At 59.1% G+C, this 49,925-nt stretch carries 46 protein-coding genes, 1 tRNA gene and 1 riboswitch; of the genes, 26 read left to right on the plus strand and 21 right to left on the minus strand.

Annotated features, from left to right (window positions below; genetic code table 11):
• Nucleotides 1-250: 250 nt before the first annotated feature.
• The 3 genes from QP995_RS03005 to QP995_RS03015 all read left to right on the plus strand — a co-directional run bounded on the left by QP995_RS03005 (nt 251) and on the right by QP995_RS03015 (nt 2,267).
• A tRNA-Thr gene (locus QP995_RS03005) sits at nt 251-326 on the plus strand.
• Nucleotides 327-890: 564 nt separating this feature from the next.
• The gene (locus QP995_RS03010) at nt 891-1,298 is read left to right on the plus strand and encodes an arsenate reductase/protein-tyrosine-phosphatase family protein (protein WP_070603951.1); all 408 of its coding nucleotides are present in this window, start codon (nt 891-893) and stop codon (nt 1,296-1,298) included.
• Between the two features lie 126 nt (nt 1,299-1,424).
• A complete protein-coding gene (locus QP995_RS03015; RefSeq protein WP_284852889.1) occupies nt 1,425-2,267 on the plus strand; it encodes a PaaI family thioesterase in 843 nt (280 codons plus the stop codon).
• Nucleotides 2,268-2,276: 9 nt separating this feature from the next.
• On the opposite strand, the gene QP995_RS03020 is transcribed toward QP995_RS03015, so the two are convergent.
• The 3 genes from QP995_RS03020 to QP995_RS03030 all read right to left on the minus strand — a co-directional run bounded on the left by QP995_RS03020 (nt 2,277) and on the right by QP995_RS03030 (nt 4,352).
• On the minus strand, nt 2,277-3,050 hold the full coding sequence (locus QP995_RS03020; protein ID WP_284852890.1) for an esterase/lipase family protein: 774 nt from the start codon (nt 3,048-3,050) through the stop codon (nt 2,277-2,279).
• Nucleotides 3,040-3,807 (minus strand): esterase/lipase family protein, encoded by a 768-nt coding sequence (locus QP995_RS03025; RefSeq protein WP_350309313.1) that lies wholly within the window; start codon nt 3,805-3,807, stop codon nt 3,040-3,042. The genes QP995_RS03020 and QP995_RS03025 overlap by 11 nt, the downstream gene beginning before the upstream one ends.
• A gap of 122 nt (nt 3,808-3,929) precedes the next feature.
• A complete protein-coding gene (locus QP995_RS03030; RefSeq protein WP_049172147.1) occupies nt 3,930-4,352 on the minus strand; it encodes an HIT family protein in 423 nt (140 codons plus the stop codon).
• A gap of 80 nt (nt 4,353-4,432) precedes the next feature.
• Here QP995_RS03030 and purD point away from each other — a divergent pair, with 80 nt between their 5' ends.
• From purD to QP995_RS03045, 3 genes are all read left to right on the plus strand, one after another.
• Nucleotides 4,433-5,707: a phosphoribosylamine--glycine ligase gene (purD, locus tag QP995_RS03035; protein WP_284852891.1), complete on the plus strand. Its 1,275-nt coding sequence runs from the start codon at nt 4,433-4,435 to the stop codon at nt 5,705-5,707.
• 239 nt (nt 5,708-5,946) lie between these two features.
• Nucleotides 5,947-7,074: an aminotransferase class I/II-fold pyridoxal phosphate-dependent enzyme gene (locus QP995_RS03040; protein WP_284852903.1), complete on the plus strand. Its 1,128-nt coding sequence runs from the start codon at nt 5,947-5,949 to the stop codon at nt 7,072-7,074.
• Between the two features lie 815 nt (nt 7,075-7,889).
• Nucleotides 7,890-8,045, plus strand: a complete 156-nt coding sequence (locus tag QP995_RS03045) for a hypothetical protein (protein WP_016421428.1) — start codon at nt 7,890-7,892, stop codon at nt 8,043-8,045.
• 66 nt (nt 8,046-8,111) lie between these two features.
• On the opposite strand, the gene trpB is transcribed toward QP995_RS03045, so the two are convergent.
• The gene (gene trpB, locus QP995_RS03050) at nt 8,112-9,437 is read right to left on the minus strand and encodes a tryptophan synthase subunit beta (protein WP_126108189.1); all 1,326 of its coding nucleotides are present in this window, start codon (nt 9,435-9,437) and stop codon (nt 8,112-8,114) included.
• Nucleotides 9,438-9,873: 436 nt separating this feature from the next.
• Here trpB and QP995_RS03055 point away from each other — a divergent pair, with 436 nt between their 5' ends.
• Both QP995_RS03055 and QP995_RS03060 read left to right on the plus strand, forming a co-directional pair.
• The gene (locus QP995_RS03055; protein WP_149421154.1) at nt 9,874-11,304 is read left to right on the plus strand and encodes a TrkH family potassium uptake protein; all 1,431 of its coding nucleotides are present in this window, start codon (nt 9,874-9,876) and stop codon (nt 11,302-11,304) included.
• Complete coding sequence (locus tag QP995_RS03060) at nt 11,297-11,998, plus strand: potassium channel family protein (RefSeq protein ID WP_016421425.1); 702 nt, start codon at nt 11,297-11,299, stop codon at nt 11,996-11,998. Before QP995_RS03055 ends, QP995_RS03060 begins: the two co-directional genes overlap by 8 nt.
• 10 nt (nt 11,999-12,008) lie before the next feature.
• Here QP995_RS03060 and QP995_RS03065 read toward each other — a convergent pair whose 3' ends face one another.
• Nucleotides 12,009-12,350: a cupin domain-containing protein gene (locus tag QP995_RS03065; protein ID WP_049172151.1), complete on the minus strand. Its 342-nt coding sequence runs from the start codon at nt 12,348-12,350 to the stop codon at nt 12,009-12,011.
• A 6-nt stretch (nt 12,351-12,356) separates the two neighbouring features.
• Entirely contained in the window at nt 12,357-13,115 is a 759-nt protein-coding gene (locus QP995_RS03070; RefSeq protein ID WP_049189686.1) for a thiamine phosphate synthase, read from the minus strand.
• 70 nt (nt 13,116-13,185) lie between these two features.
• Nucleotides 13,186-13,308, plus strand: a riboswitch (TPP riboswitch).
• On the opposite strand from QP995_RS03070, the gene thiO reads away from it, so the two are divergent.
• From thiO to QP995_RS03090, 4 genes are all read left to right on the plus strand, one after another.
• Nucleotides 13,295-14,491 (plus strand): glycine oxidase ThiO, encoded by a 1,197-nt coding sequence (gene thiO / locus QP995_RS03075; RefSeq protein WP_443984481.1) that lies wholly within the window; start codon nt 13,295-13,297, stop codon nt 14,489-14,491. Its footprint overlaps the riboswitch before it by 14 nt.
• A gap of 13 nt (nt 14,492-14,504) precedes the next feature.
• A complete protein-coding gene (gene thiS / locus QP995_RS03080; protein WP_069359124.1) occupies nt 14,505-14,738 on the plus strand; it encodes a sulfur carrier protein ThiS in 234 nt (77 codons plus the stop codon).
• A 29-nt stretch (nt 14,739-14,767) separates the two neighbouring features.
• Nucleotides 14,768-15,613 (plus strand): thiazole synthase, encoded by an 846-nt coding sequence (locus QP995_RS03085; protein WP_069359135.1) that lies wholly within the window; start codon nt 14,768-14,770, stop codon nt 15,611-15,613.
• Nucleotides 15,613-16,812 carry a ThiF family adenylyltransferase gene (locus QP995_RS03090; RefSeq protein WP_284852892.1) on the plus strand — a complete coding sequence of 400 codons (1,200 nt, stop codon included), beginning with the start codon at nt 15,613-15,615 and terminating at the stop codon, nt 16,810-16,812. The genes QP995_RS03085 and QP995_RS03090 overlap by 1 nt, the downstream gene beginning before the upstream one ends.
• 36 nt (nt 16,813-16,848) lie before the next feature.
• Here QP995_RS03090 and QP995_RS03095 read toward each other — a convergent pair whose 3' ends face one another.
• Nucleotides 16,849-18,435 carry an alkaline phosphatase D family protein gene (locus QP995_RS03095; protein WP_016421418.1) on the minus strand — a complete coding sequence of 529 codons (1,587 nt, stop codon included), beginning with the start codon at nt 18,433-18,435 and terminating at the stop codon, nt 16,849-16,851.
• Nucleotides 18,436-18,644: 209 nt separating this feature from the next.
• On the opposite strand from QP995_RS03095, the gene QP995_RS03100 reads away from it, so the two are divergent.
• Nucleotides 18,645-20,456: a BCCT family transporter gene (locus tag QP995_RS03100; protein WP_187400734.1), complete on the plus strand. Its 1,812-nt coding sequence runs from the start codon at nt 18,645-18,647 to the stop codon at nt 20,454-20,456.
• A gap of 216 nt (nt 20,457-20,672) precedes the next feature.
• Here QP995_RS03100 and QP995_RS03105 read toward each other — a convergent pair whose 3' ends face one another.
• The 5 genes from QP995_RS03105 to QP995_RS03125 form a co-directional block, all read right to left on the minus strand.
• A complete protein-coding gene (locus tag QP995_RS03105; RefSeq protein ID WP_069359136.1) occupies nt 20,673-21,611 on the minus strand; it encodes an amino acid ABC transporter permease in 939 nt (312 codons plus the stop codon).
• Nucleotides 21,611-22,297, minus strand: a complete 687-nt coding sequence (locus tag QP995_RS03110) for an amino acid ABC transporter permease (RefSeq protein WP_042388211.1) — start codon at nt 22,295-22,297, stop codon at nt 21,611-21,613. The genes QP995_RS03105 and QP995_RS03110 overlap by 1 nt, the downstream gene beginning before the upstream one ends.
• Before the next feature lie 19 nt (nt 22,298-22,316).
• A complete protein-coding gene (locus tag QP995_RS03115) occupies nt 22,317-23,258 on the minus strand; it encodes a glutamate ABC transporter substrate-binding protein (RefSeq protein WP_016421414.1) in 942 nt (313 codons plus the stop codon).
• Nucleotides 23,259-23,273: 15 nt separating this feature from the next.
• The gene (locus tag QP995_RS03120; protein ID WP_069359127.1) at nt 23,274-24,002 is read right to left on the minus strand and encodes an amino acid ABC transporter ATP-binding protein; all 729 of its coding nucleotides are present in this window, start codon (nt 24,000-24,002) and stop codon (nt 23,274-23,276) included.
• A 120-nt stretch (nt 24,003-24,122) separates the two neighbouring features.
• Nucleotides 24,123-25,403 carry an MFS transporter gene (locus tag QP995_RS03125; RefSeq protein ID WP_284852893.1) on the minus strand — a complete coding sequence of 427 codons (1,281 nt, stop codon included), beginning with the start codon at nt 25,401-25,403 and terminating at the stop codon, nt 24,123-24,125.
• A 259-nt stretch (nt 25,404-25,662) separates the two neighbouring features.
• Here QP995_RS03125 and QP995_RS03130 point away from each other — a divergent pair, with 259 nt between their 5' ends.
• The 4 genes from QP995_RS03130 to QP995_RS03145 all read left to right on the plus strand — a co-directional run bounded on the left by QP995_RS03130 (nt 25,663) and on the right by QP995_RS03145 (nt 31,006).
• Nucleotides 25,663-26,112 carry a MarR family winged helix-turn-helix transcriptional regulator gene (locus tag QP995_RS03130; protein ID WP_049172172.1) on the plus strand — a complete coding sequence of 150 codons (450 nt, stop codon included), beginning with the start codon at nt 25,663-25,665 and terminating at the stop codon, nt 26,110-26,112.
• A gap of 34 nt (nt 26,113-26,146) precedes the next feature.
• A complete protein-coding gene (purB, locus tag QP995_RS03135; RefSeq protein ID WP_284852894.1) occupies nt 26,147-27,577 on the plus strand; it encodes an adenylosuccinate lyase in 1,431 nt (476 codons plus the stop codon).
• A 186-nt stretch (nt 27,578-27,763) separates the two neighbouring features.
• Nucleotides 27,764-28,693, plus strand: a complete 930-nt coding sequence (locus QP995_RS03140; RefSeq protein WP_069359130.1) for an alpha/beta fold hydrolase — start codon at nt 27,764-27,766, stop codon at nt 28,691-28,693.
• A gap of 336 nt (nt 28,694-29,029) precedes the next feature.
• Entirely contained in the window at nt 29,030-31,006 is a 1,977-nt protein-coding gene (locus QP995_RS03145; protein ID WP_284852895.1) for a vWA domain-containing protein, read from the plus strand.
• 2 nt (nt 31,007-31,008) lie between these two features.
• On the opposite strand, the gene QP995_RS03150 is transcribed toward QP995_RS03145, so the two are convergent.
• The 7 genes from QP995_RS03150 to QP995_RS03180 all read right to left on the minus strand — a co-directional run bounded on the left by QP995_RS03150 (nt 31,009) and on the right by QP995_RS03180 (nt 38,004).
• Complete coding sequence (locus tag QP995_RS03150; RefSeq protein WP_049173075.1) at nt 31,009-31,704, minus strand: VOC family protein; 696 nt, start codon at nt 31,702-31,704, stop codon at nt 31,009-31,011.
• A gap of 120 nt (nt 31,705-31,824) precedes the next feature.
• Complete coding sequence (locus QP995_RS03155; RefSeq protein WP_016421405.1) at nt 31,825-32,400, minus strand: NADPH-dependent FMN reductase; 576 nt, start codon at nt 32,398-32,400, stop codon at nt 31,825-31,827.
• Between the two features lie 42 nt (nt 32,401-32,442).
• On the minus strand, nt 32,443-33,447 hold the full coding sequence (nrdF, locus tag QP995_RS03160; RefSeq protein WP_080971523.1) for a class 1b ribonucleoside-diphosphate reductase subunit beta: 1,005 nt from the start codon (nt 33,445-33,447) through the stop codon (nt 32,443-32,445).
• Nucleotides 33,444-33,908 carry a class Ib ribonucleoside-diphosphate reductase assembly flavoprotein NrdI gene (gene nrdI / locus QP995_RS03165; RefSeq protein ID WP_080971522.1) on the minus strand — a complete coding sequence of 155 codons (465 nt, stop codon included), beginning with the start codon at nt 33,906-33,908 and terminating at the stop codon, nt 33,444-33,446. The genes nrdF and nrdI overlap by 4 nt, the downstream gene beginning before the upstream one ends.
• Before the next feature lie 351 nt (nt 33,909-34,259).
• Complete coding sequence (locus QP995_RS03170) at nt 34,260-35,222, minus strand: MaoC/PaaZ C-terminal domain-containing protein (RefSeq protein ID WP_016421402.1); 963 nt, start codon at nt 35,220-35,222, stop codon at nt 34,260-34,262.
• Between the two features lie 53 nt (nt 35,223-35,275).
• Nucleotides 35,276-36,634: a 3-oxoacyl-ACP reductase gene (locus tag QP995_RS03175; protein ID WP_049173074.1), complete on the minus strand. Its 1,359-nt coding sequence runs from the start codon at nt 36,632-36,634 to the stop codon at nt 35,276-35,278.
• A 47-nt stretch (nt 36,635-36,681) separates the two neighbouring features.
• Nucleotides 36,682-38,004 carry an acetyl-CoA C-acetyltransferase gene (locus QP995_RS03180; protein ID WP_016421400.1) on the minus strand — a complete coding sequence of 441 codons (1,323 nt, stop codon included), beginning with the start codon at nt 38,002-38,004 and terminating at the stop codon, nt 36,682-36,684.
• Between the two features lie 296 nt (nt 38,005-38,300).
• Here QP995_RS03180 and QP995_RS03185 point away from each other — a divergent pair, with 296 nt between their 5' ends.
• The 5 genes from QP995_RS03185 (at nt 38,301) to QP995_RS03205 (ending at nt 43,537) form a co-directional block, all read left to right on the plus strand.
• The gene (locus QP995_RS03185; RefSeq protein ID WP_016421399.1) at nt 38,301-39,194 is read left to right on the plus strand and encodes a phosphoribosylaminoimidazolesuccinocarboxamide synthase; all 894 of its coding nucleotides are present in this window, start codon (nt 38,301-38,303) and stop codon (nt 39,192-39,194) included.
• A 5-nt stretch (nt 39,195-39,199) separates the two neighbouring features.
• Nucleotides 39,200-41,419: a S9 family peptidase gene (locus tag QP995_RS03190; protein WP_502869791.1), complete on the plus strand. Its 2,220-nt coding sequence runs from the start codon at nt 39,200-39,202 to the stop codon at nt 41,417-41,419.
• Nucleotides 41,420-41,423: 4 nt separating this feature from the next.
• On the plus strand, nt 41,424-42,125 hold the full coding sequence (gene bluB, locus QP995_RS03195) for a 5,6-dimethylbenzimidazole synthase (protein WP_284852896.1): 702 nt from the start codon (nt 41,424-41,426) through the stop codon (nt 42,123-42,125).
• Nucleotides 42,126-42,189: 64 nt separating this feature from the next.
• On the plus strand, nt 42,190-42,999 hold the full coding sequence (locus QP995_RS03200; protein ID WP_284852897.1) for a polysaccharide deacetylase family protein: 810 nt from the start codon (nt 42,190-42,192) through the stop codon (nt 42,997-42,999).
• Nucleotides 43,000-43,045: 46 nt separating this feature from the next.
• A complete protein-coding gene (locus QP995_RS03205) occupies nt 43,046-43,537 on the plus strand; it encodes a glutathione peroxidase (RefSeq protein ID WP_284852898.1) in 492 nt (163 codons plus the stop codon).
• Nucleotides 43,538-43,558: 21 nt separating this feature from the next.
• On the opposite strand, the gene QP995_RS03210 is transcribed toward QP995_RS03205, so the two are convergent.
• Nucleotides 43,559-44,572, minus strand: a complete 1,014-nt coding sequence (locus QP995_RS03210; protein WP_284852899.1) for a hypothetical protein — start codon at nt 44,570-44,572, stop codon at nt 43,559-43,561.
• 119 nt (nt 44,573-44,691) lie between these two features.
• Between QP995_RS03210 and QP995_RS03215 the strand changes: the two genes are divergently transcribed.
• Entirely contained in the window at nt 44,692-45,399 is a 708-nt protein-coding gene (locus QP995_RS03215) for a hypothetical protein (RefSeq protein WP_115598528.1), read from the plus strand.
• On the opposite strand, the gene QP995_RS03220 is transcribed toward QP995_RS03215, so the two are convergent.
• Nucleotides 45,396-46,403, minus strand: coding sequence for an acyl-CoA thioesterase (locus QP995_RS03220; protein ID WP_038626488.1), 1,008 nt, complete (start codon nt 46,401-46,403; stop codon nt 45,396-45,398). The two genes, QP995_RS03215 and QP995_RS03220, sit on opposite strands and share 4 nt — an antisense overlap.
• Nucleotides 46,404-46,432: 29 nt before the next feature.
• Between QP995_RS03220 and QP995_RS03225 the strand changes: the two genes are divergently transcribed.
• From QP995_RS03225 to purM, 3 genes are all read left to right on the plus strand, one after another.
• Nucleotides 46,433-46,873: a sterol carrier family protein gene (locus QP995_RS03225; protein ID WP_284852900.1), complete on the plus strand. Its 441-nt coding sequence runs from the start codon at nt 46,433-46,435 to the stop codon at nt 46,871-46,873.
• A gap of 51 nt (nt 46,874-46,924) precedes the next feature.
• On the plus strand, nt 46,925-48,493 hold the full coding sequence (purF, locus tag QP995_RS03230; RefSeq protein WP_502869789.1) for an amidophosphoribosyltransferase: 1,569 nt from the start codon (nt 46,925-46,927) through the stop codon (nt 48,491-48,493).
• Nucleotides 48,494-48,651: 158 nt separating this feature from the next.
• Entirely contained in the window at nt 48,652-49,716 is a 1,065-nt protein-coding gene (purM, locus tag QP995_RS03235) for a phosphoribosylformylglycinamidine cyclo-ligase (RefSeq protein ID WP_070856379.1), read from the plus strand.
• The last annotated feature ends 209 nt before the right edge of the window (nt 49,717-49,925 follow it).

Raw genomic sequence — 49,925 nt, forward strand, 5'->3', positions numbered from 1 at the left:
CACTACCCCGTCAGTGACCGAGAATCTTTATTCGTTTTTGAGGCGGTGAATTTGCCTATCTGAGCGGGGCTTTTAGCGTGTGGAAAAGTGTTCAAGAAGTGCGGTTGCAGTTTTCCTGTGGTGTCGTTTTTAACTTCTGCTTGCCAACCTGTACAATCGCCTGTCAGCGGCACAGCTGAGTTCGATTCTCAGGTTGACTCTGATTCTTTCGAGCCAGCGACGGCTAACGCCAAAAGGTCGCTTTAAAGTTGCCGGGATGGCGCAATTGGTAGCGCAACTGATTTGTAATCAGTAGGTTACGGGTTCGAGTCCCGTTTCCGGCTCCAAAACCCCAGGTCAGGAAGTTTTCCGGCCTGGGGTTCTTTGGTTTTAGGGGGTGGGCTTTTGGAGGGGGCTTTTTTGGGGGGCGGGGAGCAAAGGATGCGTTTATAGGCTGATTAAAGGGCAAATGCCTGTCGGGGCTGGGTGTCGGGCAGTTCTCTGTCACTTATGGCCACGCTGTCGGAAGTCCCGGTCAACATATGGATGAGCTATTCACTTATGGCCACGCTGCTGCGTATCGATAGGTGAATAGGGCATCGATAAGACAACGCAACACCGACAGCGGGACAACGCAACACCGACCGCAGAACAACGCAGCATCGACGCAACACCGACAGCCGGAAAATCACAGGTCACGGAGAATTCACATCTGTAACTCCAGCCCCATGCTTCACAGGAGTTACACGCGTATGTAAAGTGGGCTTTGTTTTTAAGTCATAAGCGTCGATAGGGCTGGTCTCGGGGAAGGGCCTGCGCTATGGGCGCTTTTGGCATTTTTCTGTAAAACCTTCCAGAAAACCCCACAAGCTGGGGTGATTTCTCTGAGAAAAATATTCTACGATAGAGCCATGTCAGAGGTGCTCTTTGTCAGTAGTTCAAACATGGGACTCTCACGCGTACTAGAAGGGCTGCTGCGGCAAGCTGCCCCGGGCCTGACAGTTTTGTCAGCAGGTATCAGCATCGATGATGATGACCGCGGTCTGGATGAAGACGCGCGGCGTGCACTCTGTGAGGTGGGGGCACGGTGCGATGGAGATCCTCATCAGCTCACGCCATCTCTCGCGGACAGTGCGGATGTGGTCATTGTTGTGGGGAAAATCGACGTTTCGGACTACATCGCACCAGATGTAGAGACGGAGCGCTGGGAATATGATGACCCGGCTGACCGCGGCATTTATGGTTATCCCCGCTACGCGCAATTGCGGGATTTCTTCACTCGGCGCGTCAATACGCTGGCGGAACGGTTTGCTGCCTAAATAGTCGCTGACTTCATAAAAGGTGGGGCGCGGGAACCGTCGTAAAGCATGTGCTGAAGCCGACACACTTTTGTTTTCGGACAATAATACCCGCGTCCGTCCGGTCAGCACCTAATGTAAGTAGTTATGTCTATTGGTCCCTCGCTGCGACGCACCCTGTACAAACTTGCTGAGAAAGAGATGTCCCCGGCTAAGGCAAAGTTCTTGCTGAACATTTGGCCGCCGCTGTTTGGCACCGGCATCCGTATCACCGAGATTGCGGATGACTGGTCGGCAGGTCGGCTGGAGCTGCGCCTGAACGCTCTGACTGCGAATATGCACGGCGCGGCATTCGGCGGTGCGCTGTTTTCGATGACGGATGTGCTGTTTGGCACGCTGGTTATGCAGCGCCTGGACGTCAAGAAGTACGAGGCATGGACCCGAACTGGGTCGTTTGAATTTATCCGCCCAGGTAAGAACGGTGCGTACCTCGAGGTAGAGGTGCCGGATGAGATGGTCGAAAAGCTTAAGGCCGAAACAGAAGGCGGCTATTCGACGGTCGTTCCATACACCTCTGTAATCCGAAACCGCGATGGTTCCCTGGTCGGTATTGGCCAGCAGGAGCTCTACGTGCGCCGTCGTGGCCGCAAGAAGCCGCCGGCCAACCCGAATCAGCAGGATCGTGTTGCCGGTGAGAACCTCATCTCTGCTGCTCGCACTCTTGCTCGGCTGGGGATGCGCGGGGTGGAAAACCGCGATGTGCTCGTCCGGCAGGAACGCACCGCACGACGCTGCATTTCGCCAGAGTCGCGTGCAGTCGCATGGCTCCACGGCGTCCTTGAGTACGGCGATGTCACTGTCGACGACTACCGCGCCGCAGGGCTTCCCGACGTCGTCATCGAGGCCCTCACCTCCGATAACCCCTCGCCAGCTGCGCAGCAGCTGCTTGCGGATGTCGTCACCGCGCGCGAGTCGTTGACCAAGCTCTAGGTCGAAGCTCTACGCCAATAGCCGAGTGATCAGATCGATCACTTTGGGGTCTGTTTGCTGCTTCCAATGCGCAACAGACCTGCCCTCCAGCTCGGATTCGAGCAAAACAGTTCGACTGTCCGGCAGGAAACTCTGCGCGGTATCGGACCACGGAATGACCAGACTGTCATGGTGGCTGATGACGTTAATCCAGTCAGGTGCAGCTGCCTTGCGCCCTCGGAGGTGTGGGGCAGTGTTGGCGGCAGGAAGGTCATATTTTTCTGCCGCTACCGCAATTTGATCGGCTAAAGCCTGTCCCATTAGCCAGCGGGCAAGAGACCCATTTCGCCAGCCCAAAATGCGGGAAATTCCAGTCAGATTTACGCCGCCGACAGAGCCCGACACGCTGATGACACGGCGAAATGAAATGCGCTCGTATTCAAGGTTCGCTAGGCGTGTAAATAACAGGAAAGCCAATAGCCCACCCTGAGAGTGAGCCACAATATCGACCGTGTCCGAGTTCGTTTCAGCGCAAACTCCGTTGATATAGTCCTCGACTTCGGCGACAGAATCCGCAAGGGCAGCAGTGCCGCGGTTTCCGTAGGCCGGTACATAGACGCGGCGGCCGAGGGAACGGAGCCCGTCGGCAAGCGGTGCCCACGCGCCGGGACTATCGAGCGTGCCATGTAATGCGATAACCGGAACGGGGTCGCTGAGGTTCCCCGCTGCCGGACTCGGATTTGGCTGGGACGGGCGAGCGGCTGTCGGCGGGAAAATCCGCGTTAGGAGCGGTCTATTTCGCATGCTCGGTTGGGTCAAAATCCTCGCCTACCAGCTTGAATAGTGCCTCGCGAGTAAGAGTGCGGGGACGCCAATCGTGTGCCATCTGCTCATGCAAAACGATGGCTTGAGGGAACGTGTCCTGCACATAGAGATTGGTGACCATGCCTGTGTCACCGTCATCCAAGAAACAGGACTGTGGCGGGGAAATGAGCTGGTCATACTTAGTGGCAATACAGGTGTAAGTAACGCCGGGGCCGAGAATATCGTGGGAATTGGAGTTCAAAACCATCTTTGAACCCGTGAGCTGTTCCAAACCGGAAACGCCCCAGTAGCTCTGAACAAAGTTGCTCATCAGCGACCTCGTGCCGGGAATCTTAGTGATGCCGGAAGCGATACCGCCCAGGTTGGTGCCGTGATTGGGGGCGGCAAGACAGACAACATGCTTGATGTACTTGGAAATGCGTAGAGAAAGCAGGGTGGCAATTAAGCCGCCTTGCGAGTGCCCCACGATAACGGCGTGCTTGGCGCCAGTCGCGTGCAGGACAGCCTTGATGTAGGGCACGAGCATGTCGATGGACTGATTGATGGGGTCTGTTGCACGGTGCCCAAAGTCTGGCGCGAAGACAGCCCAGCCATCTTCCCGCAACTGACCGCCAAGGGTCTCCCAAATGCCCTTGACCTGGCCTGTTCCGTGCAGGAGGATGACCGGCCACGGCCGAGACTTGGATACTTTGGCTCCCCAGTTATCTTCGAAAACACCGCGCAGCGGACGGAAGATGGCATAGGGAAGCGATGCTGATCCTTCAGCTGCAGCCGGTTGTTGCGCCTCCGGTTCCTGCGCTTCAGGGGCAGGGACTACCGGAAGTTGTTCTTCCCGAAAATCCTCGTTTGAAGCGGCGATTAGCGCACCAACTTTCCGTCTTCGTCAGTCCCGAGGGCCTTCCGTAGCTTGGCGGCGGCCTCATCCATGGACTCTGCGGAAGGATTGCGATCTACCGACTGTAGGTTGTACCCGGACATATCGTGGGCAGGGAAGATATGAATGTGCGTGTGCGGAACCTCGAAGCCGGCGATGAGGTAGCCAGCACGCGGAGCGTCAAAAGCGGAGACAACAGCCTGACCAACCTTCTGGGCAACCTCATTGAGGTGGGCCCATAGCTCAGGCGAGGCGTCCGTCCACTTGTCCACCTCTTCAACAGGGACGACCAGTGTATGACCAGGTGCAATTGGCTCGATGGTCAAAAATGCGACGACCTTGTCATCGCGGTAGACAAAACGACCGGGGAGTTCACCGTTGATGATCTTGGTAAATACTGTGCTCATGTGCCAAGGGTAACCCGAATAGCGGATTGAGGGGTTGGGTGCGATGAGAGTTATCCGGGCTGATTAGTAAGATGATTGCTATGCGCATCCTCGTAATTGGCTCCGGTGCCCGTGAGCACGCCCTGTTGTACGCAATGAGTAAGGACCCGCAGGCTACTGATCTTCACGTAGCCCCTGGTAATGCGGGTATGAGTGAAATTGCAACCATGCATCCACTGGTCGTGGATGACCCCGCTGGCGCTGTTGCGCTGGCCAAGGAAATTGGGGCCGATTTGGTTGTTATTGGCCCGGAGGTTCCGCTGGTCGCGGGTGTGGCAGACGCACTGCGCGACGCTGGTTTCGCGGTCTTCGGCCCGAACGCTGACGCAGCTCGGATTGAGGGGTCCAAGGCTTTCGCTAAGGACGTCATGAAGGCGGCTGGGGTAAAGACCGCCTCGGCAGAGGCCATCCAGCCGGAGGCTTCCGACGAAGACATCGAGGCCGCCATTGACCGCTTTGGCCCGAACTGGGTCGTGAAGGATGACGGTCTGGCTGCTGGCAAGGGAGTCGTGGTCACTAAGGACCGCGCTGAGGCTCTCGAACACGCAAAGGCGGTGCTGGCAGCCGGTAACCCGGTGCTGCTGGAGTCCTTCCTGGACGGCCCGGAAGTTTCCCTGTTCTGCCTGGTCGACGGCGAAACCGTCGTCCCGCTGTTGCCGGCTCAGGACCACAAGCGCGTCGGTAATAACGACGAGGGGCCGAACACCGGTGGCATGGGTGCTTACAGCCCGCTGTCCTGGCTGCCGGAAGTCGCAACTGAGCGCATTGTCGCCGAGGTCTGCGAACCGGTCGCTCGTGAAATGGCTGCTCGCGGCTGCCCGTTCCAGGGTCTGCTGTACGCAGGTCTGGCCTGGGGCGAGGACGGCCCGGCTGTCATTGAGTTCAACTGCCGTTTCGGTGACCCGGAGACCCAGGCCGTGCTGGCGCTGCTGGAGTCCCCGGTGGCGCAGCTGCTCAACGCCGCTGCTACCGGAACATTGGCGGACTTCGGTCCGCTGTCTTGGCGTGATGGTTACGCTCTGACTGTTGTGCTGGCCGCTGAAGGCTACCCGGTATCGACGCGCACGGGTGATGTCATTGAAGGTGCAGAGCCTGGCCGTGAGGCAGATGGCATTCTCCACGCAGGTACTGCCCGCAATGCTGCGGGTGAGCTGGTCTCCGCTGGTGGCCGTGTGCTCAACGTCATCGGCGTTGGTGACACGCTGGAAGAGGCCCGCGACAAGGCGTACGAGACCATCAAGACCATTAAGCTCGAGGGCTCGCACTACCGCACCGACATTGCACTACCTGCAGTTGAGGGCCGTATTTCCATCTAAATAATGCCCGAGGTGTTCAGGCTGCACTCGGATGCCTCACTGGTGCACCCACCCGGGATGAACTGGATTTCCCGGGTGGCCTCGGCGGCTGCAAAGATGAAGGTATGCACGCCGAATCTCCGCAGTCGCCAAAGTCGTCGCAGTCACCGCAGCCGTTAAACTCCTCGCAGTCACCGCAGGCATCCCAGCCCCAGCGCGACCTAGCATCCCGCCGCTGTGAGGTCGCACCCTTCCATGTGATGGATGTTCTCGCGCTCGCACAGGAGCGTCAGCGCACTCACGGTGACGCTCTATTCCTCTGCGTGGGACAGCCCGCGACCGCGGCCCCGGCTGCCGCGATTGCCCGTGCGCGTGCTGATTTAGAAAATCAGGTTCTGGGCTACACAGCGGCCGTCGGCACGCCTGAGCTGCGTGCAACCATCGCCGCCTGGCATCGTGAAAACTACGGCACGGACACGGAGGCCGCTGATGTTGTCATCACTACCGGTTCTTCCGGCGGTTTCGTAGCGCTCTTCCTCGCAGCGCTCGACGTCGGCGATGACATCGTGCTCGCGCGCCCGGGCTATCCCGCATACCGCAATACGCTGCAGGCGCTCGGCGCCAACATTGTTGAGATTGACTGCGGTCCCGAGACTCGTTTCCAACTCACTGCCCAGCACCTGGAGGCACTTCCGCGCGTGCCCAAGGCCGTGATTGTCACCAGTCCGGATAATCCCACTGGCACCATTATCGATGCCGACGAGCTGCGTGCCATTGCGAAGTGGTGTGAGCAGCACGATTGCCTGCTCATTTCCGACGAGATTTATCACGGCATTACTTATGGCCGACAGTGTGCGTCTGCACGCGAGTTCTCCGACGCGGCGGTCGTGGTCGGCAGTGTCAGTAAGTACTTCTCGATGACCGGCTGGCGCGTCGGCTGGCTAATCGTTCCCAAGTGGCTGCGTGCGCCGCTTGATCGCCTCGAAGCCAACCTCACTGTCTGTCCACCGGCAATTTCGCAGGCAGCGGCGGTGGAAGCGTTCAACTCCGAGTCCATTGCCGAGCTCAATTCGCACGTGACGCGTTACGCACGCAACCGCGACGTTTTGCTCGAGGGGCTGCCCCGCGTCGGTCTCGGTAATATCGCTCCGCCCGACGGCGGTTTCTATATCTATGCCAATATCGCAGGGCTTTACGACGACCCGAACTCCGTCGACTCCATGACATGGGCACGGGAACTGTTGGCTGCAACGGGCGTGGCCGTTGCCCCTGGAATCGACTTCGACACAGAGAACGGCCATGAGTGGGTTCGCCTCTGCTTCGCCGGTGAGACTTCCGAGATGGAAGAGGCTGTTCGGCGTATTGGGGTATTTACTGGTCGTCGTTAAAGCGGCTTTAGTGGCGCTCACGGTGTGATTTACCTCACCCTTTCAGGGGTGTTTTTCAGCCGGTCGAGATAGGGAGCTCGACGGGCGAATCGCTGCTTTAAATCCTCTACCGGCGGCCACTGGTAGAGCCGATGTTGGGGCATTCCTGGAAGGAGCCGTTGGGCCTCTGTTTTCTTGATCGCCCGTTCGCTCTAAAGGCGGAAAAACTGCCTCAGATTGAGGGCTCTGTGGCTGCAGTCACATCAAGTGAGGCTGGGGTTGGGGCGATAGTGGAGTGGGGTGGGCTTCGTGGCAGCATCTTTGACAGCCGGCAGCTCTGTCGGTGGTCTATTTCCGCTGGCAGGGGGACCCTTTTTCTTTAATTGCCGATGGGGTTGACCTCTGAGGAGTTGACGGCTATCCCCGCACGGGGTGACGATTGAGCGCGGTGTGTAACTCATGTTCAACGATGGTTGCAAGCGCTTTTAGTGGGGATAGTTTATGTCCGACCGAAAGATGCTTCCGCGCCCTGTTTTTGGCTGTGTAAAAGCGCGATTTTTGAAGCCGCTGTCGGGAGCGGTGAAGCGAGGCTTGGGGTGGCGCCGAGGGGTGCTGTTTGTGGTGCAGTGATTGAGCTAAAAAACGTCCAAAAGTTAACAAAAGGTTAACTAAAAATAAAGTTTAGTGCTTGCCAGGTTGCGTGTTGTGGTCTACGGTTGCAAGTCATAAGTTCCAAACGGTTCGATGAAACATTGTTTCAACTGCGGAATCGCAAAGAATCGGTTGGAGAAGTCCAACAATAAAGATCAAAGAGATCTTAAGAGAGGTGACCTCTGATGAACGCATTCAACGAGATTATGGATACTGTGTCCCCGATTTTCCGGGACGGCAAGGAATCTAAGCAGGATGCGCTGGCATCGCTGCTTGCCGAAGCCATCGTGGAGGCGAACCCGAACCAGGGCATCGCCGCCGACGACCGCCGCGCTGCCTAACAAGAATTAGCTTTGGTCCGATTCCTGCTAGGCAGCTAGTGGGGAAACAATCCCTACTGGTTATTCCTACTGGTTCAGGAACTCCCGGACCTGCTCCATATCCTTATCACCGCGACCCGACAGGTTCACGAGCAACAGCAAAGGCTCATCGCCTTCGTGAACCGGCAGCCCGAGCTCGCTACCAGCGGCAGGGTCGGTTTCACGGAGTCGCGCAATTTTAATGGCCTGCGCCAGCGCATGCGAGGATTCCATCGCCGGAATAATGCCCTCCATGCGGCTGAGCAGCTGGAACGCTTCCAGCGCCTCCTCGTCGGTAATCCCGACATAGCTGGCGCGGCCATTCTCCTTCAGCATGCCGTGCTCCGGGCCAACAGACGGGTAATCCAAGCCCGCCGAGATGGAGTGCGATGGCAACACCTCGCCGTCGTCGGAAAGCATGACAAATGAGCGCATGCCGTGAAGGACGCCAGTCTTACCCGCGTTGATGGGCGCGCCGTGACGATCGGTGTCGAGTCCCTCACCTGCGGGCTCGACACCAATGAGGGCGACATCGGAGTCGTCGATGTAGTTAGCAAATGCGCCGATGGCGTTGGAGCCGCCACCGACGGCTGCGATCACAGCGTCGGGAAGCTTGCCGTAACGCTCGACCATCTGACCGCGTGATTCCTCCGAGATGACCTGCTGGAATTCACGCACGATAGTGGGGAATGGGTGCGGACCGGCGGCGGTGCCCAGTAGGTAGAAAGTGGAGTCGAGAGTCTTGCTCCACTCGACCAGTGCCTCGTCAATAGCATCCTTCAAACCGGCCTCGCCGGTGGTGACGGGAACGACCTTCGCGCCCATGAGCTCCATGCGCTCGACATTGGGGTGCTGGCGGGCGACATCGTGCGCGCCCATGTAAATCTCGCACTCAAGTCCCAGCAGCGCTGCGGCCATCGCGGTGGCCGTGCCGTGCTGGCCTGCACCCGTCTCAGCAATGAGGCGGGTTTTTCCCATGCGCTTTGCCAACAGTGCCTGGCCAACCACGTTGTTGCCCTTGTGCGCGCCGCCGTGGTTCAAGTCCTCGCGCTTCAGCACAATCGTCGTGTTCGGCGTGGATAGACGACGGCATTCGAACAGCGGGGTCGCGCGGCCGAGGAAATCACGACGTAGTTCTTCCAGCTCGCGCTGGAACTCCGGATTGCTCATCGCCTCGATGTAAGCCGCTTCCAGCTCATCGAGTGCTGGTAGCAGGAACTCCGGCACTTCCTGTCCGCCGAAGCGACCGAAAAATGCAGGCAAGAGAGTTTCGCGCACCTCGCCCGCGCCGTTAACGCTTGCCGACGGCGCCCTGGTTGCAGTCGGTGCTGAAGCCTTGGCGATGGCATCCGCGCTGGGGTTGTAATCAGTCATTGAGGGGGCCTTTCGTTGCTGTTGTTTATTTCAGCGGGCCCTGGTTCTCTTTGTCGAACCGATAAAAGTCTCGAACCGACAAAAGAAAAGAGCCCGCCAGATTTAACTTCTTGCGAGCTCGTACTTGACGGGTTTGCCGTCGAATTTAATGAGATGACGTGACGTTGCTCGCGGACTTAAGCGAGCCACCACCACTGTGCGCCGCACGGCGCGGGTGTGTTCATCAGGGGTGTCATCATGAATCTGACCATAACTCAAGCTTTCCGCAGTAGCCAAAGCGGGGTGGGGTGTGGGGGCGGGGATTGGGCGCGAATTGTGTACGGGGTATCGCAACTGCGCCTGGGGCGTAAGGCAGTTCCCCTCTAGGCCGGGTATATGCAGAGGCGGAATATCAACATTCCCCTCGACACCGCTGGCCATGAGGACTAACGTTCCGATGGTGATTACGCTGTCGCGGCAGACCACTAAATCACGTCGGGGAGTTCGTCCCACGACGCTGGTGGTGTGGTGTTATGTCGCCCTCATAACCGTTGGCACGGTTTTGTTAATGCTGCCGATTTCGGCAGCCAATAGCCACCCCACGGGACATTGTGCCCCGAGCCCTGGGGATATGTGCCTGCCCACGGCGCTGTCTGATGCGCTGTTCACAGCCACCTCGGCAACGAGCCTGACCGGCCTGATCACCGTAGATACGGCTACCCATTGGTCAACCTTCGGCAAGGTTGTCATCATGCTGTTGATTCAGCTGGGTGGCCTCGGGTTCATGACCTTGGCTTCTCTTTTTGGCCTCTTCGTAGCAGGAAGACTCGGCCTTAACCGCCGTGCTGGTGCGCGCGTTGAGGGCCGCGGTATGGACATGGGCGAGATCTCATGGGTTGTCCGTGCTGCCGTTAGCTTCACGCTGTTGGTGGAGTTTGTTGTGGCAGTGGCACTTATGCTGCGGTTCCACCTAGGTTACGGGTACGGCTGGGGGAGAGCTGCGTGGGAGGGCTTGTTCCATGCCATCTCAAGCTTCAACAATGCCGGTTTTGCTCTGTATACGGACAACGTCATTGGGTTCCACAGTGATGCCTGGATACTTTTGCCGCTGGCCTTCTCTCTTATCGTTGGTGGTCTGGGTTTTTCTGTTCTGCTCGAGGCCTGGCGACACCTGAAAGCGTGGCTTAGTGTCCGCACGCGAGGGCAGTTGCCTAAACGCTGGTCTCTGACTACTCGCTTCACTATCAAAGGCACCATCCTGCTGATTGCTTTGGGCACAATCATGGTGGCATTTGGTGAGTGGTCCAATACCATGTCTGGTTTCACTACAGGGGAGAAGATACTCAACTCATTCTTCGCTAGTGTGAGCCCGCGTACCGCGGGGTTCAACGCGCTCGATTACGCGGACTTCCACCCATCGACACTGCTGGGCACTGACTTCCTCATGTTCATTGGTGGCGGCACCGGTGGTACTGCAGGTGGCGTGAAAATCACGACGTCGGCAGTCATTCTCGCCGCCGTTCTCGCGGAGATTCGCGGTGACACCTCCGTGTCCGTGGCTCGGCGGCGCCTCAACCCAAAGGTGCTGCGTCAGGCCCTCGTCGTTCTTGCATTCGGTATTGGCCAGGTTTTTCTGGCAGTAATCGCCGTCAGTTTCCTAGCGCCACAGTTTTCTACTGACCAAATCCTTTTTGAAGTAGTCAGTGCCTTCGCCACGGTAGGCCTTTCCACAGGTATCACCGCTGACCTGCCGGTGGCAGCACAGGCAATCTTCATCGTGCTGATGTTCGCCGGACGTGTTGGCCCAATCGCCTTGGCGACGGCCTTGGCCGCCCGCCCACGCCAGCGCATCTACGAATATCCAGAAGAAAGGCCCTTCATTGGCTAACTCGAAATTCAATCCGTTTGCTGGTTTTGCAGAGCATTTCGCCGACCAAGTCAGCTCTTCTCCTGTTGTAATCCTTGGCATGGGGCGTTTCGGACAGGCGCTCGGCGAGGAGCTGGTCGCTGGCGGTATCGAGGTTCTCTGCGTAGACCATCGCGAAAAGGTGGTTCAGGAGCTGTCCTCGACCTTCGACCACGTGGTCACCGCCGACACCACCATGCCGGAAGTACTGAAGCAGCTCGGCGTCGATGAAGCCGAACGTGTGGTCATTGCCATCGGCAGTGATATCGAGGCGTCGTTGCTGACCGCGTCCGCACTGGTGGACATGGATGTGCCGCTGATTTGGGCAAAGGCCGATAACCAGGCTCACGCCAAGATTCTGGGCCAGATCGGTGTGCACCATGTCATTCGCCCGGAGGCCGACACCGGCCGTCGTATTGCGCACCTAATCGGCGGCAAGGTCCAGGACTTCCTGGAGTTCGATCGCGACTACGCAGTCGGTAAGGTCGCCCCACCAATCCATTGCCTGGATAAGACGGTGGCGGAGATTAACCAGAGCGCACCGATTACGGTCGTCGCCGTACAAAAGCGCGGTCAGCGCTTCCGCCCCGCGCTTGCCGACGACCGCATTACCGCAGGTGACCTGTTGATTGTCTCCGGTGCCATTCGGCAGTTGGAGACGTTCGCCGGGGAGTAGGCGCTGATTGCTACTTGTCGCCGTGGCTGTCGATTCCGTCGACGCCTGTGACCGTGGTCAGCAAAAACACGGAATCTGTTAGAGCTTTCACGCCATGCTTGACGTGGGTGAGCACTTTGAGATTGCCCTCGGAAATCGTGGTTTCATCGGCACCGGTGATTTCAACTTCGCCAACAAGAACAAGCATCGAGGCTGCGGGCGGCGAGTTATGGGCGGAAAGCTCAGTTCCTTCAGTCAGTGCGATGAGAGTCTGGCGTAGCGGGCCGTCGTGGACAACAATTTCCGCAGCGCGGCCATTGCTATTCGCTTTAGCTTGAGTCAGAAGGTCGTCTTGTTGTGAATTAATATTCACAGCGTCCTAGCTCCTTGGTGAAACCACAGCGCGCAGAGCACGCGCTGCCTCTTCCGGATTTGCTGCCTCGGTTAGTGCGCGAACCACCACAATGCGCTCCGCGCCAGCGGCGATAACTTCGCCGGCGGTCTCGGCGTTGATACCGCCGATTGCCCACCATGGCTTTACCGGGTCACTTGCGCCGCGGTCGTGCGGGCGCACAATATCGGCCACGGAATCCTGGTGGGACTCCGCTGAACCCTGTGCACGCGCCCTCCGCACGAGTGCCGCAGCTTCACGGACCATCTCGACTCCGACGGGCTGACGGTCGGGCTTCGTCGGGGTGGCATACACCGGACCGATCACCGCGTAATCGATGCCATCGTCGGCAAGCGAGGTGGCGAACATGTCCAGATTTCGGTTGGATCGGCCGATGAGAACCTCGGGGCCAACGATCTGGCGGGCCTGCTCGGTGGTGAGGTCTTCCTGACCCACATGCAGGATGTCTGCGCCGGTCAGCGCGGCAATGTCGGCGCGGTCATTGACGGCGAAGAGCTTGCCGTGTTCAGCGGCGACCTCGGCGAGGGTCTCCACAGCGGCAATCTCGTCGCGGGTGTCGACTTTCTTGTCGCGCAGCTGGATGATGTCGGTGCCGCCTTCGTAACAGGCGTGCAGGAATTCACGCAGATCACCGCGGGATGCGCGCGAGTCGGTGCAGAGGTACAGGCGGGCGTCGGCAAGCAGGGCGCGTCGTGTTGTGCGAGTGGCAGCTGATGAGGCGTTCATGTCCCCATGTTAGGCGAGGTTGAGGATGCGGTGTCGTGACGGAGAGCCCGAAGTCATATGATGGGGGAGTACCACGTTCCGCGGGAGCCGTACTCGGTATCGATGAGATGCCGCTGGCTGAGAGGGCGAATAACGCCGACCGCTTTTACCTGATGCGGGTTATGCCGCCGGAGGGAGGAATGGCAGTGAATGCTGCCGCTATGGGTGCCGCCTCGACAAGTGAGGGCGGCACAGGGGATACGTCGTCAAGCGTTGTTATCGCAGGCGCGGGCATTATCGGCTTGGCGACGGCATGGAGACTACTCCGCCAGGGATTCGATGTGACCGTCCTCGATGCCGAGCCCGTTTCCGGCGCAACCTTCGCCGCGGCTGGCATGCTGGCGCCGGTTGCCGAAGTCGTGTGGGATCAGCCGACGCTGTATCCGCTGATGGTGGAATCGGGCAAGCTCTACCGCGACTTTGCCCTGGCTATCGCCGAGGAATCGGGCCACGATGTCGGCTACATCGAGAATTCCACGTTTGTTTGTGCGGGCGATGCTGCCGACCGGCAGACACTCAGCGAGCTCGTTGAGCTGCAGCATGACATGGGCATGGAGATCAACCGCATCACCGCCACCGAGGCGCGCCGGGCAGAACCGGCACTGGGGCCGGGCTGTGTTGGTGCGGTGGATATTCCGGGAGATCACCAGGTCAATCCGCGTCTGCTCGCAGAGGCGTTGCTGACCATTCTAGGAGACCGCGTCATCCGCACTCGCGTGGAAGAGGTTATCTACGCTTCCGATGCCGACCCCCGCCGCGCCATCGGTCTGCGCGGGACGGACGGAAATGACTACGTCGCCGATGAGGTCGTTTTGGCTGCGGGGCTGAACACCGCCGACATCACTGGCCTGCCGGAGAATCTGAATCTGCCACTGCGCCCGGTTTATGGAGATGTGCTGCGTCTGCGCGTGCCGAAGCGCCTGCAGCCGCTGGTCACTCGCACTATTCGCGGTGTGGTTCAGGGACGTCCGGTTTATATCGTCCCGCGTGCTGACGGCACCGTCGTGCTCGGCGCTACCTCGCGTGAAGATGACCTGACCGGTGTCTCCGCCGAAGGAGTCCACCAGCTACTCCGCGACGCATACCGCCTGGTGCCCGGCATTCTCGACTGCGAAATCTACGAGATGACCGCCCGCGCCCGGCCTGGCTCCCCGGACGATGTCCCCATGATTGGCCGCGTGGCTCCAGGACTGACCGTGTCCACCGGCTACTTCCGTCACGGCATTCTGCTTACGGCCATCGGTTCCAAGCTCACGGCCGATGTCGTCGCAGGTCGGGAAAATGACAACGCCCCGGCGCTTCTTTCCGCCGTCAATCCATTCCGCTTCAGCGATTAGAGGAGGCTCGCTTATGTCCACCACAACACTCAATGGCGAAGGCTACACACCGGCTGCGGGGGAGATGGTCGCAGACCTCGTCGCTAAGCACACGGGGCACGCGCTTAACGACGACGGCACTGTCGCGGACGGCACCCGCCTGGGAATCGCGGTAGCCGTGGATGGTGCGGTAATCCCGCGAGCCAAGTGGGCGAGCACGCCCGTGGCAGGCGCCATCGACATCGTGACAGCAGTTCAGGGAGGCTAGAGATGACCGAGAATTCCGCACAAGCAAACATGTCCGCGCAGGAAAATGAAACCGGGACGGCGAGCGAAGTTACACGTGAACCGCTGCGCATTGGCGGACTGGAGTTGAACTCCCGTCTGATTATGGGAACTGGCGGTGCGACCAGCATGGATACGCTGGAGCGGGCGCTGGTGGCTTCGGGCACTGAGCTGACTACGGTGGCGATGCGCCGCTTTACGCCCGGTACGAAGCAGAACGTTTTTGAGATTTTGCAGCGCAACAATATTGCGGCGCTGCCGAATACTGCGGGGTGCTATACCGCTCGTGACGCGGTGCTGACTGCGCAGTTGGCCCGCGAGGCGCTGGAAACCAACCTGCTGAAGCTCGAGGTCATCGCCGACGAGGACACGCTGCTGCCGGACCCGGTCGAGCTGGTCGCGGCAGCGGAGCAGCTGGTGGCTGACGACTTTGTCGTCTTCGCTTACACCAACGACGATCCGGCGCTGGCCAAGCGGCTGGAGGATTTGGGCTGTGCGGCGGTCATGCCGGCGGGTTCGCCTATTGGTACTGGCCTGGGAATTCTTAACCCACACAACATCGAGCTGATTGTGGACCGCGCGAATGTGCCCATCATCCTGGATGCGGGCATCGGTACCGCGTCTGAGGCAGCTCAGGCGATGGAGCTTGGCTGCGATGCAGTGCTGTTGGCATCCGCAGTGACCCGTGCACATGATCCGGTGGGCATGGCCACAGCGATGCGCTTCGGCGTTGAGGCAGGACTGACTGCTCGCGAGTCGGGTCGCATCCCACGGCGTCGACTGGCCCAGGCGAGCTCGTCGTTTGAGGGAATCATCACTGAGCGCGTCAGCGGCGCACGCGAGCAGGATTCTCTGTAATGGCTGAGCAGGGTGTCAATCTTTCGGACCGCGACCTGCGCCGGTACGCGCGGCACCTAACACTGCCGGGCTTTGGTGCCGAGGGGCAGCGAACTTTGCGAGCCTCCCGCGTCCTCGTCATCGGAGCTGGTGGCTTGGGATCGCCTGCGCTGTTGTACCTGGCCGGGGCAGGGGTCGGGCACATCACCATCATTGACGATGACGTGGTCGACGAGTCCAATCTTCAGCGCCAGGTCATTCACCGTGAGTCCGACATTGGTCGCCCGAAGGCCGAATCTGCCGCGGATGCCGTGCGGCGCCTTGACTCCGAGGCATCGGTGACCGCAATCGTCGGCAGGTTAAGCGTCGACAATGCTGAGGAGCTCTTCGCCACTCACGATGTAGTGCTCGACGGTGCGGACAACTTCGCCACGCGCTACCTGTCCTCCGATGCCGCGGAGCTGACCGGAACGCCACTGGTCTGGGCCACAATCCTGCAGTTCGCAGGACAACTGTCCGTCTTCTGGCCTGGCCACGGCCCCATGCTTCGCGATCTCTACCCCGACATCCCCGACCCCGGCTCCGTGCCGTCGTGCGCCGCAGGCGGTGTCCTCGGCGCAATGGTCGGACAAATCGGCTCCATGATGGTCGTCGAAGCTATCAAGGTGCTCACCGGTGTCGGCAAGGTCGCCGTCGGCAAACTCGTGCTTATCGACGCCCTGGAGGCAACCACCCGCACACTGTCCTTTGCAGCCGACCCGGAGCGCGAACCCGTTTCCGACTTGACCGAAATTGCGCAGGTGTGCGCAGCTTCGTGGACCGAGGATGAGGAGGCCCCGGCGCAGAGCATGCGCAGCATTGGTCCCAACACGGCGCACGAGCTTCTTGCCGAGGGTGTGCCTCTCATCGATGTACGCGAGCCCGAAGAGCGCGCGGAGGCTGCCATTGCCGGATCTGTGCCTGTGCCACTCGGCGACATTCGCAGCCGTGGGTGGGCTGCGATTCGCGAAGCGTGGGCTGAGCGGAACCTCCAGTCGAACTACCCACGAGTTCTGATTCACTGCCACTCGGGTGCCCGCTCGCAACAGGCAATTGAGCTGTTGGCCAGCGAGATTGAGGCTGATGGCGCCATACCGGAGCTCATCAATCTGGACGGGGGCATTGTGGCCTGGCAGGCTGCGGGGCAGGAGACCGTCGTAAAGCGTGGCGGAACGCACTAATTAGTGGCTACCGCCACGCGCTGTTGAACAGTGTGCCTACGCCTGCGGCTTCAGCGTTGTCGACCACAACTCGGTGCCACGAGTGGTGAGCAGACGGACGGTCATCTCGCGTGAGTCGCCGTCGATATCGACTTCGCCGAAGTGCTGGAAGTCCTGTGTGGGGTCGGCGTTGGCATTGTCTTTACCCGGTGCGTGGACGTACTCCACCTTCGGCCCGAAGGTCGAGTCCATTTCGTTGGGGCCGAAAGCGCCCGCGTGGAGAGGACCGGAGACGAATTCCCAGAAGGGTGCGAAGTCGGTGAACTGTGCGCGCTCTGGGCTGTAGTGGTGAGCCGCGGTGTAGTGCACATCGGCGGTGAGCCAGACGACATTTGAAACATCTTTAATGGCGCTGAGCAGGCGGGCGATTTCACGTTCACGTCCTGCAGGTGCACCGGCGGCACCATTGGATACGCTTTCTTGGTCACCATCGTCGCCGTCGGGGACGATGATTCCAAGCGGTAGGTCATTAGCAACAATCTTCCACGTCGCGCGGGAGTCCTTGAGGGAGTCGATTAACCAGTTGGTCTGCTTTTCGCCAAGGATTGGTTCTTCGGTTGTCGAGCGCGGATTATTGGAAGTGTTTTCTCCCTTGTAACTGCGCATATCCAGAATGAAGATGTCTAGCAACGGGCCGTAGGAAACCTTGCGGTAGACGCGCCCATCTACAGCCATTTGCTGATCAATTGGCTGCCACTCATGGAAGGCTTGGTAGGCACGCTTGGCCAGGGTGTTGACATCGCGCTCGGTATAGCGATCATCGTCTAGGACTTCGTTGGGGTACCAGTTGTTGACTGTTTCGTGGTCATCCCACTGGACTAGCTGCGGAACCTGCGCATTGAAGGCCAAGTAGTTCTTGTCCATGAGGTTGTAGGAGTACTGGCCACGATACTCTTCGAGGGTTTCAGCAACCTTGGATTTGGCCGGAGTGACATGGTTGCGCCACACAGTGCCGTCGGAAAGCGTGACGGATTCATCCAGCGGACCGTCGGCATAGCAGGTATCGCCTGAGTGAATGAATAGGTCTGGATTGCGCTCCATCATGGTGGAAAAGCCGGTGTAGCCACCGATTTCGTCGTTAATTCCCCAACCCTGACCTGCGACATCGCCGGACCAGTGCAGGCGGATGTTGGATGCGCGGTTTGGGGCAGTACGGAAGGTGCCAATAACGGGATCAGAGCAGATTCCAGTATCTGCCTCTTCGAGCGTGACGCGGTAAAAGATTTCCTGTCCTGGCTCGAGACCGACGACACGTAAACGTCCGGTGCCGTCAGTATCTGGAGTTAACAGAGAGTTGCTGCGGAATACCTTGGCATTCTGGAAGCTCTCAGTTGCAGCAGTTTCAACCACCATATGGGCGGGGCGGTCTGAGCGAGCCCAAATCAATGCGCCGTCGCCGCGGATATCGCCACTTGCAACGCCGTGGGTGAGCTGTGGCCGAGAACGCAGTAACCCTGGGGAGGCCAGTGACGGCGAACCCGGTGTAGCTGAAGCCGCAGCTCTAGAGGCATGAGCGAGCGTGACTGAAGTGGCAAGTGCGGTGGATGCGCCTAAACGTAGAGCGCTGCGACGGGAAAGCTGCATGGAGTCGAACGATAGGTTTTCCACTTTGACGTTCAGTTAAACCAGCGTGAACTCGAAGGAAAAAGTCGCAATTACAGCACAAAGGCTTAGTTATTGAGAATGACTGGGCTTCCTTTTGTAACGTAGATAACCGACTTGGGAGGAATGTGTCTTCCGAGCTGTCTTTTCTGAGACAGACAATCTAGAAGTGAAAGGCGCTGACCCCGATAATGGGATCTACACAAACGCCACAAGTAAAAACGCAAGAAAAGAAGTCGGGCGGTTTTCTTAAGAACCTGCCGACCGACCCGTTGATCTTCACGACAGCGATGGGTTTCATTGTCCTCTTTGTGGCAGTGACCATAGCGCTGGGGGATACCGCTCGGGATGCCTACTCGGCCGCTTCCGATTGGGTTACGTCTAACATGGGCTGGCTGTTCATCGGTGGTGTCTCGGCAAGCTTTATCTTCCTCATCGGCTTGTTTGTGTCCCGCTACGGACGCATCCAGCTTGGCGATGATGACGAAGAGCCCGAATACACCATCGCCGAGTGGTTCGGCATGCTCTTCGCCGGTGGTACTGGCTCCATGCTGATGTTCTGGGGCGTGGCTGAACCACTCAACCACGCTTACAACCCGCCGTTCGGTCAAGAGCCGATGAGCCGCGAAGCTCAGAACACTGCGATGGCATTTACCATCTACCACCTGGGTATTCACATGTGGGTCATCATGGCGCTGCCGGGGCTCGCGCTGGGGTACTTCATTTACAAGCGTCACCTGCCGCCGCGCGTCTCCTCCATCTTCGCGCCGCTGCTCGGTGCCCGCATTTACTCATGGCCGGGCAAGCTTATCGACGCCGTCGCCATCATCGGTACGGTTGTCGGTATCGCGGTATCGGTGGGCATGGGTGCGCTGCAGATTAACTCCGGTGCTGCTCGTGTAATCGGTACCCCGGAAAACTCGATGGTGCAGCTCATTCTGATTGCCATCATTATTGTGATTGCCTCGATTTCTGTGGCTCGAGGGCTGGACAAGGGCATTAAGGTGTTGTCCAATGCCAATATTTGGGCAGCCATGGGATTGATGGTCTTCGTGCTGCTGATGGGCCCGACTTTGACGCTGCTGCGCCAGACCGTCGATACGGCGGGTGTCTACTTGGATGCGCTGCCGCGCGTCATGTTCTGGACTGACTCCTACGACGTCAACCCGAATTGGAAGCAGGGTGCCTGGACGGTCTTCTACTGGGCCTGGACAATCTGCTGGTCGCCATTTGTGGGCATGTTCATCGCGCGTATTTCCCGTGGACGTACAGTCCGCCAGTTCATTGCCGGTGTGATTGCACTGCCGACAATCGTGTCGATTCTGTGGTTCTCCATCTTCGGTCGTGCAGGTTTTGAGCTGGAAAACGAGCAGCCAGGAATTCTTACTGAACCAGTTGTCGAAGGCGGAGACCCCTCACCGGCACTCTTTATTCTGTTGGAGCAGTACCCGCTGACAACGCTTGTCAGTGTGTTTGCACTCTTTGTGATCATGATCTTCTTCGTCACCTCCATCGACTCGGCTTCGATGGTCATGGACATGATGTCCACCGGTGAGGAAAACAAGGCTCCGACCTTCTACCGAGTCCTGTGGGGCATCATGATCGGTGCTGTGGCAGCTTCTCTGCTGCTGATTTCCGGTGAAACTGCACTGGAAGCGCTGCAATCCGCGGTGATTGTCATTGGTGTGCCGTTCTTCTTCCTCCACTTTGTGATGATGTACTCCTTGGTCAAAGGCATGAGTGATGACCACATGGCAGTGCGCAAGCCGGTTACCCGCCAGTGGGAGAAGACCGATACTCCGGAGAAGTTGGAGAAGCACGAAGCCGCACCCGCGCCGGGCTACGACGAAGAGGGCAATGAGCTGCCGCGCTTTGAGTACACCCACGATGAAGAGGGACGTCTGGTTATTCAGTCCGATGTGGTCGTTGAGGGTGAGTTTGAGTCTGGCGAAAAGTCGGAATCAGAGAGCCCAGAGGAGTCGGGGACGAAGTCTGAGTCGTAGGAGAGCACGGTCGCAGTAGTGCTCGGCACTTGTGGCCACGCTATTCACCTATCGTTGCGCTGTAGCGTGGCCATCAGTGAGTAGTGCATCGATAAGAGCGAAGGCAGAGGCCGTAGCCAAACAAAAACGCCGCCCAGCGGAAACCAAAAGTAGTTTCCATGGGCGGCGTCGCTGTGTTCGTCGTAAAGCGAGTGCGGCAGTAAGCCGTGATTAGCTTTACTCGTAGGTGCCTCGGAGGTCCTTGTAGTCCTCATCGTGCCAGTCCACGTTGGCCTGGTCCTTGGTGGTGACACCGACATCAGGCTGCTGCGGAACCTTCGCAATGATGTTGCGGCGGGCGCGGCCGGCGCGGAGCTGGCTTTCGATACGCTCGGCAAGGTTGGCAAGACCGAAGTTGATGGCAATGAGAATGATCGCCACGACGACCAGCGATGGAATCATGGCGCCGTAGTACTCGCCAAGCTGGCGGCCAGAGCGGACAACCTCGACGTAGCCAATCATGTAACCCAGCGCGGAGTCCTTCAGCGCAATAACCATCTGCGAGATAATCGCCGGCAACATGGCGGCGACTGCCTGCGGCAGCAAAATAGTGACCATCGTCTGGCGGTGGGAGAGACCCAGCGCAATCGCGGCCTCACGCTGGCCCTTCGGCAGCGATTCGATGCCGGAGCGCAGCGTCTCGCCAATGACGGATCCGTTGTACATGGTCAGGCCAAACACAACGGCGGCAAAGCCGAGGTAGTTCGACGGAAACAGCTGCCAAAGCGCGAACACCGAGTAGGCAAACAGCATGAGCACCAGCACCGGAATGGCGCGGAAGAACTCGACAATCACCGAGCACAGCCAGCGCACCGGAGCGACCGGGCTCAACCTACCGACGCCCAGGAGAGCACCAATAACCAGTGCCAACACAATAGAGACGACAGCCGCGACAATGGTGCTGACCAGACCGGGCAGAATGTACGTGGTCCAGGTTGTGGATTCTAGGAAGAACGACCACTTATTCGCCTCGAACTGGCCCTTGTCGGCCAGTTTCATTCCGACCCAGGCGAGGATCGCAACGGTGATTGCGGCCACGATCCAGGTGAGGGTTCGGTTGAAGCGCTGAGCCTTGGGGCCCGGCGCGTCGTAAAGAACTGTTGCGCGAGTAGCCATTAGCGCTTCACCGCCCATCGCTTGCCAGCCCAGCCGAAGAACAGGCCGGTCGGCAGAGTCAGAATAATAAAGCCGACAGCGATGATGCCGAAGATAATCAGGATATCGCTGGCGTAGTTTTCGGTCATGGTCTTCATCAGCAGCGACGCTTCAGCCACACCGATTACCGAGGCAATCGTGGTGTTCTTGGTCAGCGCGATCAGGGTGTTGCCGAGCGGCACGATAGCGCCACGGAACGCCTGCGGGAAGATGATGTAGCGGAAGCTCTGGCCGAAGCTAAGCCCCAGGGAGCGGGCGGCTTCGGCCTGACCGAACGGCACAGTATTAATACCGGCGCGCAGGGACTCCGCAACGAAGCACGAGGTGTAGGCAACAAACGCCAACACCGCGAGACGGAAGTTCTGCTTGACAATGAAGGAGTCATTCTCCGCAGCCAGCAGCAGCCCCAAGTTGTAGTAGAGACCCATCGAGGCCAGCAGCACAATCAACGTCAGCGGGGTATTGCGGACAATGCTGATGTACCAGGTCGACAGGGTACGTAGGATTCCCACGGGGCTCACGCGCATAGCGGTGAGAAGCGTGCCAAAAATCAGGGAACCAATTGCCGAAGCAATCGTCAGTTTGATGGTTACCCAGAAAGCCGGAAGCAGTTCCGGCCCCATTTCACTCCATAGTTCTGGATTCATTGTTTGCTCGCACCCCTTCCTACTTCTTCTCTACGAACGACAGATCGCCGATTGCCGGCTTGTCGTCGAGCTCGAACTTGTCGCCCAAATGCTTCTTCAGGATCTTCTGAAGCTCACCGGTGTCGTACAGCGACTCCAGCGCCTCATTGATGGCCTCACGGCTGGCATCATCACCCTTGGGCAGGCCGATGCCGTAGTACTCATTGGTCCAGTAGGAACCATCGGGGTTGCGCAGCTCGACCACGCGGAAGTCGTCGCCGAAGCGCTCCTTGTAGCGCTGGGCGAAGCCCGCGAGAATAGTTGCATCGGTAGTCAGGGCATCGACGACACCCTGCTTCACACCTTCCGCGCACGCGGCGTAGGTATCGAACTCCTGCAGCTGCACCTCCGGTAGAGCGTCCTTGACTTTCTGCGCTGGGGTGGAGCCGGATACAGAACACAGGCGAGTGCCCGGGGCGACGTCGTCAAGCCCCTGGATACCCTCGGAACCGCGCACCAACAGTGCCTGGTGCGTGACCAGGTACGGGCCGGCGAAGTCGACGGCAGCCAGGCGGCCAGCGTTGATGGAGTAGGTGGCGGCGATCATGTTGACCTCGCCGTTGTTAATCAGCGTCTCGCGCTGAGCGGACGGGGTCTCGCGCCACTCCATCTCGGGCACATCCCAACCGTTCTTGTTGGCGATGTACTCAATGACGTAGCGGGAAACATCGTTGTCGACGCCCGCGAACTCACGGTCCGGAGTGCGCTCACCGAGACCCGGCTGGTCAAACTTCGTACCCAGCGTCACGTGCCCGGCTTCGATATCGGCCAGCAGGTTTCGGGGTCCGCCGCTACCGCAGGCCGCGAGGCTCATTGTCGTGGCAACAGCTACGACAGCCGCCGCAACTCGCTTGCCGACGACACCTCGGCGGCCCTGGTTGCGACTGCGTCCCCGGCCTCCTCGTAATAGTGAAAGCTTCATGGTGACCAGCCCCGCCTAGTGTCCGACGATCTTGGCCAAGAAGTCCTTGGCACGATCGCTCTGCGGGTTGGTGAAGAAGGTCTCCGGGTCGGTGTCTTCGACAATCGCACCGTCGGCCATGAACAGGATGCGGTCGGCCACGCGGCGGGCGAAGCTCATCTCGTGGGTGACACAGACCATGGTCATGCCGCCCTTGGCCAGGTCGGTCATGACATCGAGGACCTCGTTAATCATTTCCGGGTCGAGCGCGGAGGTGGGCTCGTCGAAAAGCATGACCTTCGGGTCCATGGCCAGGGCGCGTGCGATGGCGACGCGCTGCTGCTGACCGCCGGAGAGCTGTGCCGGGTACTTGTCAGCCTGTTCCGCAATGCCGACACGGGCGAGTAGCTTGTCCGCACGCTCGCGGGCCTCGGCTTTGGAGATTTTGCGGACCTTCAGTGGGGCCAACGTGACATTGTCGCGAATGGTCATGTGGCTGAAGAGGTTGAACTGCTGGAAGACCATGCCGACCTCAGCACGCAGACGGGTGAGTTCCTTACCCTCTTCTGGGAGAAGTTTGCCGTTGATGCGGATCTCGCCGCTGTCGATGGTCTCGAGGCGGTTGATGGTTCGGCACAGTGTGGACTTACCAGAGCCGGAGGGGCCGAGGACAACTACGACCTGACCAGCTGGGATTTCCAGATTGATGTCGCGCAAAGCGTGGTAATCGCCGTAGTGCTTATTCACCCCGGCAATCGAAATCATGCTCTGTGGTGTGGATGATTCAGTCATGTGAAAGAGTATAGGTGACTCACGACACATCACTGCTATCGGTGTTCCTTGTGCGATATTCACCTGTGAAAAGTGACTGCACACCAATTAGTTCTAAAGATCCACGCGATGGCGCCTCGCAACAGGCTTGCGGCCATGCACGAACCAGTAGAAAACGGCCGCGAGAACCACCACAACCGCCAGGCCTGCGTACATCTTGTCGAAGCCCATAGTGGCGGCTACCGAACCAAGCACGATCGGGCCGAGGCCGATGCCTGCGTCGACAAGCAGGAGCAGCGTCGAGATGCCCGTGCCCAACTTGTGTGCCGGGGTCAGGTGCACGGAGATGGTCTGGCAGGCCGGCATCAGCGTGCCGTAGCCCAGGCCGCAGAGCGCACCGGCGGCGATAACGTGCCAGTCAGCGGTTGCGAAAGCCAGAACAAGCAGTGAGATGGTGAAGCACACCAGGCCGATGGCGATAACGGGGTTGTCGCCGCGGCGATCTTGTAGGCGTCCCAGTGAGAAACGTGCCGCCATCATCGCCACCGCATAGGCGATGAAGAAGAAGCTGGCGCCTCTAGCCAGGCCGCTCAGCTGCGAGTATCGGTTCAGGAATGTAATCACGCCCGCATACGCCAGGCCGATGAGCAGCATGAACAGGCCAATCGGCACCACTCTCGGCGTCATGATGTCATCGAAGGAAAATGTGCGCTTCGTCTCGCTTGCCGACGAGTCTTCGGTGGCCTCGTCCTTGGTTGCCGCAGTGGTGGGCTCGTTGTGTTGTGGCAGAAAGAGTGCCAGCACCAGTCCGACAATGGACAGGCCGAGGGCTGTGGCAAAGAGGACGCCGTAGCCGACCGAACCAATAAGGGCAAGGCCGAGAGCTGGGCCAATCGCTGTGGCCAGGGTGGTGCCGAGCGAAATGTAGCCAGTTCCCTCTGCGCGCCGCGAAGCCGGAATAGCGGTTTGGGCGGCGGCCATCACGGCGGTGGAAGCGAATGCGTAGGTCAGGCCGTGGATGATGCGGATTGCAATCAGGATCGGCAGGGATGCGGCCCACAGGTAGGCGGCACAGGCTGCCACGATGACAGCGAGCGAGCCAAGCATGATTCTGCGACCACCGAAGGTGTCCACCAAGTAGCCGGAAAAGAGACGAGCGATGGTGGCGCCGACCACGAAAGAACTGGCGGCGAAGCCACCGGCGGCATCGGAGGCGGAGAAGCGCTGGACGGCGTAGAGCGCCATGACCGTGATTGAAAGGTAGAACACCAGGTACATGCTGAAGTTAATCAGCCAGCTGATGATGAACGCGGGGGAGAAGAGCTTGTCCTGCCCGTGCTGCTCGTCCTGCTCGTTCTGTTTGTGCCTGTTCTGTGTGGTCGTATGCGTTGTCATGCTGAAGATACGGTCTCTTTTCTCGTTTGAAAACGATCGTGGAATTAGTGCTTTGGCGAAACTGCTTTCCGGCATTTGTATCATGCAAAAATGCAGTTAGGGCTCGAATTATAACAATTGGTTTGTATGATGCAAATGTGCTTTTTCGGCCTTAACCGCATCCGTGGCGCGCTAGAATAGGGGCTGTTCAGCAAACAGATACATCCCGCAGGCCCATTAAAGGGCCGACATAAAGGCGACAAGAGGATTGACTGCCACCGTGCGAAACGACGACCTGGCCGCGCTCGTTTACGAGAACATGCTGCTATCCCGGGTGAGCTCCAGCGGCTACCGACCACATCGTAAGGACATCCTGTTGGATCGCTCCGCCGCAGCACTGCTGGCTAGGCTGGAAGCACAGCCGGATATGACGGTCGCCGAGCTCTCCGATGCACTAGGGCTGGACATTTCTACAGTGCATCGCCAGCTGGCCGCCGCCATGCGGCAGGGGTATATCGCGAAGAGGTCCGCGCCGTCGTCAAGCGCGAAGGTGCATAGCGCGACCGACAAGGGGCTAGAGCTGCTGCACCGGGAGATTGAGGCGCGTAAGAATACCGTCGATGACATTACGCATGGCTGGGAAGACTCGGAGCTCGCGGAGTTCGTGCGATTGATGCGCAAATTCAACGAGGGCGTGGAAGAAATGCGTGGTCATCCATGGCCTAGATAACCGCGGATGCAGTGGTCATGGAATACTTGAGGGCGTGGCTGAGAAAAAGAAGATCGCAAACGTCCTTGCTAACCGATACGCCTCTGCGACTCTGGCTGAGTTGTGGAGCCCTGAGTACAAGATCATCCTCGAGCGCAAGCTCTGGATTGCCGTTCTGAAGGCTCAGGTCGCTCGCGGAATTGAGGTGCCGGAGGGCACTATCGAGGCGTATGAGAAGGTCATCGACCAGGTTGACCTCGACTCCATTGCCGCCCGTGAGCGTATTACTCGCCACGATGTGAAGGCTCGCATTGAAGAGTTCTGCGACCTGGCTGGCACCGAGCACATTCACAAGGGTATGACCTCGCGTGACCTGACCGAAAACGTTGAGCAGCTGCAGGTTCTGCAGTCGCTGAAGGTCGTGCGCGACAAGGCCGTTGCCGTTGCCGCCCGCACTGCGGAAAAGGCCTCCGAGTACCAGTCGCTGGTGATGGCAGGTCGCTCCCACAACGTCGCCGCACAGGCAACAACCCTGGGTAAGCGCTTCGCCTCTGCTGCGGACGAGATGCTGCTGGGCATCGAGCGCGTAGAAGACCTGATTTCCCGCTACCCACTGCGTGGCATCAAGGGCCCGATGGGTACCGCCCAGGACATGCTGGATCTGCTTGACGGTGATGAGTCCGCACTGGCCTCCCTCGAAAACGAAATCGCTGAAGGCCTCGGCTTCGACCGCGTCTTTGACTCCGTTGGTCAGGTCTACCCGCGCACCCTCGACTTCGACGCTCTGTCCGCACTGGTCGAGCTGGGCGCAGGCCCGGCGTCGCTGGCCACCACCATCCGCCTGATGGCCGGTAATGAGACCGTCACCGAGGGCTTCAAGGAAGGCCAGGTCGGTTCTTCCGCCATGCCGCACAAGATGAACGCCCGCTCCTGTGAGCGCGTCCACGGTTTCCAGGTCATTCTGCGTGGTTACATGACCATGCTCTCCGAGTACGCCGGTACTCAGTGGAACGAAGGCGACGTTTCCTGCTCCGTGGTTCGCCGCGTTGCACTGCCGGATGCCTTCTTCGCCATGGACGGCATGTTCGAAACCTTCCTCACCGTCCTGTCCGAGTTCGGTGCATTCCCGGCCATGATCGACCGTGAGCTGGAGCGCTACCTGCCGTTCCTGGCTTCCACCAAGATCCTCATGGCAGCCGTTCGCGCTGGTATGGGCCGCGAGGAAGCCCACGAGATCATCAAGGAGCACGCCGTCGCCACCGCACTGGATATGCGCGAAAAGGGCGCTGAGCAGAATCTCACTGAACGTCTCGCTGCAGATGAGCGTTTCCCGCTGGATGCCGCAGGGCTTGCCGACGCTCTGGCGAACCGCCATGCGTTCATCGGTGCCGCGGAATCCCAGGTTGACCGCGTAGTTGCACGTGTGCAGGCTGTCGTGGACAAGTACCCAGAGGCCGCGACCTACAAGCCGGGCGAGATTCTGTAGCTTCGCGAGCGTCACGCGCGAAACGCGTAAACGCAAAAACGTAAAGACGCAAGGTCCCTTGAAAAACTCTGTCACTTTGGGGGGCAGAGTTTTTCTTTGTTTGTTGGCGAAAGCGCCAGTGAGCAGCCAACTTCCTCGGTACGATGAGCGGTAAGTATCGAAACCTCTACGCGAAAGGTGCCCGACGTGACATCGGCTGTTAGGACTTCGCTTTCTCGCCCAGGTGCCACATTGAATGTGTTGCGCTGGGTTCCAGAAAATGACAAGGGCGCGCCCATTACTCCTAAGGGAGTGGTGCAGATTGTCCACGGCATGGTCGAGTACGCCAACCGCTACGCCAAGTTCGCCGAGTACCTCGTATCCCAGGGCTATGCCGTCGTCGCGCACGACCATCGCGGCCACGGTATGACCAAGACGGATGCTGGCATCCCGGGCTACTTCGCTGACTACGGTGGCTGGAACTTGATTCTCGAAGACCTCCACGCGGTGCGCCAGTACGTTGATGCTGAATTCCCAGGCAGCAAGCACTATATTCTCGGCCACTCCATGGGGTCGCTTCTGACTCGTAACTACATCGCCAAGTACGGAGAGGGGCTTACCGGCGTCATTATCATGGGCACCGTGTCGTGGCCAGGGGCTAAGGGCGACGCGGGAATGAAGGTGGCAAACCTGCTGGCTAAGATTCGTCCTACCGCGCCGGGCAAGCTGCTCAACACTCTCACCTTTGCTGATTACAACAAGGGCTTTGAGCGCCGCACTAAGTTTGATTGGCTCACCCGCGACCACAAGATTGTCGATGCTTATATTGCGGACGACAAGTGTGGTTTCGTTCCCACCAATGCCTTTTTCCGCGACCTTCTCGTCGGCACGCACTACGCGAACTCGCCTGAAGCCTATGAGAAAGCGCCTGATGAGCTGCCGCTTTTCGTGGTTTCCGGTGCCGTTGATCCGGCGGGTGGCGCTGCCTGTGTGACTGAGGTCGTGGGCAAATACCTGAACGCGGGCAAGAAGGACGTGCGCTTTAAGGTCTATCCGGATGGTCGCCATGAGATTCTCAACGAGTTGAATAAGGAAGAGGTCTACTCCGACATTGTGGCGTGGTTGGAGTCCCGCTAGGGGAGCTGGTTAATAGGCGAAAAGTGCGCCCGCTCGGTGGGGTCGACCGGTGGGCATCTTTTGCTACTTATCCCAATGCGAGTTACTGACTGCGTTTATGTCAGCGGCGGCGGGCCAACGCAAGTTACTGACTGCGTTTATGACAAAAATGGCCTGAAAAATTGCCTGAAAGTGTCATAAACTCATACAGTTTCACATTTGCAGCCCGTAATCATATTTGGCGTCCGTATTTTTTGGGGTCTGCCCAGTCATTATCTTGAGAATCAGACATACTTTTGTCATGTAACGTTCTTTTTACGCTTGAAGATTTACGCTTGAAGAAAAGGAACCGACCACATGATCAGAAGAAGACAACTCTCAGCGGTCGTGCTCACCATCTCCATGCTGCTGGTGCTCGTAGGCTCTTTTGCGGGAATCACAACAGGGCGTGCACAGGCGCAAGAGGCCGCGAGTACTATCTCGCCAACCATGGTGATCCTGGATGCTTCAGGGTCAATGCTTGCCGACGACGCGGGCGGCCAAACCCGAATGGAGGCAGCGAAGACTGCCACGAGTAAGTTCGCAGAATCTGTGTCAGAGGACTCCGAAATTGGGTTCATGGTCTACGGCACGGAAGTCGGCAATTCGCCGGAGGAGCGGGAAGCTGGCTGTCAGGACATCACCACGCTGCTGCCCGTGCAGGCTGGCAACTCGGCGAAGATTCCTGCTGAAGTAGGAAAGATCCAAGCCTCCGGCCACACCCCGATGGGGCCTGCGCTGCGTCAGGCTGCCGATGAGTTGCCGAAAGAAGGGCAACGTTCGATTGTGTTGGTCTCCGATGGTGAGGACACCTGTGCTCCGCCACCGGTGTGCGAGGTAGCCAAAGAACTCAAGCAGCAGGGCATTGATCTGGTCATCAACACAGTTGGTTTCCTCGTTGATGCGGGCGCACGTGCTGAACTGGAGTGCATTGCTGAGGCCACAGGCGGCGAGTACCTAGACGCCCAGGACTCCGATTCGCTGGCTGAGTCCATGAAGACGCTGGCGACCCGCACCGCACGCACCGCGCAGTCCAGCACGCAAGAGATACAGGGCGGCGACGCTCCTACGAGCGCTACCCAGGTGCCTGCCGACGTGGAAACGTTCTCGACCAAGCTGCGGGAAAAGACTCCTGAGTCGGAGCGCAGCATCAGTAATCAGGAAGGCGACAGTGCTGAGTACTTCTCTGTCCCGGTCGCTGAGGGAGAGCGGCTTGCAATTAGTGCGGCTACCGTGCCGGGAGCGTCGTCAGGCGCGACGTTGATGGACCTAGATGTCCGCAACTTCGCGCTCACTATGCATTTGGACGACAGCAGCTGCTTCCTGGCCAATGATTTCGGCAATGGCATCATCGACTCCAATGGCCCCTTTTTCGCATCGATAACAACCAAGCAGCCCGGAGGAGCGGAGGGGGACTGTAAGCCGGGCAATATGGTGTTCTCCGTGGCTCGGAAAGGCGGCTCCTTCGAGGGCCAGGACATTCCTGCAGAAGTAACCATCAAGCGTTTCGCCAACGAAAACCTGATTGATGTGCCGGAGGCGTTCCCGTCCGACAAGGAGAGCTTGAACCCTCCGCCCGCGACACCGGAAGCAGATCAGGCTAAGAAGGTCACCCCAGGTTCGTGGTTCGATGACGCCACGGAACTTACTGCCGACAACATCAGCAGCGTCACGGCCGACATTGTTCCTGGTGAGACGCACGTGTACAAGATCAAGTCCGAGTATGGGCAGCAGCTCCGCGGCGCCGTCAAACTCATTGACGCCCCAGAAGCGGACAAGCTTGCACAGATCTCCGGCCTGGATATCAAGACGCTGAACTCGGCACGCCAGCTCGCCGGCAGCGAGGAAAACCGTCCGGCCAATGAACACCAGATCGGTGAAGAGACTACATTTGGTAACTCGGCCCGGATTAACTATCGCAATCGGATCGGCGAAGATAGTGAAAAGTCGGGCGATTACGAGGCTGAAAGAGCCTGGTTGGATGGCGACCAGTACATCGTTGTCTTCTTCAACAACAGCTGGGGTGCCGGTCAATCCCACGATGTCGCGGGTGTTCAAAACGTCCCGGTGACTTACCAGCTGACCACGGAGTTGGTCGGCGAGAAGATTCCGGGCCCAGCTTTTGAACAGGTCGCGCACAAGTCGCCAAGTAGCGAGGCCCCGACTAGTAGCCAGCAGAATCCGAAGGGCACCGAAGAAAACGAGGATGACGGCTCTTCCAACATGATGTGGTTCTCTATTGGTGCAGTTCTGTTAGCCGTCGTCGGCGCGGCAATCGCGTTGACCCGTAAGTAACGCTAGAGCGTCCAGTACACGCCGAATCGGTCAGGCTTGACGACGGCTTCCGTGCCCTCGGCAACCTCAGCGCCTGTTAGGCCAAGCGCTTGGCAGGCGCTTTCGACCTCTTCGGCCGAATCGCTGGAGAGGCGCATCGCCACACCGTCGCCGAAGGTGAAATTGTGCATGCCCGGCGAGTCGAGCGTCATGAAATTCCCTGACCCGAAAAGCCGGTTGTATACCTCGGTGGCGGCGGCAGCCTGTGGTTCGTCGCCTGTCCACATGAAGTAGGGAATAACGGCGGGATTCGCTGTCTTTGCGGCAGCGTCCGTGCTTGCAGCCCCGCTGGTTAAGGAATCAATCATCAGTTGCCAGTTGACCCCATTGCCGTCGACCAACCAGCCAAAGAGCGGCGAGAAATCGTAGCTGGTCAGGGGCATGAGCGTAGCACCACCGCTGATGGTTTCATCACCCGCCATCAGATGCTCCCACAGTCTGCGCAGCTGGTTTTCCTGACCAGGGGCAAATCGCACCATAAAAGACACAGCGGGGGTTAATCGGCGGTTCCCGTTCTCAATGAGTTCAAAGTCCATCCCGCCGATGGTGAGCGTGGTGGAGTTGGGCTTGATGTTGGAGTGAAAACCTTCGGCGTAAAACCGCGCAGCGGCGCGGGGGTCGTCGTTAAGCGCGATCACGGCCGAGATAGAAACAGTCATGAAAATGAGCCTAACGACGAGCGCCTAACCGCGCAGAGAACGCAGCGTTTGATCCTAGTCAGTGAAGAATCTTCATACGGCGATATCCCCAGTAACGGCGCGCTGATTAGGGGATTTCAGTTAGTGGCGTGGGCTCTGCTCGCGAACTAGGTCTGCAAATCTGTTGATGTAGTCGCGAACAAAGTCCTCAGTGCTTGACGACGTGAATTCTCCTTGTTCGTCAATGAGTGTTGGCGATTGTCCCAGGAAGACCTCTGGCTGACCGAGCATCGGCATGTCGAAGTACGACAGCGCGAGTCGCAAGTTCTTCTGAGAGCTATAACCGCCCATACGGCCGACGGAGTGGCTGATAATTCCCGCGGGCAGGTTCTTCCATGCCACATCACCGTTGGGCTTAGATCCGATGTCAACGGCATTCTTCAGAGCTGCAGGAATTGTGCGGTTGTTTTCTGGGGTGACAAATAGGATGCCATCGCTGGCTTTAATGGTTTCCCGGAAACTGGTGTATTCCGCGGGAGTCGCAATATCGGACACTGCGGGGTCGTCGTAGTCGAAGTTGTAGAGAGGGAGGTCACGAATCTCGACGATGTCGACTTTGAAGTCATCGGGGAAGTACGTGGCTGCCTTGAGTGCAATCTTTCGTGCATAGGAGGCTCGACGCAAGCTTCCTACCAGGATAGAAATCTGTGCAGTCATGCGAATGTTCCTTTCTTAGGATGTATGGGGAAAGACGTGGATTTAGAAATCCCAGTCTTCATCTGCGGTGTCTTCGGCTTTTCCGATGACATATGCGGAGCCGGAACCGGAGAAAAAGTCGTGGTTTTCATCTGACCCCGGGGTGAGGGCGGCGAGAATTTCGGGCTTGAAGGCGGTCTCTTCATGGTTAAACCGCTGCGGGTATCCCAAGTTCATGAGCGCTTTGTTGGCGTTGTATCGAATGAAGTTGGCAACGTCGTCGTAGAGCCCGAGTGGTTGGTATAGGGCTTCGGAGTACCTCAGTTCGAGCTGGTATAGATCATCGAGAAGTTCGAAGACGAAAGCCTTCATCTGCGTTTGCGTGGCGGTGTCGTAGGTTTCTACGCCTCGCTGGAATTTGTAGCCGGAGTAATAGCCGTGAACAGCTTTGTCACGCAGAATCAGGCGCACCATGTCGGCGGTATTGGTCAGGATGCCACGTGATGCGAAGTGCAGCGGGAGGTAGAAGCCGGCGTAGAGCGAGAAGGACGAAAGAAGCGTTGCTGCCGCCTTTCGCTTGAGTGGAACGTCGCCGTAATAGTGTTTGAGCACAGCTTTTGACCGAGCCTGCAGGATGTCATTGGCGACTGCCCATTGGTAGGCAGCGTCGATGTCAGGGGTATTGGATAGCGTAGAAAATACTGAAGAATAAGACTTTGCATGCACTGCTTGCATGAAAGCGATATTCGTGTAGACGGCCTCTTCATGTTCGGTGCGGGCATCTTGAATTTGGGAAATCTCCCCGACAGACGCCTGGACTGTGTCGAGCATGGTCAGTCCGGTGAAGACCTTCATGGTCAGCTCGCGTTCTAGATCGGTGAGACGTCGCCAGTCTGCAAGGTCATTGGACAGCGGAACTTTTTCGGGCAGCCAAAAATTTGCTGTTAGGCGATTCCACACTTCGAGATCTTTGTCATCTTGCACTCGGTTCCAGTTGATTGGCCGAAGGCGGGCAGCTGGGTCCTTTCGAAAAGACGGTGGCGTAGTTGAATAGCTGTAGATGTTCAAGAAGTAGCGCTCCTCCAGAATTTTTCCAGGCCCTCTTTGACGTTCTCCACATCGTGGTCTGTCCCCAGTAGCTCATAGTGGTATAGCTCCGGAACCTGGCATTTTGCAGAAATGATGGCTCCGGCTATGCAAAAGTCGGTGCCGAAATTTGTGTTGCCCGAGGTGATGACACCGCGGATGAAACTCCTGTTGGTTTCGTCGTTGAGAAAAGCGATGACTTGCTTAGGTACCGCGCGGCGCCGACATCCGCCACCATAAGTCGGTGTGATCAGGACAAATGGGCTGCAAACGCGAATCATTCCGTCTTTTCGCGGATGTAACGGGATGCGTGCTGCTGGTTGAGCCAGCTTTTGGACGAACCGGTGAGTGTTTTCAGAAGCACTGGAGAAGTACACGATTCGGGGTGACTCCTCCGGTGGGAGTTCCGTGAAAGTCAGCGGCGTCTTCGATGATGAAGACACTCGATTACCTCCTATGTTCAATGGATTGAACATAAAATAGAGGAGTGAATGGGGTGTCAACAAGGCGTTGCCTACATGCGGTTGAAAAGTGCTTAGTCACGCAATTGCGAAGTAAAGCCGCGACTCTTCATTAACGGCGGAAAAACCCAGCAGCTGATCTTCAAGGCGGGAAAGTGGCGGGGTTGCCGGCCGGGGGGAGAGGGAGGAGGTGGTGTCTCTCGGAGGGGGCTCCAGTCGTGCCCCGGGCAAAAGCACAACAGGGAAACAAAACCGCCGCGCTTTGGAAAGGCCCAGTCGATGAGGAGACTGGTTTTCCAAAGCGCGGCGTTTTCTACAGCGCTTTCGCATCAACTACTTCAGCGGACGAACACTTCCGGTGAAGTGCGGACGCTTCTTCTTGCGATCCCACGCGACAATGTTGACTGCGCGGCCGATGTTGGAGCTGCCCTCAGTCAGGTTGTGAGCAGCACCTGCACCGTCACCGGTGTGGGTGAGTGCGACATTGATGGTGGTCGGCAGAACGACCGGCGCACCGAAGGAAATCTGGAACTCGTACGACTGACCCGGCAGAACCTGTGCCTCAGCCAGCGCGCGGGAGGCGGTGTACATGCCGTGTGCAATCGCTGCTGGCATGCCCAGAGCCTTCGCGGAGACAGAGGTGATGTGAATCGGGTTCCAGTCACCGGAAACCTTGGCCCACTTGCGGCCGGTGTTGCCAGCCAGCTTCCACTGAGCGGTGGGGAAGGGAACCTTGAACTGCTCGCGTTTGATGGTCTCGGCGCCGGACTTGATGGCCTCACGCTGTGCCTGGACCTCTTCGAAGCCCTCGGCATCCTTCAGGCGAACGCCCTTGGCCAGATACACCGACTGCTCCTCGACCAAGGTGGCGCCGGATGTGGACGATGTAACAGTTGACTCCAGAACAACCTCAGTGCCCGAGCGGTGAGCGCGGAATGCGGCAACCTTCACCGCGATATCAACTTTGCCACCGAGTGTGACAGGCGAGATTTCGCGGTAGGTGTTCTCGGTGTGGACCAGGCCCATCATCGGCAGCGGGAAATCATCCGCAGCCATTAGCTCCATCTGGATGGGCATGATTAGGGCGTGGATGTGGCCGAAGAAAGCCTGTTCAGACTTCGGGGCGCCAACGACGTCGCGGAAGTCCTGGTCACGGTCGGCATCGACAGTGACGCCCTTGACCACTAGTTCATCGACCTTGATTTCGGTGGAGTTCGGGCGTTTCTTCGCCGAACCAGCAGCTGCCTTGGCGTAGAGCGGAACCAGATTGGGAATGGCATCCAGGGTCTTAGCCATAAGTTTTCCTCTTTCCTCCTTATCGGGAGCCTATGCGGAAGCCGCGACTTCGCTTAGGCGCCGACGATGTTCTGACCGCAGACGCGCAGGACGTGACCATTGACGCCGAGAGCGCGGTCGGAGACCAGGAAGGCGATTGCCTGGGCGACATCGCCCGGCTGGCCACCCTGCTGCAGCGAGTTCACGCGTCGAGCAACCTGGCGGTTGACGAACGGAATAGCAGCGGTCATGTCGGTCTCGATGAAGCCCGGAGCAACAGCGTTGATGTTGCCGCCGCGCTTAGCAAACTCCTCAGCGTAAGCCTCGACCATTGCGATAACGCCGGCCTTGGAGGTGGCGTAGTTGGTCTGGCCGCGGTTACCTGCGATACCGGAGGTGGAAGCCATGGTGGCAATACGCGGAGCCTTCTCGAAGGCCTTGTGGTTCAGCAGCTGCTCGTTCATCTTCAGCTGAGACTCGATGTTGACGGCGATGACCGAGCCCCACTTGGCGTCGTCCATGTTGGCGAACATCTTGTCGCGGGTGATGCCTGCGTTGTGGATGACGATGTCCAGGCGACCGTAGCGGGCCACAGCGGCATCGGCAATGGCGTTGCCGGCGTCGTCGGCAGTGATGTCCTGCTGCAGAGCCAGGCCACCGAGCTCGTTGGCAACCTTGGACAGAGCCTCGCCCGCCTGTGGAACGTCGATGACGATGACCTCTGCGCCGTCAGCCTTGAGCTGGCGAGCGATAGCGGCACCGATACCACGGGCGGAACCGGTGACAGCGGCAACCTTGCCAGCCAGCGGCTTATCCCAGTCGGACGGGATCTCGCCCGCGTCGGAGGTGACGCGGAGGAACTGGCCGTCGATGAAGGCCGAGCGGCCGGAGAGGAAGAAGTGCAGGGAGGAAATCACGGATGGCGCGGTGACCGAGACCCCCGGAGCAACGAGGATGCCGTTGGCGGTGGAGCCGCCACGAACCTCGTGGCCGAGGGAGCGAATCAGGCCCTCGATACCACCGGCGACAGCGTTCTCAGCGATCTCGGCCGGGGTTGCGTTGTGGTGAGCATCCTTGGCGCGGGAGACGGTGACGATGCGACCACCCTTGTCCAGCTTGCGCATGTGCTTTGCAGCAGCGAGCACTGGGCCCTGCAGCTCTGCCGGACGCTTGGCCTCAGTGGCGACGAGGACAATGGCACCAATCTTGTCGTCAGCGGCGTTGCCACGACGGACCTGCAGACCCCACTCAGCCAGCTGAGCTGCAACTGCGTCTGCATCTGCACCCTCGCCGGTGACGAGCACCTTGTCGTTGTTCAGCAGCGGACCGCCCGGCTTGTGGCGGCGCAGGAACGGTGGCTGCGGCAGGCCAGCGGCCTTAGCCAGTCCAGTGAGCGGACCACCGTTGACGAGTTCCTGGTACTTATCGGTCATGGAAAATTCTCCTTGAAAGTAAAAGTGTCTTTATCGGTGGTGCGCTTTTAGACGCGAGCCTCGAGAACTGCGACAACACCCTGGCCGCCCGCAGCACAAACGGAGATCAGGCCGCGAGTGGTCTTGCCGGTCTCGTCTGCCTTCTGGCGCAGCATCTTGGCGAGGGCTGCCACAATGCGGCCGCCGGTAGCGGCGAATGGGTGGCCGGCTGCCAGAGAAGAGCCCTTGACGTTGAGCTTCTCGCGCGGGATGGAGCCCAGCGGGCCTTCCAGTCCGAGCTTGGTGCGGCAGAACTCCTCGTCCTCCCATGCCTTCATGGTGGACAGGACAGTGCCGGCGAAGGCCTCGTGGATCTCGAAGAAGTCGAAGTCGTCGAAGGTCCAGCCGTTGCGGGCCAGCAGGCGCGGGGTGGCGTAAGCCGGAGCCATCAGCAGGCCCTCGTCGCCGTGGACGAAGTCAACTGCGGCCGCCTCGGAATCGACGACGTCGGCAAGCACCGGCAGACCGCGCTCAGCGGCCCACTCCGGGGTGGAGACGAGGACGGCGGAGGCGCCGTCGGTAAGCGGAGTGGAGTTACCGGCGGTCATGGTCGGCTCTGCTTCCAGGCCGCGGCCGAAGACTGGCTTGAGCTTGGCCAGCTTCTCCGGGGTGGAGTCCGGGCGCATGTTGGTGTCGCGGGAAACGCCCTTGTACGGGGTGACGAGGTCAGTGAAGAAGCCCTCGTCGTAAGCGTTTGCCATGTTCTGGTGGGAAGCGGCGGCGAGCTCGTCCTGCTCGGCGCGGGTAACGCCCCACTTGGCGGTGGTGATTGCCTGGTGCTCACCCATGGACAGGCCAGTGCGTGGCTCGCCGGTCGACGGAGTGTCTGGAGCCAGGTCGGACGGACGAGCCTTCAGGAAGACCTTTGCCATGTCCAGAGTGGACTTCTGGCGGCTGGCCTCCAGCAGGATCTTGCGCAGACGGTCGTTGACAGCAATCGGAGCGTCGGAGGTGGTGTCCACGCCGCCGGCGATGGCGGAGTCAATCTGGCCCAGCTTGATCATGTTGGAGACAGAGTTGAGGGCTTCCATGCCGGTGGCACATGCCATCTGAATGTCGAAAGCCGGGGTGTCCGGCGCCAGTGCGGAGCCGAGGACACACTCACGGGTGAGGTTAAAGTCACGGGAGTGCTTCAGTACAGCGCCGGCGGAGACTGCGCCGAGGCGCTCGCCGCCGATACCGAAGCGAGCGACGAGACCGTCGATTGCAGCGGTCAGCATGTCCTGGTTCGACTCGTTAGCGTATTCCTTGTTAGAACGAGCGAACGGAATGCGGTTACCACCGACGACGACTGCGCGGCGCAGAGAGTTATTGTTGGCCTGAGCTGCCATGTGATTGTTCCCTTCAAAATCCTTGAAGTGTGACGTGAATTACTAAATTTAGACAATACTGGTATCGGTGTTTTCTGTCACGTTTTTAGAAATATTTTTGTCCAGTCATCTACCGAGCGGGGGAGGTGAGGGGCAAACACCGTCGTCCACCTGTGAAAAATTCGATGGGCAGCACTCCGGAATCTCAAAAGTTTTCCCGCTTGACGACGGTAATTGCGTCAATCCCCACTAGTTGGGGTGGCGGCCGGAGGTATCAATAGAGTGCAAAGGCGTATAGGGGTTTAGACTTTATCGCCATGCGACCTGAACTTTCCTCGTATAACCATCTTTCCGCGGGCAAGGTCCGGGAAATCTACGAGATTGACCCTGAGACTCTGCTGCTTGTGGTCAGTGACCGTATTTCTGCCTTCGACCACATTCTGGAGACCCCGATTCCTGACAAGGGTCGAGTGCTCACCGCGATGAGCGTGTTCTTCTTCGATGAGATTGACTTCCCGAACCACATGGCTGGCCCGGCTGACGATGAGCGCATTCCGGAGGAGTGCCTAGGTCGTGCGCTGGTGTGCAAGAAGCTGGACATGCTGCCATTCGAGTGCGTCGCACGTGGCTACCTGACAGGCTCTGGCCTGGTCGAGTACAAGGAAAACGGCACTGTCTGTGGCATTGAGTTGCCAGAGGGCCTCGTCGAGGGCTCCAAGTTGCCGGAACCGATTTTCACCCCGGCCACCAAGGCCGAACTGGGCGAGCACGACGAGAATGTCTCCTTCGACGCCGTTGTGGAGTCCCTGGGGCAGAAGCGCGCCGAAGAGCTGCGCGATGCCACCCTGCGTATCTACACCCAGGCTGCTGAACTGGCTGCTGAGCGCGGCATCATCCTGGCCGACACCAAGTTCGAGTTCGGTCTCGACTCCGACGGCAATCTGGTGCTGGCCGACGAGGTTCTCACCCCGGACTCCTCCCGCTACTGGCCAGCCGACTCTTACCAGGAGGGTTCGGTTAACCCGAGCTTTGACAAGCAGTACGTCCGAAACTGGCTGACCTGCTCCAAGTCCGGCTGGAAGAAGGACGAGGGCACTCCGCCGCCAGCGCTGCCGGGTAGTGTTGTGGAAGCAACTCGCGAGCGGTACGTCGAGGCCTACGAACGACTGTCGGGCCGCCGCTTCTCGGACTGGATTGGAGAACCTGCGTGAGCGAAGTGACCTTGGACTCGGCATCCGTCGGCAAGCCTGCAAAAAAGGATTTGCCCGCACCCCGTGCACAACGGAAGCCGGTGACTCGGTCCTTCCACGGAAGGGACTTCACCGATAACTTCGAGTGGCTCCGCGATAAGGAAAACTCCGAGGTTATCGACTACCTAGAGGCTGAAAATGCCTATACGGAGGCTTTTACCTCCGATCTTGACGGCACCGCGGACGCGATTTTTAAGGAGATCAAGTCGCGCGTGCAGGAGACCGATATGTCGGTCCCAACTCGCCTTAATGGCTGGTGGTACTACTCGCGCACGCAGGAGGGTAAGTCCTACGGGATGAGCTGTCGCGTGCGTGCGGAGGCCGGTGACGGTCTTGCCGCGTGGACTCCGCCGACCATCGCCGACGATGCCCCGGCACCAGGAGAACAGGTCATCCTGGATGCCAACGAGCTGGCCGAAGGCCATGATTTCTTCGCCCTCGGCGCAGCGAGCGTCTCCGCGGACGGCAATCTGCTGGCCTATTCCACCGACGTCACAGGCGACGAGCGCTACACGCTGCGCGTAAAGGATTTGCGTACGGGCGAACTGCTTGACGACGAAATTGCGGGCATCGCCGCAGGTGCTACCTGGGTCGGCTCCGAGTGGATCTTCTACCAGAAGGTCGACGAAGCCTGGCGGCCGGATTCCGTGTGGCGTCACCGCGTGGGCACCTCCACCGAGGATGACGTCTGTGTCTTCCATGAGCCCGATGAGGCTTACTGGGTCGGAGTCGGTACGGTACGCAGCGAAAAGTACCTGATTATTGAGAGCTCCTCGAAGATTACCTCTGAGGTCTGGTACCTGGACGCCAGTGACCCGACCAGTGAGTTCACCTGCGTGCGCCCGCGCGAGTCCGGTGTTGAATACGACATCGACCATGCCGTCATTAGCGGCCAGGATATGTGGCTGATTACACACAATATGACTGGCTCGAACTTCGCACTGGCCATGGTGCCGGTGGGGTCTTTCGACAGTATTTCGGATCTCACTGAGCTGGTCCCGCACCGCGATGACGTCCGTGTCGAGGGCGTTGACTGCTTCGCTGGGCACATCGCGTTTGGGTACCGTCGCGGCGGTATTGGGCGTGTGGCGCTGGCGGTATTGGCGCAGGACGAGGATGGTGCTGGCTCCGCTGAAACGGGCGATGCTGCCGACCCAGTGCCAGCGTCCGCTGTGAACTTCGTTGAGCTCGAATTCGACGAAGAGCTCTACTCCGCAGGCACTACCGGCAACGCTGAATGGGACACCCCGGTGTTGCGCTACGCCTACGGCTCCTTCACCACGCCGTCGCAGCTCTGGCAGATTGATATTGCCTCGGACAAGCGGGTGCTGCTCAAGGAGCAGAAGATTCGGGGGGAGTTTAATCGCGGTGATTACGTCGCCAAGCGTGAATGGGTGAGTGCCAGCGATGGTGCCCAGATTCCGGTGTCGATTATTCACCGGGCGGATTTGGATTTGGATGCGCCGAATCCGACGCTCCTCTACGGCTACGGCTCCTATGAATCGTCGATGGATCCGGGCTTTTCCATCGCGCGGCTCTCGCTGCTGGATCGCGGGATGATCTTTGTCATTGCACACGTCCGCGGTGGTGGCGAGATGGGTCGTGGCTGGTGGGAGAACGGCCGCGCAACCACGAAGAAGAACACGTTCACTGACTTCGTCGCCGTCGCTGACTACCTGCTGGATTCCGGTTGGACCACGCGCGAGCAGCTGGTAGCACTCGGCGGTTCGGCGGGTGGCATGCTGATGGGCGTGGTCGCAAACATTGCTGGCGATAGGTTCGCGGGCATTCAGGCCGTGGTCCCGTTTGTCGACTGCCTGACGTCCATGCTCATGCCAGAGCTGCCGCTGACCGTGGTGGAGTGGGATGAGTGGGGCGATCCGTACCACGACCCGGAGGTCTACGACTACATGGCCTCCTACGCGCCGTACGAGAACATCTCGGCCGATGCGAAGTACCCGAAGATTCTCGCGATTACTAGTTTGAACGACACCCGCGTGCTCTACGTGGAGCCGGCAAAGTGGATTGCCAAGCTGCGCGAGGTTATCGGCGGCGAGCCGGGGCAGTTCCTGCTCAAGACCGAGATGTCCGCTGGTCATGGTGGTGTTTCCGGTCGTTACGAACGCTGGCGTCAGACTGCCTTCGAGTACGCCTGGATTGTCCACACTGCTGGTGCGGTGGAGTAACGGCATGGATATGCGCACGCTGCTGTCCGCGCAGGGTTTTGCCACCGATTCGCTTTCCGACGAACAGTTGGCCGTCTACCACACCCTTTTTCGGCGGCGGGATGTACGCCGCGAATTCGCCGGAGAAGTGGCGGACAGGGAGCGATTGATGCGCGTATTGGCGGCGGCCCATGCAGCCCCGTCGGTGGGGCTGTCCCAACCGTGGGACTTTCATATCATTCAGAATCCGGACCGCCTGCAGCAGTTTGCCGACCACGTAGCCGGACGTCGCGCTGAATTCGCGGCCAAGCTCGAAGGCGAGCGGCGTGAGACCTTCAATCCGATTCAGATTGAAGGAATTGTAGACTCGGGAACGGGCATCGTCGTCACCTATGACCCGACCCGTGGCGGCAAGAACATTCTCGGCCGCGACACCGTCGATGACACCGGGCTAATGTCAGTCGCGTTGGCTATTCAGAATCTGTGGCTGGCTGCTACGGCAGAGGGGCTCGGCGTCGGTTGGGTCAGTTTCTACCATGAGGATTTCCTGGCCAACTTTGTCGGTGTCGAGGCGCCCGTGCGGCCGGTGGCCTGGCTATGCATTGGTCCGGTAACGCATCTGGCCGCGGAGCGTGACTTGGAGAAGTTCGGTTGGCGCAAGGGACTGGCACTCGATGAGGTTGTGCACTGGGGGGATAATCTGAACTCTTACTTGAAAGGCCTCTGAGTATTCTCCAAGCTTTGTCCTCTCCGTTACCAAAAATTTACATACGCCTGTTTTTGTTGAATCCATGGCAGGCAGTGGGGTGCAAGAACAGATTCGGAGGACCGACCAGGTCGTTCGTCCAGCGGGCAAAGAGCTCGTAACTGTTGACGGTGGTGTGGTCGGTTCGCCGCTTTTGGTGTCGGTGTCGGGTTTGCGCGATGGCACATTGCTCGATGTCGCTCGTTTCGTGGCAGCGATGGAACAGCGCGGTATTACGCCGTCTCTGCTGGTAGCGCCGCATGCGGGTAAGAACTGGTCGTTGCGGGAAGCTCCGGCGGTGCTGGATTGGCTCCGCCGTCGTAGCGATGACGGCATCGAGATTGTTCTCGCGGGGTTCGATCAGTCGGTTCGAGGCCGAGGCGCCGAATTTGCGTCGTTAAGCGAACATGAAGCGCGCTTGCGCCTGACTGCCGCAACGCGCCAGATGCGTGCGATGGGTTTTGAGACGGATGTCTTTGCACCGCCGAAGTGGACCATGTCGCCCGAGACCATGAACGTGCTGCCGGAGCTGGGCTTCCGTGTTGCAGCGGACCGAAATGGGGTCCGCGACCTGACCACTGGTGCTGTTGATCCAACTCGCGTGCTGGCTATCGGCGAGGGCTTCGGCGGCGCCGGTTGGTGGCGCCGCGCGGTGCGCTCCTCAGTGCAGCGCTCGCTGGAGAAGGGCCGCGCGGTGCGTATCTCCGTTAACGCTTCGAAACTGCGGGAGCACAAGCTGCGCCAGGATGTTGTCGGCATCATTGACCAGGCGGTCGATGGGGGTGCGCAGCCGGTCAACCACTCTTCGGTGCCGCTGGGCCGCGAGTTCTTTGAAGGCATGGAGCAGGTCGGCTAGTCGTCACCTCTGACGGCTATCGTGGGACTGCCCTAGTGTGGGGTTTATGAGCAATCTCTTCGACATCCCAGTGACCACCATCGACGGCAACGAAGCAACGATGAGCGACTGGGCAGGCCACGTTCTGCTTATCGTCAACACCGCCTCGGAGTGCGGTTTCACGGATCAGTACGACGATCTGCAAGGACTTTTCGACGAACTCGCACCCCGAGGCTTCTTCGTCCTCGGCTTCCCCTGCAACCAGTTCGGCGGGCAAGAGCCCGGCAGTGCCGAGGAAATCAAGCAGTTCTGCCAGCGCGAATTCGGCGTTACCTTCCCGCTCTTCCAAAAGACGGAGGTCAACGGCGCTGGCGCTCACCCACTGTACAAGCTGCTGAAGGAAACCCCTGACGCCGACGGCGAGGCTGGGGACGTGAAGTGGAACTTCGAAAAGTTTGTCGTCTCGCCCGAAGGCGAGGTCATCGGCCGTTTTCGCTCTAAGGTTTCGCCTGACGACGACTCGCTGCGCAACCTCATCGAGGAAAATCTGCCTATTTAGCGGCTTCCAGCGGCGAGCTGACTATTTAGTGGCCTCCAGTGGTGCGTGTTCGAAGTAGCCCGTGGCGCCGTAGCCCACGATGCCACCTCGGTTGCGCAGGGTCATGCTAGCTAGACCGACCTTGCCAAGCTCATCGCCACCGATGGTGACCCAGTCACCCTGAACCGCGACAACCATGTTGGCGTGTACCCCAAGGCCTGCGGGGTAGCGGTAGAAAATGATGTCACCCACCTGAGGAGAGAAGTCCTTGTCGGTGACAAAAGCATCATGTGCCTTGTAGGCATCGATGAGCTGTTCGACATCCGTAACCAGCCATGGGTTCTCGGTTGTGGCAGTGCTGTTCTGCGGTGTTCTGTTCTGCGCAGTGTTGTACTGCTCTGTGTGGTTGTTGTCGGTGGCACTATTGGCCGCCGAATTCTGGGGCGTATCAAAGACCGGAACACCCGCGGATGCGAGCAGGAATGACAAGAATGGCGCAGTCCAGGAACCGGAGCAGTCGACCGTGTTACCGAATGCGTCGAGGTTTGGATCTCGGTTCGAGGTCTGGTTTGCAGCCGTACTCGCAGAACCCGGCCTGGTGGCAGCAGCGGCAGCAACGGCATCTTCATCAGCGGTTGAGTCAGCGTTAGAATCCGGGTGGTCGCCAACCTTGGGAATCACGCTGCGGATGTCGTCTTCGGTAGCTCCGCAAGCCAGACCGAAGTAGACATCGGGGGAGGGCTGCTCCTCGTACTGATAGCGCGCAACATCCTTCAGAGCCTGCTGATAGTAGGGGCGGTCTGCCTCGGTGCGGGGGAACGTGCCACCACGCCAAGCCAGAACATTGATAGGACCGAAGAGCGTGAACCACCCGGCGAAGAGGAATACCGCCGTCAGTACCAGGATGGACACAGGCGGGATAGCGGCGCGAACACGTTGCAGCATGCTCGGTGAGGATGCGTTCTCCTGGCCGTCGTCAAGCGATGGTGAGGAAGACTCAGACCGTGGTGCGTGAGGCTGCTGTGCGGGCACAGGCGCGGGTGAATCGGTGGTCATATCTTCCCAGGATAGTAGGCGGCGCTGCGGTCGTCCTTGGCGAGTGCGTCTGAGCCGTACGTAATGGCATAGTCTGCGGCTCCTGCTGCGGAAGGGGGCGTGCAGTTAAACTGTGGTTCATGACTTCATCCGACATGCGTAACGAGGCCGAGCACGACCCTCGTGAGGATCTGCCGAGCTTCCTGCGTGAGCCGGACAAAATAGACAAGCTTCTCTATGCATCGCTGATGCTGGTTGCCGTGTACGGCTTTGCAATTATCCCGTTCCGCGCGGTTTTGCTGCTCAAGTACACCTTTTTGCATACGTGGCTGACGGGCTCGAATCTCTCGGTGCTGATTCTCGCGTCGGAAAACGAGGATAGGCCGCTCTTCCTCTTCGCTGTTGTGGTGATTGCGGCGCTGTCGACAATCAAGTTCATGCCGTTCTTCTACTGGATGGGCAAGAAGTGGGGGCCGGAATTCATCACGATGAGTTTCGGCGGCCATCCACCGCGATGGTTTAAGAAGATGGAGAACTTCATCTATGAACGCATCGGGCTGAGTGTGCTGGCATCGTTTGTGCCATTCTCGCCGATTCCGGCCACGATCGTCGTGGCCATCGGAGGTATTGCGAAGGTGCGCGGCTGGGTAGTAGGTGTGTACCTCTTCCTCTGTGCCGCAATGCTCAAGTGCTTCTACCTGTACTTGGGCCTGAAGTTTGGCCCAAGTATCCAGGGCTCCCTGCAGACGATTGACCGGTACGTCACCTACATCACCTTCGCGCTGATTGGCTGGATGTTCCTATCCATCTGGTGGAAAAACAGGAAGCCGGGCGGCCAGGCGGCTTAATCCTGTTCGCGCTCAATCAGCGGTAGCGGGCTGTACTTGTCACGCAGCGCCTTCAGCGACAGATCGTGAGCGTGCAGGCGCTTGTCCTCATCCGTCGTCGGCTGGAAGTGCGGTACCGGCTGTGGGTTGAAATCGTCGTCAATTGCGACATAAGTCATGGTCGAGTGCAGAGCCTTGCGCAGCCCGCCGACACCCTTGCGGGGCTCACAGCAGTAGACCTGCACCGACAGGTGCATCGAGGTCGTGCCGGTGCGCAGGATGCGTGCGCGCACCTCAACTAGGTCGCCAATGTGGATTGGGTTGTAGAAGCGAATACCACCTGCGTACACGGAAATAGTCTGGCGTCCCGCCCAGTTGGTGGTAACTGCCGTCGCAGCCTCATCAATCCACTCCATGGCGGTACCGCCGTGGACGTTTCCGCCCCAGTTAACATCGGTCGGCTTTGCCAGGAAACGTGTGGTCAGCTCGGGTGCGGAAGAGTCCGCGGAATAGGTCTGCGCGCGCATGCTGGCCTCGATGTCGCGGCGGAGCTCAAAACGGGAAAGAGCGGCCTTTTCAACACGCTCTTCTTCCTCCGTTTGCGGCACCCACTTCGGAACCGGTGTCGACTTACCATTTTCATCCATGGCCACGAAGATCACCAGGCAGTCAGCTGCGCGGGTGAACTTGCCCTCGCGCGGATCAGCTGAGAGCACCTCGTTGACGATGTGCATAGAACTGCGACCGGTATGCGCAATCTTGGAGCGCACCTCAACAATGTGGCCGCTGGGAATCGGGCGAGTGAAGTGAATGTGACCGAAGTACGCAGTCACGCAGTAGCGTCCCGACCAGCCGGTCGCACAGGCGTAAGCGGCCTTGTCAATCCACTGCAACACACGGCCGCCGTGGACGGAATTGGTTCCGGCCATAATGACATCGGTCGGCGACGCCATAAAACGGAGTACAAGAGATGGTGACGCTGGAGCATGCACCTGTTCAGCTTTTTCAGTTGACTGCGTATCCATATATGAAAGCATAACTCTAGGATGAGGTTATGGTATCCAAAATCTCGCCTTTCGACGTTCGCAGCGCTCTTTCCACCGCCGCACCCTGGGCGGCGCAACGTCTTCTCGGCCGCGAATTGCTATCTGACCAAGAGGCTGACTCCTTCACCGGAGCAGATGGGGCGCAGGGGCCGTCGTTAAGCCGTGCGAGCCTAGCCAAAGCGGTGCGTCTGTCCGTTCGGATGCTAGCCCAAGAGGCGCCGGGGCATAGCGTCGAGGTGCGCGTGCCGCCCTTCGTCGCGGTCCAGTGCATTGACGGGCCCAGGCACACACGCGGTACGCCGCCCAATGTCGTGGAGATGTCGCCGGAGATTTGGCTGGGACTCGCGTGCGGAATGATCACGTTAGAGCAGGTGCAGGCGCACATCGATATGTCGGGCACGCGCGCGACGGAAATCGGGAATCATCTGCCGGTGGCGCGCATTTCTTAAAACCCGTTGGGGGGATGCTGAATTGGTGCCCGGGCGGGTGGGGCTATTAGTGTGAATGTCGTGGCCGATACCAACATTTCAGGTGCACCAAAGACCAAACTTTTGCCGATTTCGCCTTACGACGATCTGGGGGAGACATCCCCGCGCGAAGAATGTGGCGTCTTTGGCGTTTGGGCACCTCGCGAAGACGTGTCCAAACTCACCTACTATGGCTTGTTTGCCCTGCAACATCGCGGCCAGGAAGCCGCCGGTATCGCAGTCGGCGACGGCGACCAAATTCTCGTATTCAAGGATCTCGGGCTTGTTTCCCAGGTTTTTGATGAGCAGACGCTCGATGCTCTGAAGGGGCACGTAGCCGTGGGACACACGCGCTACACCACCGCTGGCGCTCCTGCATGGGAGAATGCGCAGCCGATGTTCCAGATGGCTTCCGACGGTACGGATATCGCCCTGGGGCATAACGGCAACCTGACCAACCACCTCACTTTGTTCCACGAGGCGGTGGATAAGGGGCTGATGCGCGATCAGGGAGAGCTGCCTAGCGACTCCGCAATTATGACCGCACTGCTTGCCGACGAAACCGGCAAGGTTGATCACCCAGAAGACCACGGCTGTAGCACCAACGTGGAAGCGGCTGCGCTGACGCTCCTGCCGCGCCTGAAGGGGGCCTTCTGCCTTACTTTCACCGATGGCGAAACGCTGTACGCTGCGCGTGACCCACACGGTGTGCGTCCGTTGTGCTTGGGCCGCCTGTCCGGTGGCTGGGTAGTTGCGTCTGAGACCTGTGCGCTGGATATCGTCGGTGCATCATTCGTCCGCGAGATCGAGCCGGGCGAGATGGTGGCCATTGATGCCTCTGGTGTCCGTTCGCAGCGTTTCGCCGAAACTACCCACGCAGGATGCATTTTCGAGTACGTCTACCTGGCGCGCCCGGACTCCAACATCCGTGGTCGCTCTGTCAATGCCGTGCGCCTTGAGCTAGGTCGCCAGTTGGCGCGTGAGTTCCCGGCTGACGGTGACCTGGTGATGCCGGTGCCGGAATCCGGAACCCCGGCGGCGGTTGGCTATGCCCAGGAATCGGGCATTCCGTTTGGTCAGGGGCTGACCAAAAACGGTTACGTGGGCCGTACCTTCATTCAGCCTTCGCAGACGATTCGTCAGCTGGGCATCCGACTGAAGCTGAACCCGCTGAAGGAAGTTATTGCCGGTAAGCGCTTGGTAGTGGTCGATGACTCCATCGTCCGCGGCAATACCCAGCGTGCCCTGATTCGCATGCTGCGTGAGGCAGGTGCGAAGGAAGTGCACGTGCGCATCGCCGCGCCGCCGGTGAAATGGCCGTGCTTCTACGGCATTGACTTTGCCTCTCCGGGCGAGCTGTTGGCCAACGGCGTAGATGAGAATGACATCGTCGCCGGTATCGCAACCGCGATTGGCGCCGACAGCCTGGGATTTGTCTCCATCGATGGCATGGTCGCCGCTTCCGAACAGGCAAAGAGCGAAGTGTGCTGTGCCTGCTTCGATGGCAAATACCCACTGGGGCTGCCGGAGGGCAATCCGAATGCGGCAGCTGTGGAGAGGATGCAGGCAGCCCAGGCTGCCAAAGCCGCAACGAGCAATTAGCCTCGAAACCTCCTTAGAATGAACTACGAGAACTGAACCGAGAACGAAGCGCAAGCGGTGCCGTGGAGTGCAGCCGTTGCTTTGTTCCTGGTCCGCCAATACTCCCGGATACGGCAGTAACGCCGCCCGGGGGAGAAAGTTTAAAGCGAGAGCCTCTAATGACCGAGAACGTTTCTGGTGCTTCCTACGCTGCAGCCGGTGTCGACATCGAAGCCGGCGACCGCGCTGTTGAACTATTCGCCCCGATTGCCAAGAAGGCCACTCGCCCAGAGGTCCGTGGCGGGCTCGGTGGTTTTGCCGGCCTGTTTGCACTGGGCAACTACGAAAAGCCGCTGCTGGCCGCATCCTCCGATGGTGTGGGGACCAAGTTGGCCGTGGCGCAGGCCGTCGGCAAGCACGACACCATTGGCCTGGACCTGGTCGCCATGGTCGTCGATGATCTGGTCGTGTGCGGTGCCGAGCCGCTGTTCCTGCAGGACTACATTGCAATTGGCAAGGTCGTGCCGGAGCACGTCGCCGAGATCGTTTCCGGCATCGCCGAGGGTTGTGTCCAGGCGGGTTGCGCTCTCCTGGGCGGCGAGACTGCAGAGCACCCGGGTGTGATGGAACCAGGCGAGTACGATGTCTCCGCTACCGGCGTCGGTGTCGTGGAAGAGGACAAGCTTCTCGGCCCGGACCGCGTGCGTGAGGGCGATGTCATTATCGCCATGGAGTCCTCTGGACTTCACTCCAATGGCTACTCGCTGGCTCGCTACGTTCTCCTGGAGAAGGCCGGTCTGGAGCTCGACGGATACGTCGAAGACTTCGGACGTACCCTCGGTGAGGAGCTGCTGGAGCCAACCAAGATCTATGCGAAGGACTGCCTGGCTCTCATGAACGAGGCAGAGGTTCGCACTTTCTGCCACGTCACCGGTGGTGGATTGGCTGGCAACATGGTCCGCATCATGCCGGAAGGCCTGACCGCTGACATGAGCCGCGCAACATGGACCCCGGGCCCGATCTTCAAGACCATTGCTGAGCTCGGCAACGTCTCCCGCGAGGAGATGGAGAAGACCTTCAACATGGGTGTTGGCATGGTTGCGATTGTTTCTGCAGAGGATCGCGATCGTGCACTGGCTCTGCTGACTGCCCGCCACATCAACGCTTGGGAGCTGGGTACTGTCCGCAAGAGCGAGGAGGGCGAGGACGGGGCTGTTTTGCGCGGCAGCCACCCGCGCTTCTAAGCGTCGGCCTGCATTCGGTCGGGCGGCCGGGGACTGGGGTTGGTCGGGACTGGATTTGGGCTACAAAACTGACAACCCAGAAATAACGTGGGGCTGCAAATGTGAAACTGTATGAGTTTATGACACTTTCGAGCCGGTAGGTTCAGGCGGTGAATGCATCACCACTTTCGACCAGGAGAAGTAGTGAAGCAAACCCGCCGAACGAAATA

This window comes from Corynebacterium sp. MSK032 (genome assembly GCF_030232065.1).
GTDB lineage: Bacteria > Actinomycetota > Actinomycetes > Mycobacteriales > Mycobacteriaceae > Corynebacterium > Corynebacterium jeikeium_D.

What these genes read in the sequence shown, in the direction of transcription:
- QP995_RS03030 (WP_049172147.1), bottom strand. Translation starts at nt 4,352, where the DNA reads ATGAGCACAGTATTTACCAAGATCATCAACGGTGAACTCCCCGGTCGT.
- QP995_RS03125 (WP_284852893.1), bottom strand. Translation starts at nt 25,403, where the DNA reads ATGACAACGCATACGACCACACAGAACAGGCACAAACAGAACGAGCAG.
- QP995_RS03040 (WP_284852903.1), top strand. Translation starts at nt 5,947, where the DNA reads ATGGATGTTCTCGCGCTCGCACAGGAGCGTCAGCGCACTCACGGTGAC.
- QP995_RS03055 (WP_149421154.1), top strand. Translation starts at nt 9,874, where the DNA reads ATGGTGATTACGCTGTCGCGGCAGACCACTAAATCACGTCGGGGAGTT.
- QP995_RS03150 (WP_049173075.1), bottom strand. Translation starts at nt 31,704, where the DNA reads ATGACTGTTTCTATCTCGGCCGTGATCGCGCTTAACGACGACCCCCGC.
- QP995_RS03095 (WP_016421418.1), bottom strand. Translation starts at nt 18,435, where the DNA reads ATGCAGCTTTCCCGTCGCAGCGCTCTACGTTTAGGCGCATCCACCGCA.
- QP995_RS03220 (WP_038626488.1), bottom strand. Translation starts at nt 46,403, where the DNA reads ATGGATACGCAGTCAACTGAAAAAGCTGAACAGGTGCATGCTCCAGCG.
- QP995_RS03175 (WP_049173074.1), bottom strand. Translation starts at nt 36,634, where the DNA reads ATGACCGATAAGTACCAGGAACTCGTCAACGGTGGTCCGCTCACTGGA.
- QP995_RS03070 (WP_049189686.1), bottom strand. Translation starts at nt 13,115, where the DNA reads ATGAACGCCTCATCAGCTGCCACTCGCACAACACGACGCGCCCTGCTT.
- QP995_RS03185 (WP_016421399.1), top strand. Translation starts at nt 38,301, where the DNA reads ATGCGACCTGAACTTTCCTCGTATAACCATCTTTCCGCGGGCAAGGTC.
- QP995_RS03090 (WP_284852892.1), top strand. Translation starts at nt 15,613, where the DNA reads ATGGCTGAGCAGGGTGTCAATCTTTCGGACCGCGACCTGCGCCGGTAC.
- QP995_RS03100 (WP_187400734.1), top strand. Translation starts at nt 18,645, where the DNA reads ATGGGATCTACACAAACGCCACAAGTAAAAACGCAAGAAAAGAAGTCG.
- QP995_RS03105 (WP_069359136.1), bottom strand. Translation starts at nt 21,611, where the DNA reads ATGGCTACTCGCGCAACAGTTCTTTACGACGCGCCGGGCCCCAAGGCT.
- QP995_RS03155 (WP_016421405.1), bottom strand. Translation starts at nt 32,400, where the DNA reads ATGACTGCACAGATTTCTATCCTGGTAGGAAGCTTGCGTCGAGCCTCC.
- QP995_RS03225 (WP_284852900.1), top strand. Translation starts at nt 46,433, where the DNA reads ATGGTATCCAAAATCTCGCCTTTCGACGTTCGCAGCGCTCTTTCCACC.
- QP995_RS03215 (WP_115598528.1), top strand. Translation starts at nt 44,692, where the DNA reads ATGACTTCATCCGACATGCGTAACGAGGCCGAGCACGACCCTCGTGAG.
- QP995_RS03170 (WP_016421402.1), bottom strand. Translation starts at nt 35,222, where the DNA reads ATGGCTAAGACCCTGGATGCCATTCCCAATCTGGTTCCGCTCTACGCC.
- QP995_RS03205 (WP_284852898.1), top strand. Translation starts at nt 43,046, where the DNA reads ATGAGCAATCTCTTCGACATCCCAGTGACCACCATCGACGGCAACGAA.
- trpB (WP_126108189.1), bottom strand. Translation starts at nt 9,437, where the DNA reads ATGACTGATTACAACCCCAGCGCGGATGCCATCGCCAAGGCTTCAGCA.
- QP995_RS03015 (WP_284852889.1), top strand. Translation starts at nt 1,425, where the DNA reads ATGTCTATTGGTCCCTCGCTGCGACGCACCCTGTACAAACTTGCTGAG.
- QP995_RS03110 (WP_042388211.1), bottom strand. Translation starts at nt 22,297, where the DNA reads ATGAATCCAGAACTATGGAGTGAAATGGGGCCGGAACTGCTTCCGGCT.
- QP995_RS03145 (WP_284852895.1), top strand. Translation starts at nt 29,030, where the DNA reads ATGATCAGAAGAAGACAACTCTCAGCGGTCGTGCTCACCATCTCCATG.
- QP995_RS03120 (WP_069359127.1), bottom strand. Translation starts at nt 24,002, where the DNA reads ATGATTTCGATTGCCGGGGTGAATAAGCACTACGGCGATTACCACGCT.
- purD (WP_284852891.1), top strand. Translation starts at nt 4,433, where the DNA reads ATGCGCATCCTCGTAATTGGCTCCGGTGCCCGTGAGCACGCCCTGTTG.
- QP995_RS03115 (WP_016421414.1), bottom strand. Translation starts at nt 23,258, where the DNA reads ATGAAGCTTTCACTATTACGAGGAGGCCGGGGACGCAGTCGCAACCAG.
- QP995_RS03010 (WP_070603951.1), top strand. Translation starts at nt 891, where the DNA reads ATGTCAGAGGTGCTCTTTGTCAGTAGTTCAAACATGGGACTCTCACGC.
- QP995_RS03180 (WP_016421400.1), bottom strand. Translation starts at nt 38,004, where the DNA reads ATGGCAGCTCAGGCCAACAATAACTCTCTGCGCCGCGCAGTCGTCGTC.
- bluB (WP_284852896.1), top strand. Translation starts at nt 41,424, where the DNA reads ATGGATATGCGCACGCTGCTGTCCGCGCAGGGTTTTGCCACCGATTCG.
- QP995_RS03200 (WP_284852897.1), top strand. Translation starts at nt 42,190, where the DNA reads ATGGCAGGCAGTGGGGTGCAAGAACAGATTCGGAGGACCGACCAGGTC.
- QP995_RS03045 (WP_016421428.1), top strand. Translation starts at nt 7,890, where the DNA reads ATGAACGCATTCAACGAGATTATGGATACTGTGTCCCCGATTTTCCGG.
- purM (WP_070856379.1), top strand. Translation starts at nt 48,652, where the DNA reads ATGACCGAGAACGTTTCTGGTGCTTCCTACGCTGCAGCCGGTGTCGAC.
- QP995_RS03085 (WP_069359135.1), top strand. Translation starts at nt 14,768, where the DNA reads ATGTCCGCGCAGGAAAATGAAACCGGGACGGCGAGCGAAGTTACACGT.
- QP995_RS03020 (WP_284852890.1), bottom strand. Translation starts at nt 3,050, where the DNA reads ATGCGAAATAGACCGCTCCTAACGCGGATTTTCCCGCCGACAGCCGCT.
- QP995_RS03210 (WP_284852899.1), bottom strand. Translation starts at nt 44,572, where the DNA reads ATGACCACCGATTCACCCGCGCCTGTGCCCGCACAGCAGCCTCACGCA.
- thiS (WP_069359124.1), top strand. Translation starts at nt 14,505, where the DNA reads ATGTCCACCACAACACTCAATGGCGAAGGCTACACACCGGCTGCGGGG.
- thiO (WP_443984481.1), top strand. Translation starts at nt 13,295, where the DNA reads ATGGCAGTGAATGCTGCCGCTATGGGTGCCGCCTCGACAAGTGAGGGC.